The sequence below is a fragment of the Mesorhizobium sp. M7A.F.Ca.US.005.03.1.1 genome (genome assembly GCF_003997975.1).
GTDB classification, from domain to species: Bacteria; Pseudomonadota; Alphaproteobacteria; order Rhizobiales; family Rhizobiaceae; genus Mesorhizobium; species Mesorhizobium ciceri.
Window position 1 is genome coordinate 1 of sequence record NZ_RZRO01000012.1, and the last position, 57671, is coordinate 57671.

Annotated in this window: 52 protein-coding genes, 1 pseudogene and 1 riboswitch (1 of these 54 running past the window's edge); of the genes and pseudogenes, 34 read left to right on the forward strand and 19 right to left on the reverse strand. The window is 63.2% G+C overall.

Going from position 1 to position 57671, the window contains the following annotated elements; genetic code table 11:
* From EN990_RS08045 to EN990_RS08055, 3 genes and pseudogenes are all read left to right on the forward strand, one after another.
* Window positions 1-488 (forward strand): annotated as a pseudogene (locus tag EN990_RS08045) (glutamine synthetase); the annotation flags it as partial.
* Between the two features lie 80 nt (window positions 489-568).
* Entirely contained in the window at window positions 569-1804 is a 1236-nt protein-coding gene (locus EN990_RS08050; protein WP_064992898.1) for a putative DNA modification/repair radical SAM protein, read from the forward strand.
* Window positions 1805-1806: 2 nt separating this feature from the next.
* Window positions 1807-3264, forward strand: coding sequence for a UdgX family uracil-DNA binding protein (locus EN990_RS08055; RefSeq protein WP_064992897.1), 1458 nt, complete (start codon window positions 1807-1809; stop codon window positions 3262-3264).
* A 52-nt stretch (window positions 3265-3316) separates the two neighbouring features.
* Here the strand turns inward: EN990_RS08055 and EN990_RS08060 are convergent, their stop codons facing one another.
* From EN990_RS08060 to EN990_RS08075, 4 genes are all read right to left on the reverse strand, one after another.
* Complete coding sequence (locus EN990_RS08060; RefSeq protein ID WP_127384917.1) at window positions 3317-4582, reverse strand: glycerate kinase; 1266 nt, start codon at window positions 4580-4582, stop codon at window positions 3317-3319.
* A complete protein-coding gene (locus EN990_RS08065; protein ID WP_064992895.1) occupies window positions 4579-5082 on the reverse strand; it encodes a heme-degrading domain-containing protein in 504 nt (167 codons plus the stop codon). The genes EN990_RS08060 and EN990_RS08065 overlap by 4 nt, the downstream gene beginning before the upstream one ends.
* A 193-nt stretch (window positions 5083-5275) precedes the next feature.
* Window positions 5276-6592 carry a guanine deaminase gene (gene guaD, locus EN990_RS08070; protein WP_063169826.1) on the reverse strand — a complete coding sequence of 439 codons (1317 nt, stop codon included), beginning with the start codon at window positions 6590-6592 and terminating at the stop codon, window positions 5276-5278.
* Between the two features lies 1 nt (window position 6593).
* On the reverse strand, window positions 6594-7811 hold the full coding sequence (locus tag EN990_RS08075; protein WP_064992893.1) for a urate hydroxylase PuuD: 1218 nt from the start codon (window positions 7809-7811) through the stop codon (window positions 6594-6596).
* A gap of 131 nt (window positions 7812-7942) precedes the next feature.
* Here EN990_RS08075 and EN990_RS08080 point away from each other — a divergent pair, with 131 nt between their 5' ends.
* The 3 genes from EN990_RS08080 (at window position 7943) to EN990_RS08090 (ending at window position 11242) form a co-directional block, all read left to right on the forward strand.
* The gene (locus tag EN990_RS08080; RefSeq protein WP_024501932.1) at window positions 7943-8863 is read left to right on the forward strand and encodes a LysR family transcriptional regulator; all 921 of its coding nucleotides are present in this window, start codon (window positions 7943-7945) and stop codon (window positions 8861-8863) included.
* A 124-nt stretch (window positions 8864-8987) separates the two neighbouring features.
* Window positions 8988-9995, forward strand: coding sequence for an LLM class flavin-dependent oxidoreductase (locus EN990_RS08085; RefSeq protein WP_127369943.1), 1008 nt, complete (start codon window positions 8988-8990; stop codon window positions 9993-9995).
* Entirely contained in the window at window positions 9992-11242 is a 1251-nt protein-coding gene (locus EN990_RS08090) for an LLM class flavin-dependent oxidoreductase (RefSeq protein ID WP_127369942.1), read from the forward strand. The genes EN990_RS08085 and EN990_RS08090 overlap by 4 nt, the downstream gene beginning before the upstream one ends.
* Window positions 11243-11254: 12 nt before the next feature.
* On the opposite strand, the gene xdhC is transcribed toward EN990_RS08090, so the two are convergent.
* The 4 genes from xdhC to uraH all read right to left on the reverse strand — a co-directional run bounded on the left by xdhC (window position 11255) and on the right by uraH (window position 16615).
* Window positions 11255-12136, reverse strand: a complete 882-nt coding sequence (gene xdhC / locus EN990_RS08095; protein WP_127384916.1) for a xanthine dehydrogenase accessory protein XdhC — start codon at window positions 12134-12136, stop codon at window positions 11255-11257.
* 74 nt (window positions 12137-12210) lie between these two features.
* Window positions 12211-14565 carry a xanthine dehydrogenase molybdopterin binding subunit gene (gene xdhB / locus EN990_RS08100; RefSeq protein ID WP_127370157.1) on the reverse strand — a complete coding sequence of 785 codons (2355 nt, stop codon included), beginning with the start codon at window positions 14563-14565 and terminating at the stop codon, window positions 12211-12213.
* 190 nt (window positions 14566-14755) lie between these two features.
* Complete coding sequence (xdhA, locus tag EN990_RS08105; protein ID WP_127384915.1) at window positions 14756-16237, reverse strand: xanthine dehydrogenase small subunit; 1482 nt, start codon at window positions 16235-16237, stop codon at window positions 14756-14758.
* 3 nt (window positions 16238-16240) lie between these two features.
* A complete protein-coding gene (gene uraH / locus EN990_RS08110; protein ID WP_013528242.1) occupies window positions 16241-16615 on the reverse strand; it encodes a hydroxyisourate hydrolase in 375 nt (124 codons plus the stop codon).
* 203 nt (window positions 16616-16818) lie between these two features.
* Here uraH and puuE point away from each other — a divergent pair, with 203 nt between their 5' ends.
* The 14 genes from puuE to EN990_RS08180 all read left to right on the forward strand — a co-directional run bounded on the left by puuE (window position 16819) and on the right by EN990_RS08180 (window position 33017).
* Window positions 16819-18237, forward strand: a complete 1419-nt coding sequence (gene puuE / locus EN990_RS08115) for an allantoinase PuuE (RefSeq protein ID WP_127369374.1) — start codon at window positions 16819-16821, stop codon at window positions 18235-18237.
* A 10-nt stretch (window positions 18238-18247) separates the two neighbouring features.
* Window positions 18248-19111, forward strand: a complete 864-nt coding sequence (locus EN990_RS08120; RefSeq protein WP_024501939.1) for a bifunctional allantoicase/(S)-ureidoglycine aminohydrolase — start codon at window positions 18248-18250, stop codon at window positions 19109-19111.
* Complete coding sequence (locus EN990_RS08125) at window positions 19108-19614, forward strand: ureidoglycolate lyase (RefSeq protein ID WP_013528245.1); 507 nt, start codon at window positions 19108-19110, stop codon at window positions 19612-19614. The genes EN990_RS08120 and EN990_RS08125 overlap by 4 nt, the downstream gene beginning before the upstream one ends.
* A complete protein-coding gene (locus EN990_RS08130; RefSeq protein WP_024501941.1) occupies window positions 19611-20204 on the forward strand; it encodes a nucleoside deaminase in 594 nt (197 codons plus the stop codon). The genes EN990_RS08125 and EN990_RS08130 overlap by 4 nt, the downstream gene beginning before the upstream one ends.
* Window positions 20205-20286: 82 nt before the next feature.
* Window positions 20287-22272 (forward strand): CocE/NonD family hydrolase, encoded by a 1986-nt coding sequence (locus tag EN990_RS08135; RefSeq protein WP_127384914.1) that lies wholly within the window; start codon window positions 20287-20289, stop codon window positions 22270-22272.
* A gap of 154 nt (window positions 22273-22426) precedes the next feature.
* A complete protein-coding gene (locus EN990_RS08140; RefSeq protein WP_013528248.1) occupies window positions 22427-24013 on the forward strand; it encodes an ABC transporter substrate-binding protein in 1587 nt (528 codons plus the stop codon).
* Between the two features lie 16 nt (window positions 24014-24029).
* Window positions 24030-24989: an ABC transporter permease gene (locus EN990_RS08145; protein ID WP_013528249.1), complete on the forward strand. Its 960-nt coding sequence runs from the start codon at window positions 24030-24032 to the stop codon at window positions 24987-24989.
* 10 nt (window positions 24990-24999) lie between these two features.
* Complete coding sequence (locus EN990_RS08150; protein WP_013528250.1) at window positions 25000-25824, forward strand: ABC transporter permease; 825 nt, start codon at window positions 25000-25002, stop codon at window positions 25822-25824.
* The gene (locus EN990_RS08155; RefSeq protein ID WP_127368852.1) at window positions 25824-27494 is read left to right on the forward strand and encodes an ABC transporter ATP-binding protein; all 1671 of its coding nucleotides are present in this window, start codon (window positions 25824-25826) and stop codon (window positions 27492-27494) included. The genes EN990_RS08150 and EN990_RS08155 overlap by 1 nt, the downstream gene beginning before the upstream one ends.
* Before the next feature lie 168 nt (window positions 27495-27662).
* Entirely contained in the window at window positions 27663-29252 is a 1590-nt protein-coding gene (locus EN990_RS08160) for an ABC transporter substrate-binding protein (protein WP_024501943.1), read from the forward strand.
* A gap of 97 nt (window positions 29253-29349) precedes the next feature.
* Window positions 29350-30189 (forward strand): alkaline phosphatase family protein, encoded by an 840-nt coding sequence (locus EN990_RS08165; protein WP_127368851.1) that lies wholly within the window; start codon window positions 29350-29352, stop codon window positions 30187-30189.
* A 170-nt stretch (window positions 30190-30359) separates the two neighbouring features.
* Window positions 30360-30926 (forward strand): sigma-70 family RNA polymerase sigma factor, encoded by a 567-nt coding sequence (locus EN990_RS08170; protein WP_013528254.1) that lies wholly within the window; start codon window positions 30360-30362, stop codon window positions 30924-30926.
* Window positions 30923-31591 carry a hypothetical protein gene (locus EN990_RS08175; protein WP_013528255.1) on the forward strand — a complete coding sequence of 223 codons (669 nt, stop codon included), beginning with the start codon at window positions 30923-30925 and terminating at the stop codon, window positions 31589-31591. Before EN990_RS08170 ends, EN990_RS08175 begins: the two co-directional genes overlap by 4 nt.
* Window positions 31581-33017 carry a S8 family serine peptidase gene (locus EN990_RS08180; RefSeq protein WP_127385129.1) on the forward strand — a complete coding sequence of 479 codons (1437 nt, stop codon included), beginning with the start codon at window positions 31581-31583 and terminating at the stop codon, window positions 33015-33017. The genes EN990_RS08175 and EN990_RS08180 overlap by 11 nt, the downstream gene beginning before the upstream one ends.
* On the opposite strand, the gene EN990_RS08185 is transcribed toward EN990_RS08180, so the two are convergent.
* Both EN990_RS08185 and EN990_RS08190 read right to left on the reverse strand, forming a co-directional pair.
* Complete coding sequence (locus EN990_RS08185) at window positions 33014-33523, reverse strand: hypothetical protein (protein ID WP_013528257.1); 510 nt, start codon at window positions 33521-33523, stop codon at window positions 33014-33016. The genes EN990_RS08180 and EN990_RS08185 overlap by 4 nt on opposite strands.
* A gap of 23 nt (window positions 33524-33546) precedes the next feature.
* On the reverse strand, window positions 33547-34365 hold the full coding sequence (locus EN990_RS08190) for a class I SAM-dependent methyltransferase (RefSeq protein ID WP_013528258.1): 819 nt from the start codon (window positions 34363-34365) through the stop codon (window positions 33547-33549).
* Between the two features lie 78 nt (window positions 34366-34443).
* On the opposite strand from EN990_RS08190, the gene EN990_RS08195 reads away from it, so the two are divergent.
* Window positions 34444-35352 (forward strand): LysR family transcriptional regulator, encoded by a 909-nt coding sequence (locus EN990_RS08195; protein ID WP_013528259.1) that lies wholly within the window; start codon window positions 34444-34446, stop codon window positions 35350-35352.
* A gap of 119 nt (window positions 35353-35471) precedes the next feature.
* Here EN990_RS08195 and EN990_RS08200 read toward each other — a convergent pair whose 3' ends face one another.
* Window positions 35472-36494: a substrate-binding domain-containing protein gene (locus EN990_RS08200; protein WP_013528260.1), complete on the reverse strand. Its 1023-nt coding sequence runs from the start codon at window positions 36492-36494 to the stop codon at window positions 35472-35474.
* 361 nt (window positions 36495-36855) lie between these two features.
* Here EN990_RS08200 and EN990_RS08205 point away from each other — a divergent pair, with 361 nt between their 5' ends.
* The 5 genes from EN990_RS08205 (at window position 36856) to ugpC (ending at window position 43415) form a co-directional block, all read left to right on the forward strand.
* A complete protein-coding gene (locus tag EN990_RS08205; RefSeq protein ID WP_013528261.1) occupies window positions 36856-38211 on the forward strand; it encodes an ABC transporter substrate-binding protein in 1356 nt (451 codons plus the stop codon).
* Between the two features lie 228 nt (window positions 38212-38439).
* Window positions 38440-39453, forward strand: a complete 1014-nt coding sequence (locus EN990_RS08210) for a sugar ABC transporter permease (RefSeq protein WP_063169814.1) — start codon at window positions 38440-38442, stop codon at window positions 39451-39453.
* Between the two features lies 1 nt (window position 39454).
* The gene (locus tag EN990_RS08215; RefSeq protein ID WP_064992880.1) at window positions 39455-40609 is read left to right on the forward strand and encodes a carbohydrate ABC transporter permease; all 1155 of its coding nucleotides are present in this window, start codon (window positions 39455-39457) and stop codon (window positions 40607-40609) included.
* A 4-nt stretch (window positions 40610-40613) separates the two neighbouring features.
* The gene (locus tag EN990_RS08220) at window positions 40614-42278 is read left to right on the forward strand and encodes an alpha-glucosidase (RefSeq protein ID WP_024501953.1); all 1665 of its coding nucleotides are present in this window, start codon (window positions 40614-40616) and stop codon (window positions 42276-42278) included.
* Window positions 42279-42302: 24 nt separating this feature from the next.
* Window positions 42303-43415, forward strand: a complete 1113-nt coding sequence (gene ugpC / locus EN990_RS08225) for a sn-glycerol-3-phosphate ABC transporter ATP-binding protein UgpC (protein WP_063169811.1) — start codon at window positions 42303-42305, stop codon at window positions 43413-43415.
* 79 nt (window positions 43416-43494) lie between these two features.
* Here the strand turns inward: ugpC and EN990_RS08230 are convergent, their stop codons facing one another.
* From EN990_RS08230 to EN990_RS08240, 3 genes are all read right to left on the reverse strand, one after another.
* Complete coding sequence (locus tag EN990_RS08230) at window positions 43495-43740, reverse strand: DUF680 domain-containing protein (RefSeq protein WP_027160993.1); 246 nt, start codon at window positions 43738-43740, stop codon at window positions 43495-43497.
* Between the two features lie 69 nt (window positions 43741-43809).
* Window positions 43810-44010, reverse strand: a complete 201-nt coding sequence (locus EN990_RS08235) for a DUF680 domain-containing protein (RefSeq protein ID WP_013528267.1) — start codon at window positions 44008-44010, stop codon at window positions 43810-43812.
* Window positions 44011-44089: 79 nt separating this feature from the next.
* The gene (locus tag EN990_RS08240) at window positions 44090-44287 is read right to left on the reverse strand and encodes a DUF680 domain-containing protein (RefSeq protein WP_013528268.1); all 198 of its coding nucleotides are present in this window, start codon (window positions 44285-44287) and stop codon (window positions 44090-44092) included.
* A 511-nt stretch (window positions 44288-44798) separates the two neighbouring features.
* Window positions 44799-45001: riboswitch (cobalamin riboswitch) on the forward strand.
* 114 nt (window positions 45002-45115) lie between these two features.
* Between EN990_RS08240 and EN990_RS08245 the strand changes: the two genes are divergently transcribed.
* From EN990_RS08245 to EN990_RS08280, 8 genes are all read left to right on the forward strand, one after another.
* Window positions 45116-46363, forward strand: a complete 1248-nt coding sequence (locus EN990_RS08245; protein WP_063169810.1) for an aromatic ring-hydroxylating dioxygenase subunit alpha — start codon at window positions 45116-45118, stop codon at window positions 46361-46363.
* Between the two features lie 25 nt (window positions 46364-46388).
* Entirely contained in the window at window positions 46389-47489 is a 1101-nt protein-coding gene (locus EN990_RS08250) for a hybrid-cluster NAD(P)-dependent oxidoreductase (RefSeq protein WP_127368351.1), read from the forward strand.
* Window positions 47490-47658: 169 nt separating this feature from the next.
* Window positions 47659-48090, forward strand: a complete 432-nt coding sequence (locus EN990_RS08255; RefSeq protein WP_013528271.1) for a PqqD family protein — start codon at window positions 47659-47661, stop codon at window positions 48088-48090.
* A 48-nt stretch (window positions 48091-48138) separates the two neighbouring features.
* On the forward strand, window positions 48139-49188 hold the full coding sequence (locus EN990_RS08260) for a serine kinase (RefSeq protein WP_127368350.1): 1050 nt from the start codon (window positions 48139-48141) through the stop codon (window positions 49186-49188).
* Window positions 49185-49937 (forward strand): glycosyltransferase family A protein, encoded by a 753-nt coding sequence (locus EN990_RS08265; protein WP_027160995.1) that lies wholly within the window; start codon window positions 49185-49187, stop codon window positions 49935-49937. The genes EN990_RS08260 and EN990_RS08265 overlap by 4 nt, the downstream gene beginning before the upstream one ends.
* Before the next feature lie 55 nt (window positions 49938-49992).
* On the forward strand, window positions 49993-50745 hold the full coding sequence (locus EN990_RS08270; RefSeq protein ID WP_127368349.1) for a glycosyltransferase family A protein: 753 nt from the start codon (window positions 49993-49995) through the stop codon (window positions 50743-50745).
* The gene (locus EN990_RS08275) at window positions 50730-51422 is read left to right on the forward strand and encodes a glycosyltransferase family A protein (RefSeq protein WP_245469173.1); all 693 of its coding nucleotides are present in this window, start codon (window positions 50730-50732) and stop codon (window positions 51420-51422) included. The genes EN990_RS08270 and EN990_RS08275 overlap by 16 nt, the downstream gene beginning before the upstream one ends.
* A complete protein-coding gene (locus tag EN990_RS08280) occupies window positions 51419-52894 on the forward strand; it encodes a nucleotidyltransferase family protein (RefSeq protein ID WP_027160997.1) in 1476 nt (491 codons plus the stop codon). Before EN990_RS08275 ends, EN990_RS08280 begins: the two co-directional genes overlap by 4 nt.
* Before the next feature lie 40 nt (window positions 52895-52934).
* Here EN990_RS08280 and EN990_RS08285 read toward each other — a convergent pair whose 3' ends face one another.
* From EN990_RS08285 to EN990_RS08305, 5 genes are all read right to left on the reverse strand, one after another.
* On the reverse strand, window positions 52935-53681 hold the full coding sequence (locus EN990_RS08285) for an FAD-binding oxidoreductase (protein WP_127368347.1): 747 nt from the start codon (window positions 53679-53681) through the stop codon (window positions 52935-52937).
* Window positions 53678-54289 (reverse strand): molybdopterin-dependent oxidoreductase, encoded by a 612-nt coding sequence (locus EN990_RS08290; protein WP_127368346.1) that lies wholly within the window; start codon window positions 54287-54289, stop codon window positions 53678-53680. Before EN990_RS08290 ends, EN990_RS08285 begins: the two co-directional genes overlap by 4 nt.
* 148 nt (window positions 54290-54437) lie before the next feature.
* Window positions 54438-55958, reverse strand: coding sequence for a DegQ family serine endoprotease (locus tag EN990_RS08295; protein ID WP_013528279.1), 1521 nt, complete (start codon window positions 55956-55958; stop codon window positions 54438-54440).
* Between the two features lie 245 nt (window positions 55959-56203).
* Complete coding sequence (locus tag EN990_RS08300; RefSeq protein WP_127368344.1) at window positions 56204-56923, reverse strand: MBL fold metallo-hydrolase; 720 nt, start codon at window positions 56921-56923, stop codon at window positions 56204-56206.
* Window positions 56924-56976: 53 nt separating this feature from the next.
* Window positions 56977-57671, reverse strand: the 3' portion of a protein-coding gene (locus EN990_RS08305) for a diphosphate--fructose-6-phosphate 1-phosphotransferase (RefSeq protein WP_013528281.1). It continues 472 nt past the right edge of the window; the window shows 695 of its 1167 coding nt (coding positions 473-1167); its start codon lies off the right edge, out of view; it ends in the stop codon at window positions 56977-56979.

The following is a 57671-nucleotide window of genomic DNA, read 5'->3' on the forward strand; positions in this document are numbered from 1 at the left end:
GCCTCATCCAGACCATGGCGGAATCGATGCTGGTGTTTGCGCCGCACGCCAATTCCTGGCGGCGCTTCGTCTCGCAATCCTATGCGCCGGTGGCGCCGACATGGGGCGTCAACAACCGATCGGTGGCGCTGCGTGTGCCGGCCGGCGACGCCAAGAACCGGCGCATCGAGCACCGGCCGTCGGGCGTCGACGCCAACCCCTATCTGATCGCCGCAACCGTGCTCGCCGGCATCATCAAGGGCATGGATGAAGGGCTCGATCCGGGGCCCGAAACGACCGGCAACGGCTATGAGGCAGCGGTCACGCGCACAACCATGCCTGTCGACTGGCGCGCCGCGATCGAATCGGCCCGGGCGTCCAGCTTCCTGAAGAACGCGCTCGGCGAGGACCTGCACCGGACCTTCGTGGCGATCAAACAGTCCGAATACCTGCGCGTGGCACGCACGGTCAGCGAACTGGATTACCACCTCTATCTGCACGAAGTCTGAGGGCCGGGCGGGCGATCACTTTTTCGCCGTTTCCATCAAATGAGGTGGCATAAGGGCGGATAAGAACATATCATGAACGGATGAGCGCACTCACCGTCCGTGAAAAACTGGCTGTCCTCTCCGATGCCGCCAAATACGATGCGTCCTGCGCCTCATCGGGTGCGGCGAAAAAGGACTCGCTGGAATCAGGCGGCATCGGCTCCACCGAGGGCATGGGCATCTGCCATTCCTACGCGCCGGACGGCCGCTGCATTTCGCTGCTGAAAATCCTGCTGACCAATTTCTGCATCTATGATTGCAGCTACTGCATCAACCGTTCGTCTTCCAACGTGCGGCGAGCCCGCTTTGGCATCGACGAGGTGGTGAAGCTGACCATGGATTTCTACCGGCGCAACTACATAGAAGGCCTGTTCCTGTCCTCGGGTGTCGTTCGCTCGCCGGACGAGACCATGGGGGAGATGGTCGAGGTGGCGCGCCGGCTACGCCTGGAGGAGAAATTCTCCGGTTACATCCATTTGAAGACCATCCCGGAAAGCTCGGCCGAACTGGTCGAGCAGGCCGGTCTCTATGCCGACCGGCTGTCGATCAATGTCGAACTGCCAACCGACGAGGGTGTGAAGCGGCTGGCGCCCGAGAAGAAGCCGGAGACAATCCGGCTTTCCATGGCCAGGCTGCGCCAGAAGATGGAGGAGAAGGCCGAGCCGACTTTGAAGACCAAAAAGCGCGAACGCTTTGCGCCGGGCGGCCAGTCGACGCAGATGATCATCGGCGCCGACAAGACATCCGACGACGGCATATTGCACACGAGCGCCCGGCTCTATGGCAGCTACCATCTGCGGCGGGTCTATTACTCGGCCTTCAGTCCGATTCCGGATTCGTCGTCGTCGCTGCCCCTGCAGAAGCCGCCTCTGATGCGTGAGCACCGGCTTTATCAGGCCGACTGGCTGATGCGGTTTTACGGCTTTTCGCAACCGGAAATCCTCGCCGGCAGCAGCGACGGCATGCTCGATCTCGCCATCGACCCGAAGCTGGGCTGGGCACTGCGCAACCGGGGGCAGTTTCCCGTCGACATCAATCGCGCCGACCGCGAAGCGCTGCTGCGGGTGCCGGGCCTCGGCACCAAGGTGGTGGCGAAGATTTTGGAGACGCGTCGGCACCGGCGCATGCGGCTCGAGGACGTCGGACGGATCTGCCAGTCGATCGCCAAGCTCAGGCCGTTCATCATCGCCGAAGGCTGGTCACCTGGCGCGCTGACCGACAAGGCCGGCCTGCGCGAAAAGATTGCCTCCTCCTGCGAACAGTTGTCGTTGTTCTGATCATGCGGCCGGCGGAACTCGATCTCGCCAGATACAGAGTTCGGCTCGACAGCGAGACGGATTTTGCGGGCTGGCGTGACGCGGCACGGCGGCTGGCCTTGAATGAGGTCAGGCCCGAGGACGTCGACTGGCATGTCGCGCCAGGCTCTGATCAGGCACAATTGCCTGAAGTGCCTGCGGGCGCGCAACTCGTCGTGCCGCGCGACTTCCTCGGGCATGCCGAAACGGCGTTCTGCCATTCCGATCCCGGCCGGTTTGCCTTTCTCTACCGAATGCTGTGGCGATTGCGCGACGAGGCTAAACTGCTGGAAATCGCGTCGGATTCCGACACCAGGCGGCTCGAGGCCATGGAGAAGGCGGTGCGGCGCGACAGCCACAAGATGCACGCCTTCGTACGTTTCCGGAAAATCGGCGACGGTGCCGATGAGCGCTATGTCGCCTGGTTCGAGCCGGATCATTTCATCGTCGAGCGCAACGCCGATTTCTTCGTCAGACGTTTCACCGGCATGCGCTGGACGATCCTGACCCCTTATGCCTCTGCCGACTGGGATGGCGAAAGGCTGGCGATCGGGCCGGGCGCGGCCAAGGGCGATGCGCCTGATCAGGACGATACCGAGGCGCTCTGGCGCACCTATTTCGAGAACATCTTCAACCCGGCGCGATTGAAGGTGAAAGCCATGCAGAAGGAGATGCCGAAGAAATATTGGCGGAACCTTCCCGAGGCCTCGCTCATTCCAGACATGATCGCAGGAGCGGACAAGGCCGCCAAGGACATGATTGCGAAGATGCCGACAACACCCGCGCCGCACCACGCAAAGGTGCAGGCACGGCATTGGCCGAAGCAGCCCGTCGAAGCACCGGAAGATGATGCAAGCACGATTCCGGAATTGCGCGAGGCAGCGAAAGGCTGCCGCCGCTGCCCGCTGTGGCGCGACGCGACGCAGACCGTCTTCGGTGAAGGCCCTGACAATGCCAAGGTGATCTTCGTCGGCGAACAGCCGGGGGATCAGGAGGACCTCGCCGGCAAACCTTTCGTGGGTCCGGCCGGCAAGGTGTTCGATGCGATCCTGGACGATGCCGGTGTCGACCGGCAAAAGGTCTATGTCACCAACGCGGTCAAGCACTTCAAGTTCGAGCCGCGCGGCAAGCGCCGCATCCACTCCAAACCGAATTCCGGTGAGATTCAGGCCTGCCGCTGGTGGATCGACCAAGAATTCGAGCTGATCAAGCCGAACCTCGCCGTGGCACTCGGCGCGACAGCGGCGATGTCGCTGCTCGGCAAGGCGATTCCGGTGACAAAGATGCGCGGACAAGTGATCGAGCGCGAGGACGGATTGCGCGTGTTCATCACCATCCATCCCTCCTTCATCCTGCGCATCCGCGAACCCGCGGACAAGGAGGCTGAACGCGAACGGTTCCTGCAGGATATGAAGCTGGTGAAGCGGCTGATGGCCGCCTGATTGGTCTGTTTTGCGCGATTCCGGACGGAAAACCTTCCTGGAATTGCTGCGGCTACCTGATCAGAATTGCCCTGAGATCGTTGACATTCGTACCGGTCGGGCCGGGTACGAAGAGATCGTCAACCGCGTTGAAGGCCGTCCAGGCATTGTTGCCGGCAAGCATAGCCTTGGCGTCCACCCCGGCAGCGCGCATGCGCGACACGGTCGAAGCATCGGCAAAGGCACCGGCATTGTCTTCCGAACCGTCGATGCCGTCAGTATCGGCGGCCAGCGCATTGATACCGTCGACGCCATTGATGCCGATGGCGAAGGCGAGCAGGAATTCCGAATTGCGGCCGCCCTTGCCTTTTGCGCGCAGCGTCACGGTTGTCTCGCCGCCCGACAGGATCAGCACCGGCTTCGAGAAAGGCCTGTTGCGCGTCGCCACTTCACGCGCGATCGCGGCGTGGACACCGCCAACCTCGCGCGCCTCGCCTTCGATGGCATCGGAGAGGATAATCGCCTCGACGCCTTGCCGTTTCGCTTCCGTAGCGGCGGCTTCCAGCGATACCCCGGCCGAAGCGATCAGATGCACCTCGTTGCGCAAAAAGCGCTCGTTATCCGGGCTTGGCGCATCGGCGGCCGGCGAATTGATATGCGCCATCACCGAGGCCGGCAGTTTCATGCCATAGGCCGATATCGAGGCCAGCGCGTCGGCGCGGCTGCCTGTATCCGGTACGGTTGGGCCGGAGGCGACCATTGCCGGATTATCGCCGGGAATATCGGAGACGATCAGCGACACCACCCTGGCCGGCCATGCGGCCGCCGCCAGCCTGCCGCCCTTGATGGTGGAAAGGTGCTTGCGGATAGTGTTCATCGCCGCGATCGGCGCACCCGAGGCGAGCAGCGCCTCATTGACGGCGATCTCGTCGGCCAGCGTCAAGCTGCCGGCCGGCGACGGCAACAGCGCCGAGCCGCCGCCGGAAACCAGCGCCACCACCAGATCGTCCGCCGTCAGCCCTTGCACCTTCGCCAGCAGCCGGCGCGAGGCTTCAAGGCCGGCAGCGTCCGGCACCGGGTGCGCCGCCTCGATGATCTCGATGCGCTCGCAGGTCGCGCCATAGCCATAGCGGGTGACGACCAGCCCTTCGATGGGGGCGTCCCACACTTTCTCGAAGGCTGCCGCCATTTGCGCCGAGCCTTTGCCCGCGCCGATGACGATGGTACGGCCCTTGGGCTTGGCCGGCAGATGATCCCTGATGGTTCGTTCCGGATCGGCGGCGGCGACGGCGGCGTTGAAGATGGAGACGAGGAACGATTTGGGGTCGAGCACGGTCATTCGGCTTCCCGAGGCAATGCCAAGCCGCGCTTGTCGACGCCCAAATGATCGCACAGCGCATCGACGACGACGCCGTGATCCTCGCGCTCGGGCAGTCCGGAAACGGCGATGACGCCAATGACGCCGGTGCCCTTGGCGGTCACCGGAAAGCCACCGCCGGCCAGCACGTAGTCGGCAATATCCAGCCCTTCACCAATCTTGAAGGTGCGGTCGGGGCGCTGCTGTTCCAACACCATGCGATAGGTGCTTCTCAGGAACCGTTTGACCACATTGATCTTGCGCCGCGCCCAGTCGGGATTGGAAGCGTTCGAGCCCGGCAGCGCGGCGTAGAACAGCGGCCGGTCCCACAGCCTGATGTCGACTATGATGGGTAGATCTTCGGCGATTGCACGATCGCGAATGGCGGAGCCGATTTTGAAAGCGACGGCCTCGTCGAAGGTCGCGAAGACAAGGGTCTCTTCCTGTCTCTTGATCAGAGCGATGTCGTCAGCAACGGCCATTTTCTTTCTCCGAAATCGTCACACGTCGTGTGTACGACAAGCTCCGCTCGGTCAAGCTTCCGTGGCGTGGCCACCTTCTCCCGAGGGGAGAAGAGACGAGCACGGGCCTCGGCTTCCTCCTCTCCCCTCGGGGAGAGGCCGGATTGCCCCGAATTGCCTTCGCAATTCGGTTGGCAATCCGGGTGAGGGGGTCTTACCCCGCGCTCATGTCAGCCTTGGCTGGCCGCCCCGCCACATAAACTTCGCGGACGGAGCGGTCGTCGCCCAGCGTCTGCAGGAGAAAGAGTTCCTGCGCCAGCGTCTCGACCGTCTCCATCCTGAGTCGCATTCCCGGCGTTGCCCTGGCGTCCAGCACGACGATGTCGGCGTCGGTGCCCGCGTCCAGCGTGCCTATCTTTTCCACCACCGACAGCGCCTCGGCATTGCCGCGCGTCGTCTGCCAGAAGGACTGGAACGGGTTGAGCTTTTCGCCATTCAGCGCGATCACCTTGTAGCCTTCGTCCATGGTGCGCAGCATGGAGTAGTTGGTGCCGCCGCCGACATCGGTGGCGGCGGCGATGCGGATCGGCTTGTCGCGTCGGCGAAAGCGCTGATAATCGAAGAGGCCGGAGCCGAGGAAAAGGTTCGAGGTCGGGCAGAACACCGCCACCGAGCCCGAGTCCGAAAGCGCATCCGCTTCGCGCTCCGACAAATGGATGCAGTGGCCGAACAGGCTCTTTTTGCCTAACAGCCCGTAATGCTCGTAGACGTCGGTGTAGTCGCGCGCCCACGGGTAGAGTTCCTGCGTGAAAGCGATCTCGGCGTGGTTTTCCGACAGATGCGTCTGCATGTGCAGGCCGGGATGTTCGCGGCACAACACGCCCGCCATCTCCATCTGCTCCGGCGACGAGGTGATGGCGAAGCGCGGCGTGATGGCGTAGTGCTGGCGGCCCTTGCCGTGCCACTCCTTGATCAGCGCCTTTGTGTCGTCATAGCCGGATTGCGGGGTGTCGAGCACGCCGTCGGGCGCATTGCGATCCATCATCACCTTGCCGGCGATGTTGAGCATGTTGCGGTCATGCGATTCTGCGAAGAAGGCTTCGGCCGAGGCCTTGTGCACCGAGCAGTAGGCGGCGACCGTCGTGGTGCCGTGGCGCACCATTTCGTCGAGGAACAGCCGCGCGATGCGGCGGCCGTGCTGGGCGTTGGCGAACTTCGTTTCTTCCGGAAAAGTGTAGGTGTTCAGCCAGTCGAGCAGTTCGGCGCCGTAGGAGGCGATGATCTGCATCTGCGGAAAATGCGCATGGGCATCTATGAAGCCGGGCAGCAGCAGATGCGGCCGGTGGTCAATCCTTTTCACCGTTTCGTCGGCTTGCTTTTCAACATCGGCATAACTACCCGCGGCGACGATCCTGCCGTCACGGATCAGCAGTCCGCCATCCTCCTCGTAGCGCCAGGCGGAATGGTCTTCGAGAGTTTGCGGCCAGCGCACAAAGGACAGCGTGCGGCCGCGCAGAAGTGTCGAATTCATGCTATTTCCCTGCGCCTTCGAACCAGGCCATCAGCAGCGCCCGTTCCTTGTCGGTGATCTGAGAGACGTTGGCGGGCGGCATGGCGTGGCTGCGGCCGGCCTGCAGATAGATTTCGCGGGCGTGGTTGGCGATGTCGGCATCGGTGTCGAGCATCACGCCCTTGGGCGCATGATAGATGCCCTCATACACCGGCTCCGCCGCGTGGCACATCGAACAGCGGCCGAGCACGGTGTCGCGCACTGCCGGGAAATGCGCTGAAGCGACATAGATTTGCGCCGACGCGGATTCCTTGGGTTCGCCGGTCAGCACCTTCGGCGCGGTCGACAGCCAAATGATGACGATGAACAGGACGAGTGCCGCCATCCAGGTCCAGGTCGGATTGCCCTTGCGCGCATGGACCGAGTTGAAATAGTGCCGGATCAGCACGCCGATGATGAACACCAGCGAGGCGATGACCCAGTTGAACTCAGTGCCGAACGCCAGCGGATAGTGGTTCGACAGCATCAGGAACAGGACCGGCAGCGTCAGGTAATTGTTATGGAGCGAGCGCTGCTTGGCGATCTTGCCGTATTTCGGGTCGGGCTTGCGGCCGGCGATGAGGTCGGCGACGACGATCTTCTGGTTGGGGATGATGACCATGAAGACGTTGGCCGACATGATCGTGGCGGTAATGGCGCCCAGATGCAGGAAGGCGGCGCGGCCGGTGAACAGATGCGTCAGCCCCCAGGCGATGAACACCAGCACACAATAGAGCACCAGCATCAGGCCGGTGTCGCTTTTGCCCAGCGGCGAGCGGCACAGCAGATCGTAGACCACCCAGCCTACGCCGATCGTTGCCAGCGACAGCAGGATACCGACCGGCACCGACATCGGCAGCACGTTCGGATCGATCAGGAACAGATCGGCTCCGGCATAATAGACGACGCACAGCATGGCGAAGCCGGAAAGCCAGGTGGCGTAGGATTCCCATTTGAACCAGGTCAGGTGTTCCGGCATTTCGGCCGGCGCCACCAGATATTTCTGGATGTGATAAAAGCCGCCGCCATGCACCTGCCATTCCTCGCCGAAGGCGCCGACGGGCATGCCGGGACGCTGGCGCAGGCCGAGATCAAGCGCGACGAAATAGAACGACGAGCCGATCCAGGCGATGCCGGTGACGACATGCAGCCAGCGCACGGCGAAGCTCAGCCAGTCCCAGAAAATCGCGAAATCCATCATTGAACTCGTCCCTGCCGATTGGGTGACTTTACGGGCTGGAGCGCAAACGGAAAGAGGCGCGACGCACGAGGACTTTCAAAAAAAAATGGAAAATACTAGGTTGATCCTGCAAACCGGCGAAGGTGCTCCGCATGGCCTATCTCGACAACATCGCCGTCTTCGTTCGCGTCGTTGAACTCGGCAATCTGTCGGCGGCCGGGCGCGACATGCGCATTTCGCCGGCGGTCGCTTCCAACCGCATCAAGGAACTGGAGAAGCACCTTGGCGTGCGGCTGTTCAACCGCACCACGCGGCAATTGATGCCGACCGAGCATGGCACGGTTTTTTACGGGGGCGCCAAGCAGGTGCTGGAGGCGATCACCGAGGCGGAAGCCGCGGTCTCTGCCCTTTCCGGCCAGCCGCGCGGCACCATCCGCGTCACGGCACCGCTCGGCCTCGGCCGCCGGCTGGTGGCGTCGGGCATCCCCGATTTCCACGACAAATACCCTGATATCGAGGTGCGGCTGAGGCTCTCGGACCACAATGTCGACATCATGAAGGAAGGCATCGACGTCGCCTTCCGGCTCGGCATCATCGAGGATTCCAGCCTCAGGATGCGCGGCATCATGGAATGCGAGCGCGTGCTGGTGGCGGCACCGAAATATCTCGAAGCGCGCGGCGAACCGATTGAGCCGCAGGAGCTGATCGGCAAGAAGCACGACTGCCTGATGCTGCGTTATTCGGGCGCGCGCGAATATGTGTGGACGCTGCAGACCCCCACCGGCCCGCAGAAATTCGAGGTACACGGGCCCTACGACACCGACGATGGCGACGTGCTCACCGGCTGGGCGCTTTCAGGCCGCGGCATCATCAACAAGCCGCGCTTCGAGGTCGAGCCATTCATCCGCGACCGGCGGCTGAAGGTGATCCTGCCCAGCACGCCACCGACACCGGTGCAGTTCGCCGCCGTCTATCCGCACAAGAAGCTGCAGGATCCAAAAGTGCGGCTGCTGCTCGACTTCATGGCCGAGCGCTGCCAGCGGCTGATCAACGATCTGCTTGCTGGCAAATAAAGGCTGGCCGGCAAATAGGGACTGGCCGGTAGGTGAGCGGCGGTTTGGCCCAGCGCCGGCGGTTGCCATCCCAGGATGTGGCGAACATAGTTCGGGTGGCATTTCATCTCATAGGGAACCCTCGATGGACAACGGCGCCACAATGCATCTTGCCGTTTCGCTCGCCGATCCATCCCTCGAGACTGGGTTGGAATTCAGCCGCCTGGCTGGTTTCGTGCAAAAGGCTGAAGCAGCCGGGCTGGACATGGTGCTGCTTGCCGATGCCGTGCCAGCGTCCGAAAGCGAAGCCGCGAACAAACGGATGCCCTTCGAAGCGACGACCTTACTGGCCGCTCTGGCGACTGTCACAAGCAGGATCGGCCTGGTTGCGGCTGCCTCGACAATTGCCCACCAACCCTACAATCTGGCACGCCGTTTCGCTTCGCTCGACGTTATCAGCCACGGCCGCAGTGGCTGGAACGCAACCATGACGCAAGCGCCACGGGAAGCAGCCAATTTCAGCCGGCCCGAAGGATTTTCGCCTAACGATTTCCGCCGTCGCAGTGAGGAATATATCGGCATCGTGCAAGGTCTGTGGCAGGGCTGGGATGCGGACGCGCTGCTGTTCGACCAGAGCGGCGGCCGCTTCCACGACCCCGAAAAGATGCACCTGCTGGAGCACAAGGGCGAATTCTTTTCCGTGCGCGGACCGCTGAACGTCGCCCGGTCGCCGCAGGATACGCCAGTGCTCGTCTTGTCGGGCCTGCAGGAATCCGACTTCGATATTGCCACTCGCACCGCCGATGTCATCCTGCTGGACGGCGGACTGGTGGAGGGCGCGACCGAACGCTATGACGATATCAGGCGCCGTGTCACGGCGTGCGGACGCACTCCCGATGCTGTGAAAGTGCTGACGAACGTCGCGCTTATCGCCGATAGTAAGCCGGCTGCCGTCGCCGAGAGGCTGGAAAAGGAATTCCTGGCGAAAAGCTGCGACGGGTTCAACATCCTGATGCCGGCACAGCTTTCAGCGCTCGACGATTTCGTCGGCTTGGTTCTGCCGGAACTGCGGCGGCGTGGCCTGGTTCGAGAAAGCTATCGCGGAAAAACGTTGCGCTCGCATCTCGGGCTTGCCGGCGGAGGTGACCGATGACCGCTCGCCAGATGAGGCTGGGCGCCTTCCTGTGGGCGACAGGCCACCACATCGCCGCCTGGCGCCATCCCAAGGCACACGTCACCGCCGGCATCGACATCGACCATTACATCGCATTGGCGCGCACGGCGGAGACGGCAAAATTCGACATGGTGTTCTGCGAGGACGCCGCCGGCCTGCGTGAAGCCAATATCGGCATTGCCAGCCAGACGTCGCGCTCGATCGGTTTCGAGCCGATCAGCCTGCTCTCGGCGCTCGCCGTCCAGACCAGCCGCATCGGCCTCGTCTCGACAGCGTCGACAAGCTACAACGAGCCCTATGGGCTGGCACGAACCTTCCTGTCGCTCGACCATCTGAGCGGCGGCCGGGCCGGCTGGAATCTGGTCACCTCGGCCAGCCCCATCGAAGCAGCCAATTTCGGCGCGACGGGCCTCAAGCCCCATGCCGACCGCTACGAACGGGCGCGCGAGTTCGCCGAGGTGGTGACCGGCCTGTGGCACGGCAAGGCTTCCGGCCATAACGGCCAGAGCTTTTCGGTTCGCGATCCGCTCGACCTGCCGCGCTCGCCGCAGGGCGCGCCGGTGATGGTTCAGGCCGGCGCCTCGGATGTCGGCCGCGACCTTGCCGCCCGCACCGCCGATGTGGTGTTCACGGCGGCGCAGACCTTCGAGGAAGCCAAGGCCTTCTATGACGATCTCAAAGGACGTCTGCCGGCCTACGGGCGCGAGCCGGACGACATCAAGATCATGCCGGGCGTCGCACCGGTGGTGGCGGAGACCGAAGCGGAGGCCCGTGAAAAATACGAGGAATTGCAGGAGCTGATCCCCGACGATGTCGGCGTGGCGCTGCTGTCCAGCTATCTCAGCATCTCCGATCTGTGGCGCTATCCGATCGATGGGCCACTGCCGGAACTGCCGGAGAGCGAGGGGATGAAGAGCAGGCAAGCGCTGGTGATCGAGCAATCGCGCCGCGACGGCCTCTCCATCCGCCAGCTCGCCCGGCATTTTGCCGGCGCGCGGGGCCATTGGCGCATCGTCGGCACAGCGGCCCAAGTCGCCGACGAACTGCAGACGCGGTTCGAGGGTGGGGCGGCCGACGGTTTCAACGTCATGCCCTCATATTTCCCCGGGGAACTCGATGCCTTTGCCACGCTCGTCGTGCCGGAGTTGCAGCGGCGCGGCCTGTTCCGGACGGAATACCAGGGCCGCACGCTGCGCGACCATCTGGGTTTGAAACGGCCGGTTTAGCTGCGGCGCAGCTTAGCCTGCCATCACCTTGCCATGCGGAATTTGATGGTCGGCATTTAAGGCTGCGTTGTGATTGACCAGCGCCGTCATGATCTCGGCCGCAGCCAGCGCCGCGATGACCTGAGGGCGCTTGTCCTTGACGGTGTCGCCGCCAATTGGCGAGACGAGGCGGGCAAACTCGGCCTGGCTGCCGTCCGCCGATTTCAGGAACCAAGTCCTGAACGTCGCTTTCTTGGTCTTCGAGCCGATCATGCCGACATAGGCGGTGTCACCGCGTTTCAGCGCTTCCGCGACGATCAGGAAATCCAGCGCATGATCGTGGGTAAGGATGGCGAAGGCGGCGCCGGCGGGGGCATTCCGCACCATCGCTTCCGGCATAGCTGTCAGCCGTGTCTCGATGGTTTCGGGCATGCCTTCCAGTGCTTCGGCCCGCGTCTCGATGACGACGCCGTGCACGGGAAGAAGTGCGATCGCCGATGCCAGCGCCTGGCCGACATGGCCACCACCGAAGATGTAGACGTACGGCAGGTGCGCCTCCTCGGCTTCCGCGGCCGCAACCAGGTCGCCGGCAAGCGCAGCATCGACGAGCCGGATCAAGACTTCGACGCGCCCGCCGCAGCATTGGCCGATCTCGGGACCCAGCGGGACGTCTAGGATAGCGCAGACTTCGTCAACCTCGATGCGGACTTCTTTGCCCAACATCTGCCTGGCCTTGTCGATTGCCATATATTCGAGCTGACCGCCGCCGATGGTGCCAAAGATCGCCGTCTGCGAGACGAGCATGAAGGCGCCCTTCTCGCGTGGCGTCGAGCCTTTTGTTCCGGCCACTTCGACCAGGGCAACCCGACCGGCGCTGGCGAGAAAGGCTTTCAGGCTTTGCACTTTCGAGTTCATGGTTCACGTTCCCGAATGGGAAATATAGGTTTTTTCGGCCCGGATTGCACGCATTGCCGACCCTGGGGCCGGATTCAGGCGCCGGCCTCCTTCTTCAGCCGCTCGATCGCCATCAGAACCCGCTCCGGGGTCGCCGGAGCATCGAGGCGCGGGCAGATCCTGTTGTCGGCGACACTGGCCACCGCGTCCGATAGCGCATGCAGCACCGACATGCCGAGCGGGAACGGCGGCTCGCCGACCGCCTTGGAGCGGTGGATGGTCGGCTCGCCGGCTTCCGGCCAGTCGGCCAAGGTGACGTTGAAGATCTTCGGCCGGTCGGAGGCGAGCGGGATCTTGTAGGTCGACGGTGCATGCGTGCGCAGCCGGCCCTTGGCGTCCCACCACAGTTCTTCCGTCGTCAGCCAGCCCATGCCCTGGATGAAGCCGCCTTCGATCTGGCCGATATCGATCGCCCGGTTCAGCGAGCGGCCACAGTCATGGAGAATATCGGTACGCTCGACCATGTATTCGCCGGTCAGCGTGTCGACCGAGACTTCCGAGCACGAGGCGCCATAGGCGAAATAATAGAAGGGGCGGCCCTCGCCCTTGTCGCGGTTCCAGTGGATTTTCGGCGTCTTGTAGAAACCAGCCGCCGACAGCTGGATGCGGGCCATATAGGCCTGCTTGACAAGGTCGGCGAAGGCGATTTCCTGGTTGCCGATGCGCACCCGGTTGGGCAGGAACAGCACCTGATCACGCGGCACCTGATATTTTTCGGCGGCGAAATCGGTCAGCCGATCCTTGATCTGGCGCGCGCCATTCTGCGCCGCCATGCCGTTGAGGTCGGAGCCGGACGACGCTGCCGTAGCCGAAGTGTTCGGCACCTTGCCGGTCGTTGTCGCGGTGATCTTCACCTGGTCGAGATCGATCTGGAACTCTTCCGCCACCACCTGCGCCACCTTGACGTAGAGGCCCTGCCCCATCTCGGTTCCGCCATGGTTCAGATGCACCGAACCGTCGGTGTAGACATGCACCAGCGCGCCGGCTTGATTGTAATGCGTGGCGGTGAACGAGATGCCGAATTTGACCGGCGTCAGAGCGAGGCCCCGCTTGATGAAACGGCTGTTGGCATTGAAGGCCGATATTTCACGCCGCCGCCGCGCATAGCTCGCGCTTTGCTCCAGCTCGGCGACGATGCCCTGGATGATGTTATCCTCGACCGTCTGGTGGTAGGGCGTGATGTTGCGGCCCCCCTCGCTACTGGTGCCGTAGAAATTCTTCTTGCGGATTTCGAGCGGATCCTTGCCAACGGCAAAGGCCACCTCGTCGATGACGCGCTCGGCGCCGACCATGCCTTGCGGGCCGCCGAAACCACGAAAGGCGGTGTTCGACACGGTGTTGGTGTAGAGCGGCGCCGACTGCGCATGCACCGCCGGCCAGAAATAAGTGTTGTCGCAGTGGAACAGCGCGCGATCGGTTACCGGGCCGGACAGATCCGACGAAAAACCGCAGCGCGCCGCGAACATGAAATCGACGCCGAGGATGTTGCCCTCATCATCGAAGCCGACCTCGTAATCGACGAGGAAATCATGACGCTTTCCGGTGGCGATCATGTCGTCGTCGCGGTCGGGCCGGATCTTCACGGCGCGGTGGTGTTTCTTCGCGGCGATCGCGGCCAATGCGGCAAACTGATTTCCCTGCGTTTCCTTGCCGCCGAAGCCGCCTCCCATGCGGCGGATTTCCACCGTGACGGCATTGCTCGGCACGCCGAGTACGTGGCTGACCATGTGCTGGACTTCGCTTGGATGCTGGGTCGAGGAATAGATGGTGACGTCCTGATCCTCGCCAGGAACGGCCATGGCGATATGGCCTTCGAGGTAGAAGTGTTCCTGGCCGCCGATGCGCATTTTTCCCTTTAGCCGGCGCGGCGCCTGACGGATCGCCGTAGCGGCATCGCCGCGCTTCAGGGTGAGAGGCGGCGTGACGAGCTTGTCCTTCTTCGGATCGAGCGCGCCGATGTCGGTGACGAAAGGCAATTCCTTGTATTCGACCTTTGCCAATCTTGTGGCGCGGCGCGCCTGCTCGCGAGTTTGCGCAATAACGCAGAAGATAGGCTGGCCGTAGAATTGCACCTTGCCGTCGGCAAGCACCGGCTCGTCGTGGCGGCCGGTCGGCGAAATGTCGTTTTCGCCCGGCACGTCACTGGCCGTCAACACGTCGACCACACCGGGCGCTGTACGCACCGCCGAAAGATCCATGCTGGTGATGGTGGCATGCGTGGCACCGGAAAGCCCTAGGCAGCCATGCAGCGTGCCTGATGGTTCCGGCATGTCGTCGATGTAGACGGCGGTACCGCTGACATGTTTGTGCGCGGAATCGTGGCGCTGATCGGTGGCGACGCCGCCAGCGATCTTTTCAGCCTTGAGGTTGGGGGCAGCGTGCTTGTTCATCGAATGCCTCTTTTCCCTTCTCCCCGCTCACGGGGAGAAGGTGGCCCGAAGGGTCGGATGAGGGGCGACGCTGACCGTGACTGGTTTGCAGATACCGATCGACGACGGCGCCGCCCCTCATCTGCCTGCCGGTATCTTCTCTCCGTGAACGGGGAGAAGGACGCTATTGGTTTGCTGGCGCTGATATGCATCACGCCGCCTCGTGCCGTGAGACCTGGAATGGCGCCTTGGTGCCGCTGGTCTCGGCAAAAAAACGCAACAGCAGGTTCTTTGCCGCCAGCGCCCGATATTCGGCGCTTGCCCGCATATCGGTCAGCGGCGTGAAATCATTGGCGTATTCGGCCATGGCCGCCTCGACCGTGGCCTCCGTCCAGGATTTGCCGAGCAGGGCGTGCTCGACACCGAGGGCCCGTTTAGGTGTCGCTGCCATGCCGCCATAGGCGATGCAAATGTCGGCCACCGTGCCGTCCTTGGCCAGTTCCAGGAAAAACGCGCCAAGGGCCGCGGTAATGTCCTCGTCGCGACGCTTGGTGATCTTGTAGACGGCAAACTTCGTTTCCTTGGCCGGCACCGGCACATGCACGGCCTCGACGAATTCACCCGGCTGCCGATCCTGTTTGCCGTAGGCGATGAAGAAGGTTTCCAACGGGATCGTCCGCTGCTTCTTGCCCTTGCGCAAGGTGAGACTTGCGCCAAGTGCGATCAATGGCGGTGGCGTATCTCCGATCGGCGAGCCGTTGGCGATGTTACCGCCGATGGTGCCCATGTTGCGCACCTGTTCGCCGCCGATGCGATCGAACAATGGCCCCAACGCCGGGATGCGCTTCGCCAATGTCGCGAAGGCGTCAGTGTAGGTGACGCCGGCGCCGATCGAAATGACGCCCTTGTCTTCCGAGATGGTGCAAAGCCCGTCGAGATCGCCGATGAAAATGGCCGGTGAAATATCGCGCATGTGCTTGGTCACCCACAGGCCGACATCGGTCGAGCCGGCCACGATGGTAGCGCCGGGTTCCTTGTCCAGCACGGCGGCGAAATCGTCGACATCGGCCGGCACGACCAGCCGCGCCTTGCCGGTTCCGATCTCGACCCGGGCGCCGTCACGCATGGCCTCGAGCCTCGCGGTGATCGCCTTGCGTTCCGTGGCCAGCGGGTCCTTTGCCGCCTTGCCGTAGCTGGAGATGGCATGCGCGGCGCGCATGATCGCCTCGTAGCCGGTGCAGCGGCAGAGATTGCCTTGCAAAGCCTTTTCGACATCCGCGTTCGAGGGATCAGGCGACTTCATCCACAAGCCATAGAGCGACATGACGAAGCCGGGCGTGCAGAAGCCGCATTGCGAGCCGTGGAAATCGACCATCGCCTGCTGCACCGGATGCAACTGGCCGGGTGAACCGCGCAGATGCTCGACCGTCACGACATGGGTGCCGTCGAGCGAGCCGAGGAAGCGGATGCAGGCATTGACGCTTTCATAGACCAAGCCGCCCTCCGACAGCTTGCCGACCAGCACGGTGCAGGCACCGCAGTCTCCCTCGGCACACCCTTCCTTGGTGCCGCGCAGCGAACGGTCGAGCCGCAGCCAGTCGAGCAAGGTCGCGTCGGGTGCCACCGACGAAAGCGCCACATCCCTGCCATTGAGAATGAAGCGGATTTCGTTGCGGATGCTAATTTTCGTCATGCCTCAGCTCCCCCTGTAGGTCGAGTAACCGTAGGGCGAGACCAGCAGTGGCACATGATAATGCACAGGCTCGGCCATGCCGAAGCGGATCGGTATCACATCGAGAAAGGCCGGTTTCGGCAGGCTCAACCCCTGCTGGCGCAAATAGTCGCCGGCGGCGAAGACCAGTTCGTATTCGCCGGTGCGGAATTCCGCGCCGGCGAGCAGCGGCTTGTCGCAACGGCCGTCGGCATTGGTGAGAACGGTCTTCAGATGTGTCCGCGCCTTGCCCTCGAGGTGATAGAGCGCGATCGACAGTCCCGCCGCCGGCTTGCCGGTCGCCGTGTCGAGAACATGGGTCGTCAGACGCCCGCCGTCGGCTTTCGACGTTTCTGCCATTGGCCGCCTCCCATTTCCGGTACGAGCGAATTGGCCCGGTACGGTCAAGTATCAACAGTGAATTGTGCGCCAATTAAAGGCGATGCATAAGTCCCGGTCGAGCGGAGTGCGACAAAAACACTTTCAAAAATTTTCGGGGGAATGCGAGAAGCACCCTTTCGATATTCTGATCATACTTCGGGCCGTGCCCGGCGGGAGGGACGATGCGTTACAGCAGAGACATGCGTGGCTACGGAGCCAATCCGCCGGACCCGAAATGGCCTGGCGGTGCACATGTCGCCGTGCAGTTCGTCGTCAATTACGAGGAAGGTGGCGAAAACTGCGTGTTGCATGGCGACAAGGCGTCCGAAGCCTTCCTGTCGGAAATCGTCGGCGCGGCACCCTGGGTGGGTCAACGCCACTGGAACATGGAATCCATCTACGAATACGGCGCCCGCGCCGGCTTCTGGCGGCTGCTCCGGCTGTTCACCGAGTCGCAAGTGCCGATCACCTGCTACGGCGTCGCCACAGCGCTCGCCCGTTCGCCGGATCAGGTAGCGGCCATGCATGACGCCGGCTGGGAGATCGCTTCGCACGGCTTAAGATGGATCGACTACCGCGACCACAGCGCCGAGGATGAGCGCCGCGACCTCGAGGCGGCGATCAAGCTGCACTACGAAGTGACCGGCGCGCGCCCGACCGGCTGGTATACGGGTCGCACATCGATCAACACGGTGCGGATTGTGGCGGAAGAAGGCGGCTTCGACTATGTGTCGGACACCTATGACGACGAGCTGCCGTACTGGTTCGAGCATGAGGGCGGCGCGCAACTCATCATCCCCTATACGCTCGACGCCAACGACATGCGGTTCGCCACGCCGCAAGGTTTCAACTCGGGCGACCAGTTCTTTGCCTATTTGAAGGACAGCTTCGATACGCTCTATGCCGAGGGCAAGGCCGGCCGGCCACGCATGATGAACATCGGCCTGCACTGCCGCCTCGTCGGGCGGCCGGGCCGGGTGGCGGCGCTGAAGCGCTTCGTCGACTATGTGAAGTCGCACGACAAGGTCTGGCTGGCGAGGCGCATCGACATCGCCAAGCACTGGCAAGAGGTCAATCCTTATCAACCGGCGGCACTCCGTCCATCGAAGATGGAATTCGAGACCTTCGTCCACACTTTCGGCGGCGTGTTCGAGCATTCGCCCTGGATCGCCGAACGCGCCTACGAACTGGAACTAGGCCCGGCGCATGACACTTCGGGCGGCCTGCACAATGCGCTTTGCCGTATCTTCCGCTCCGCCAGCGAAACCGAACGGCTTTCGGTGCTCAACGCCCATCCCGACCTTGCCGGCAAGCTGGCCAAGGCCAAACGGCTGACGGCGGAATCGACCAGGGAACAGGCCTCGGCCGGCCTCGACGCGCTGACCGACAAGGAGCGCGAACTGTTTTCCAAGCTCAACGCCGCCTACGTCACCACCTTCGGCTTCCCTTTCATCATCGCGGTGAAGGGCAAGACGAAGGAGGAAATCCTGGCGGAGTTCGAGGCGCGCATCGGCAACAGCCGCGGCGTCGAATTCGAGACCGCCTGCAAACAGGTCGAGCGCATCGCGCTGCTCCGCCTCAAGGACATGCTTCCGCAATAGGTTTGAAACCATGGATACGATCAGGATGCCCGAGCGAACCTATTACGCGCCACATGGCGGCCATTCCGGCCAGAACGAGCTTCTGACCGGCCGCGCCGTCTTCACCGAGGCCTATGCCGTCATTCCCCGGGGTGTGATGCAGGACATCGTGACCAGTGCGTTGCCGTTCTGGGACGAAACCCGCGTCTGGATCTTGTCGCGACCGCTATCGGGTTTTGCCGAGACGTTCTCGCAATACATTGTCGAGGTCGCGCCCGGCGGCGGCAGCGATCGGCCGGAACCCGATGCCGGCGCCGAAGGCGCTCTGTTCGTGGTCGAAGGCGAACTGACGGTTCTGCTTGCCGGCAAGACGCATGTGTTGCGGCCCGGCGGCTTTGCCTTCCTGCCGCCGGCCAGCGGCTGGACGGTTCGCAACGAAAGCAGGGCCGCCGTGCGCTTCCACTGGATTCGCAAGGCTTACGAGGTGGTCGACGGTCTCGATGTGCCGGAAGCCTTCTTCACCAATGAGCAGGAGATCGCGCCAACGCCGATGCCCGGCACCGAAGGCCGCTGGGCGACGACGCGGTTCGTCGATCCGGCAGATTTGCGCCACGACATGCACATGACCATTGTCACGCTGGAACCCGGCGCGGTCATTCCCTTCGCCGAGACCCATGTCATGGAGCACGGTCTCTATGTGCTGGAGGGTAAGGCCGTCTACCGCCTCAACCAGGACTGGGTCGAGGTCGAGGCCGGCGACTATATGTGGCTGCGCGCCTTCTGCCCGCAGGCCTGCTATGCCGGTGGCCCGGGTAAATTCCGCTATCTGCTCTACAAGGACGTCAACCGGCACGCCAAGCTCGGCGGCGCCGGCATCGCAAGGCGCGCGCTGTGACCCGTATCGTCGCGCGGCCGCTGACCCGCGAGGGCTTTGCCCCCTTCGGCGATGTCATCGACATGGGCGGCGACAACCACTACCCGATCAATGGCGGCAGGGCCGAGCGCTATCATGATCTGGCTACCGCCGAAGCAACCGGTCCGAACGCCCGCGTGCTGATCTCGATGGTGCGCGGCACGCCCTACGAATTGCCCCTGAAATTGAGCATGGTCGAGCGCCATCCCTTCGGCAGCCAGGCCTTCATCCCGCTCTCGCCGCGCCCCTTCCTGGTCGTCGTCTGCCATGACGGGGAGCAGGGGCCGGGCGAGCCGCATGCCTTCATCACCGCACCCGGACAAGGTATCAATTACCGGCGCAATCTCTGGCATGGCGTGCTGACGCCGCTCGGCGAGGCTCAGGACTTCCTGATCGTCGACCGTGGCGGCGATGGCTCCAATCTCGAAGAGTTCCATTTCTCGCACGCCTACGAGATCCACTTGCCCAACGAGAGCCTCCTGTGACCGATATTTCACTGATCGACCGCCTGCTCGATGTGATCGAGCACGACATCGTGCCGAAGACGGCCGAGGGCGTTACCTATGGCAACAAGCTGTTCGGCGCGGCGATCCTGCGCAAGGACGACCGTTCGCTGGTGCTGGCTGAAACCAACAACGAGATGGAAAACCCGCTCTGGCATGGCGAGGTACACTGCCTGAAGCGTTTCTACGAAATGCCCAGGGCTGAGCGCGTCGATACGAAAGACGCCATCTTCATCGCCACGCACGAACCCTGCTCGCTGTGCCTGTCGGCGATCACCTGGACCGGCTTCGATAATTTCTACTATCTGTTCAGCCACGAGGATTCGCGCGACAGCTTCGCCATCCCGCACGACCTGAAGATCCTGAAAGAGGTCTTCACCCTCGATCCCGGCGGCTACAATGCCGAGAATGCCTACTGGAAGAGCTTTTCTATCCGCAGGCTGGTGCGAGCGTTGCCCGAGGCAGAGCGGCGACGGCTGGAGACCCGTATCGGCGCGATTTCGGCGCGCTACGATGAATTGTCCAACATCTATCAGGCGAACAAGGACGATAACGATATCCCGCTGAACTGACGCGGATTGACCAGCCGAATTCGTTGGCTGGCCCACGACGCGGCACGGCAGGTTCCATCATCTGGCGATCCTGGAGCATGCCATGAAAACCGTCACCGAATTTGCCCGCAAAATCGTCGAATTCCCGGATATGGGCATCGTCATGCCGGATGGCTGCCGCCTGTCGGCGCGGGTGTGGATGCCGGAGGATGCGGGCGACGATCCGGTGCCTGTCATCCTAGAGCATCTGCCCTACCGCAAGCGCGACGGCACCATCTTTCGCGATCAGCTGACGCATCCTTATTTCGCCGGCCACGGCTATGCTTCGATCCGCGTCGACATGCGCGGCAATGGCGATTCCGAAGGGCTGATGGACGACGAATATTCCGAGCAGGAATTGCAGGACGCCTGCGACGTCATCGCCTGGGCGGCAAGCCAGCCCTGGTGCAACGGCAATGTCGGCATGATGGGCATTTCCTGGGGCGGCTTCAACTGCCTGCAGGTGGCGGCCAAGCGGCCGCCGGCGCTGAAAGCGGTGATCAGCCTGTGCTCGACCGTCGACCGCTATGCCGACGACATCCACTACAAGGGCGGCTGCCTGCTGATCGAGAATTTCGGCTGGGCCTCGACCATGCTGTCCTACTCGTCGCGGCCGCCGGATCCGCTTTTGGCCGGCGACAACCGGTGGCGCGATCTGTGGCTGACCCGGCTGGAGAACCAATCCTTCCTGGCGCCGCTGTGGCTGAAACACCAGCACCGTGATGCCTACTGGAAGCGCGGCTCGATCTGCGAGGATTTTTCCGCCGTCAAAGCCGCCGTGCTGTCGATCGGCGGCTGGCATGACGGCTACCGCAACACCGTCTCGCATCTGGCGACCAACATCCAAGCCCCGGTCAAGGGCATCGTCGGGCCATGGATCCACAAATACCCGCACTACGCCGGGCCCAAGCCTGCCATCGGCTTCCTGCAGGAGGCCTTGCGCTGGTGGGACCGCTGGCTGAAGGGTGTCGACACCGGCGTCGAGGCCGACCCGGCCTACCGCGCCTATGTCATGGACAGCGTGCGTCCGGCGCGCTGGCACCCCGAGCGTCCCGGCCGTTGGGTGGCGGAGCAGGAATGGCCCTCGCCAACCATCAAGATGCAAACAGTCGATCTGATCCCCTCAACGGAAAAACCCGCCATCATCGCCTCTCCGCAAAGCTGCGGCCTGGCCGGCGGCGAGTATTTTCCCTTCACCTTCGGCCCCGAACTGCCCGGCGACCAGCGCCCCGACGATGCGCTGTCGGTGTGTTTCGACCAGCCGGAACTCAGCGAGCCGATCGACATCGTCGGAGCGCCGGAGGTCGAGCTGCGGCTATCCTCTGATCGTCCGCAGGCCAACATCGCGGTCCGGCTTTGCGATGTGCATCCCGACGGCGCCTCGGAGTTGATCTCCTATGGCGTGCTCAATCTGACGCACCGCAATTCGCACGAATTCCCCGAGGCGCTGGTGCCGGGCGAAACCGTCTCGGTGCGCGTCGTGCTCGATCAATGCGCCTATCGCGTGCCGGCCGGCCACCGGCTGCGTGTTGCCGTTTCGAACGCCTATTGGCCTGCCATCTGGCCGTCGCCGGAGCCGGTCCAGCTCACCTTGTCGACGGCGACGCTCAATTTGCCGCTGCGGCCGCTGGCGACAGGCGACGAAGTGACGTTCGCCGAGCCGGAAGGTGCCACCCCCTGGGCAACAGAGACGATCCGCGCCGCCAATTCAGAGCGCCATGTCGATCGTGATGAGAAGACCGGAATGGTGACGCTTTCCATTGTTGACGATTTCGGCGAGGTGCGTGATCTCGCCCATCGCCTCGCCAATGGCAGCATCGCCCGCGAGACCTGGACGATCCATCCCGACGATCCGCTGTCGGCCTCGGGGAAGACGCACTGGACGCAGACCCTGTCGCGAAACGGATGGTCAGTACGCACCGAAACGACAGCCGAAATGCGATCGGATGCGCAAAACTTCATCGTCAGCGCCAGAATCGAGGCCTATGAGGACGAAACCCTCGTCTTCGAGCGCAATTTCGAGGAGAAGGTGCCGCGCGCGCTTCTTTGAATGCCGATTTCATTGGTCCAATTGCGACGTACGATTTACGCCACGGCATGTCGCATTCGGTCTTGCTTACCGCTTTCCCTTGCGGTCATTATTCTCCTCACAAGAAACAAGAAAAACGACCGCAGAGTCGAACCAACAGAGTGAGGAACTCAAAATGTCGAACGAACTGGAATTTCTTAGCCGGCGTGTCGCGTCGGGCAAACTGAGCCGTCGTGATTTTCTCGGCCGGGCGGCGGCGCTCGGTATCTCCGCGCCCTTCGCCAACTCGCTGCTTTCAAGCGCTGCACGCGCGGCAGGCCCGGTCAAGGGCGGCACACTGAAGGCCGGACTTGTCGGCGGCGAATCCACCAACAGCCTTGATCCGGCACTGTTCATGACTCAGGTGCCGTTCGCCTTCGGCAAGATGTGGGGCGAATTGATTGTCGAGCTTTCGCCGGAAGGCAAGCTCGAGAACCGCATCGCCGAGGAGATCGGCTCGTCGGACGACGCCAAGGTGTGGACGCTGAAGATCCGCGACGGCGTCGAATTCCACAACGGCAAGACAGTGACCGCCGAGGACGTGGCCGCCACACTTGAGCGCCATTCCGACGAGAAGTCGAAATCCGGCGCGCTCGGCTACATGAAAGGTATCGAGACCATCAAGGCCAGCGGCAAGGAAGTCGTGCTGACGCTGAAGGAGGCCAATGCCGATCTGCCCTATTTGCTCAGCGACTATCACCTGATCGTCCAACCAAATGGCGGCAAGGACAAGGCTGACGCAGGCATTTCGGCCGGTCCTTACAAGGTCACGACCAATGAGCCCGGTGTGCGCCATGGCGGCGAGCGTTTCGCCAATTACTGGCAGGGCGACAAGATGGGCCATGCCGACCAGATCGAGATCATCGTCATCAACGATGCGACGGCGCGCACGGCCGCCCTGCAGGGCGGCCAGGTCAACGTGATCAACCGCGTCGAGCCGAAGATCGTCGACCTGATCAAGCGCCTGCCGGGCGTCACCATCCGCAACCACGCGGGTCCTGGCCACTACGTGTTCATCATGCATTGCAACACGGCGCCGTTCGACAACGCCGATTTGCGCATGGCACTGAAGCTGGCCATCGACCGCGAGGAAATGCTGGACAAGATCCTGCGCGGCTACGGTTCGCTCGGCAACGACTTCCCGATCAATGCGTCCTATCCGCTGTTTACCGAGATCGAGCAGCGCAAGTACGATCCCGACAAGGCCAAGTTCCACTTCAAGAAGTCCGGCCACGACGGCGCCGTCCTGCTGCGGACCTCGGACGTCGCTTTCCCGGGCGCCGTCGATGCATCGCAGTTGTTCCAGCAGAGCGCGGCCAAGGCCGGCATTCAGATCGAGCTGAAGCGTGAGCCCGGCGACGGCTATTGGAACGAGGTCTGGAACAAGCAGCCCTTCTGCGCGTCCTACTGGGGCGGCCGCTCGACCCAGGACCAGATGTACTCCACCGCTTATCTGTCGACCGCCGACTGGAACGACACGCGTTTCAAGCGTCCTGACTTCGACAAGATGGTGCTGGCGGCGCGCGCCGAGCTCGACGAGACCAAGCGCAAGCAGATGTATCATGACATGGCTGTCCTGGTACGAGACGAGGGCGGCCTGATCCTGCCGATGTTCAACCAGTTCATCGACGCTACCGGCGCCAAGGTCGGCGGCTGGGTCGACGATCCGCATCAGGAGCTGATGAACGGCTACGCGCTGGCGAAGTGCTGGCTCGAAGCCTGAGCTTGGCCTTGCGGATATGTCCTCACCCATCTTGAAACTGGTGGCCCAGCGCGTTGCGCTGGGCATTCTGCTCTTGTTGGCCGTTTCGGTCCTGATCTTCGCCGGCACCCAGATCCTGCCCGGCGACGTCGCGCAAGCCATTCTCGGACAGTCGGCGACGCCGGAGTCGCTTGCCAATCTGCGCGAGCAGCTCGGACTCAACCAGCCAGCCTATCTCAGGTATTTTCATTGGCTGGGCGGCGTGCTGACCGGCGATCTCGGCACGGCCATGTCGAGCGGGCAGGACATCGCCACGTCGATCAAGGGACGGCTGTGGAACACGCTGTTCCTCGCCTTCTGGGCGGCGATCGTCGCCGTGCCGCTGGCGATCATCCTCGGCCTGATCGCGGTGCGCTACCGCAATGGCTGGGTCGACAAGCTGATCTCCGGGCTGGCGCTGGCCTCGACCTCGTTTCCCGAATTCTTCATCGGCTATGTGCTGGTCTATTTCTTCGCCGTGAAATGGCAGATCTTCCCCGGCATTTCGACCGTCTATGACGGCATGCCTTTTGGCGAACGGATGCAGGCGATCGCCTTGCCGGCGACGGCGCTGACGCTGGTCGTGCTCGCCCACATGATGCGCATGACACGCGCGGCGATCCTCAATGTCATGCAGTCGGCCTATGTCGAGACGGCGGAACTGAAGGGCCTGTCGGCTTTCAACGTCATCCGCAAGCACGCCTTCCCCAACGCCATCGCGCCGATCATCAATGTCGTCATGCTCAACCTCGCCTACTTGATCGTTGGCGTCGTCGTGGTCGAGGTGATCTTCGTCTATCCGGGCATGGGACAGTATCTGGTCGACCACGTCACCAAGCGAGATGTGCCGGTGGTGCAGGCGGTCGGCCTGATCTTCGCCGCCGTCTATATCAGCCTGAACATCATTGCGGACATAGCGGCGATCGTCGCCAATCCGCGTCTCAGACATCCGAAATAGGGGGGCGGATATGCTCGATATCAAACGCATCCCCATCCCCGCGCTGATCGGCATCGTGCTGACGGCATTGTTCGTGCTTGCGGCGGTCTTCGCCCCCTGGATCGCGCCGCACGGCAATGGCGAAATCGTCGGCGACGTCTGGGAACCGATGTCGGCTGCCCATTTGCTGGGCACCGACAATCTCGGCCGAGACCTGCTTTCGCGCATGATCTACGGCGCCCGCATCACTTTGTTCATCGCGGTGCTGGCCACCGCGCTGTCGTTCTCGCTCGGCGCCATTCTCGGCTTCTCGGCGGCCGTCTTCGGCGGCTGGTTCGACACGCTGCTGTCGCGCCTCGTCGATCTCTTGATGTCGATCCCGACGCTGATCATGGGTCTCGTCGTGCTGTCGGTGCTGCCGACCAATCTGGTGACGCTGATCCTGGTGATGGGCATTCTGGATTCGACCCGCGTCTATCGCCTGTCGCGCGCGGTCGCCGTCGACATCAACGTCATGGACTATGTCGAAGCGGCGAAACTGCGCGGTGAAGGCAGCGGCTGGATCATCTTCCGCGAGATCCTCCCCAACGCATTGTCGCCGCTGGTTTCCGAACTCGGTCTGCGCTTCATCTACGCGGTGCTGTTCCTGTCGACGCTGTCGTTCCTCGGCCTTGGCGTGCAGCCACCGGACGCCGACTGGGGCGGCATGGTCAAGGAAAACAAAGACGGCATCGTGTTCGGCATCGCGGCCGCACTCATCCCAGCGGGGGCGATCGCGCTGCTGGCGATTTCCGTCAACCTGGTTGCCGACTGGGTGCTCAACCGGACGACAAGCCTCAAGGGAGGACGCGGGTGATGGCCGACACCAAAGCGAAGCTCGGGCAACCGAAGTCAGGCCTGCTGCTCGACATCCGCAATCTGCGCATCGAGGCTACCGTCTTCCCGCCCGGCGAACCGCCGAAGAACATCGTGCTGGTGCACGATGTCTCGCTGACGCTCGAGAAGGGCAAGGTGCTCGGCCTGATCGGCGAATCCGGCGCCGGCAAGTCGACTATCGGCTTGTCGTCTATGGGCTACGGCCGCGGCGGCGTGCGCATCACAGGCGGCGAGGTGATCCTGAACGGCCGCGACATCCTCAAGGGCGGCAAGGACGGCTTCCGCAAATTACGCGGCCGCGAGGTCTGCTATGTCGCGCAGTCGGCGGCAGCGGCCTTCAACCCGGCGCACAGACTGATGGACCAGGTGGTGGAAGCCACCCTGCTGCACGGCACCGCGACACGCGCCGAGGCCGAGAAGCGCGCGGTTGCGCTGTTCAAGAAGCTCAGCCTGCCGAACCCTGAAACCATCGGCGAGCGTTTTCCGCACCAGGTTTCGGGCGGCCAGTTGCAGCGTGTGATGACGGCGATGGCCCTGTGCTCCGAGCCGGACCTGATCGTCTTCGACGAGCCGACAACGGCGCTCGACGTGACGACGCAGATCGACGTGCTGGCGGCGATCAAGGACGCCATCCGCGACACCCATGTCGCTGCGCTCTACATCACGCACGACCTTGCCGTCGTCGCCCAGGTCTCCGACGAGATCATGGTGCTGCGCCATGGGAGGCTGGTCGAATGGGGCGGCACAAGGCAGATCATCAAGGAGCCGCGCCAGGAATACACCAACGCGCTGGTCTCGGTGCATGAGATCGAACACCAGGAGCAGAAGCCCGGCACGTCGCCGTTCCTGTCGGTGAAGAACGTCACCGCCGCCTATGGCCGCAGCCATATCAAGGTGCTGAAGGACGTATCCGTCGACATCTATCCGGGCCAGACGCTGGCCGTGGTCGGCGAGTCCGGCTCCGGCAAGTCGACGCTGGCGCGCGCCATCACGGGACTTTTGCCACCCGAACAGGGTACCGTCACCTTCGACGGACGCGCGCTGGCCAACAGGCTGGCCGACCGGCCGAAGGAGGATCTGCGCCAGTTGCAGATGATCTACCAGATGGCCGATGTGGCGATGAACCCGCGTCAGACCGTCGGCACCATCATCGGCCGACCGCTGGAGTTTTATTTCGGCATGCGCGGCCGTGAGCGCGACAGACGCGTTGCCGAACTGCTCGACAAGATCGAGATGGGCAAGGGATTTTCCGACCGCTACCCGGCCGAGCTTTCCGGCGGCCAGAAACAGCGTGTCTGCATCGCCCGGTCGCTTGCCGCCAAGCCGAAGCTGATCATCTGCGACGAGGTGACCTCGGCGCTCGATCCGCTGGTGGCACACGGCATCCTCGAGCTGCTGCTGGAGCTGCAGAAGGAAGAGAACGTCGCCTATCTGTTCATCACGCATGACCTTGCCACGGTGAAGTCGATCGCCGATTCAATCGCGGTTATGTATCGCGGCGAGGTGGTGCGTTACGGCCCCAAGGGCAAGGTGCTGAGCCCGCCCTTCGACGCCTACACCGACCTGCTGCTCTCCTCGGTTCCAGAGATGGAAATCGGCTGGCTGGAAAAGGCAATCAAGGGACGGCGCATGGCCAGCGCGGGGAACTAAAGGGAACCAATACTGCCGGAAGAAAAAGGCAGGCGCTTCCCCTGGAAATTGTGTCAGACCAAGCTGCCACATAGGGGCGTCAGCGACCGTCATCCGGATGCAACACTAGAGCGCCACACGTCCTTCGGGACGAGCGCCGCTCGCACGACTTTTAAACAGGGGTAGGACATGAAAACTGAACTCGATTATCTCGCCGAACTCGCCGGTCACGGCCGGATATCGCGCCGTGCCTTTCTTGGGCGCGCCGCCGCGCTCGGCGTATCGGCGGCCATGATGCCGGCGCTGGCCGGCAAGGCATTTGCCCAGACGGCGGTGAAGGGCGGTATCATCAAGGCTGGCCTGCAGGGCGGGGAATCCACCAACAGCCTCGATCCGGCGCTGAATCTCAGCCAGGTAACCTTCAGCTTCGGCAAGCTTTGGGGCGAGTATCTTGTGCGCCTCACACCGGACAACAAGCTGGTCAACCTGATTGCCGAAGAGATTGGCGCCTCAGCCGACGCCAAGACATGGACGATCAAGATCCGCGATGGCATCGAGTTCCACAATGGCAAGACGGTCGGCGCGGAGGACGTTGCCGCCACCATCGAGCGCCATGCGGACGAGAAGTCCAAGTCCGGAGCACTCGGCATCCTCAAGAACATCAAGGGCGTCAAGGCGAGCGGCAAGGAAGTCATCGTCACGCTCGGCGACGCCGATGCCGACTTCCCTTATCTGATGGCCGACTACCATCTCGTCATCCAGCCGAATGGCGGCAAGGACGATCCGAATGCCGGCATCAGCGCCGGACCCTACAAGGTTAGCGTCAACCAGCCAGGCGTGCGCCATGGCGGCGAGCGTTTCGCCAATTACTGGCTTGGCGACAAGGCCGGCCATGCCGACCAGGTCGAGATCATCGTCATCAATGATGCGACCGCACGGCTTGCAGCTTTGCAAGGCGGCCAGGTGCACATGATCAACCGCGTCGAACCCAAGGTCGTCGATCTGGTCAAGCGCATCGCGGGCGTTTCCATCGAGAATGTCTCGGGCAAGGGCTACTATCCGTTCAACATGTTCTGCGACACCGCACCTTTCGACAGCAATGATCTGCGCATGGCGCTGAAGCTAGCCATGGACCGCGACGAGATGCTGGAAAAGATCCTGCGCGGCTATGGCTCGGTGGGTAACGACTTCCCGATCAACGAGGCCTATCCGCTGTTTTCCGCCGATATCGAACAGCGCAAGTTCGATCCGGACAAGGCGGCGGCAGCCTACAAGAAATCAGGCCACAGCGGCTCGATCGTGCTGCGCACCTCGGACGTCGCCTTCCCGGGCGCCGTCGATGCCGCACAGCTCTATCAGCAGTCCTGCGCCAAAGCCGGCATCAAGATCGAGATCAAGCGCGAACCCGGCGACGGCTACTGGTCGGAGGTCTGGAACAAGCAGCCTTTCTCGCTCTCCTACTGGGGCGGACGCGCCACGCAGGACCAGATGTATTCCACCGGCTATGTCTCGACCGCCGACTGGAACGACACGCGCTTCAAGCGGCCGGAATTCGACAAGATGCTGTTTACCGCGCGCGGCGAGCTCGACCAGGCCAAGCGCCAGGCGATCTACCACGATATGGCAGTGATGATGCGTGACGAAGGCGGGCTGATCGTGCCCTTCTTCAACCAGTTCATCGACGCGGCCGCCACCAACAAGATCGGCGGCTATGCCAAGAGCCCTATCGGCGAAATGATGGACGGCTACGCGCTTGCCGAGTGCTGGCTCAACGCTTGAGCGGACCCTGATCGGCCGATTTCATCTATCAGAACGCCGTGTGCCCGGGACGGCACACGGCGTTCCCGTTTCAACCGCCAACCGCATGGAGCAGCCCGTGGCGCTCAAATCCAAGCTTCTGCTGATCATCCTCGATGGCGTGCCTTACCGGAACTGGCGCCGGCTGATGGGCAATCTCGAAGGCTGGGTGCAATCGGGCGAGGCGCGCGTCTGGAAGATGCGCTCGGTGCTGCCGTCGACCTCGGCCTGCTGCTATGCCTCGATCCACACCGGGGTTTCGCCGCAGCTGCACGGGATTCTCTCCAATGAGAACCGTTTCCGCGTCGAGCAGCCCGATATCTTCTCCGAGGTCAGCAAGGCAGGCGGCAAGACGGGGGCGGTGACCCATTCCTACTGGTCGGAATTCTTCCGCGCCTTCCCGTTCGACCTGGTCGAGGGCATGGAATTCGACGAGCCAGGCGGGCCGATCACGCATGGCCGCTTCCACACCATGACCGGTTACAATCTCCGCAACCAGATGACGCCGAGCGATGTCGACCTGTTCGCGACGCTGACCATGCTGACGAAACGCCATGGCATCGACTACGGCATCCTGCACACCTGCACGCTGGATTCGATGGGACACCGCTTCGGCCACGACTGCCACGAGATGGACCATGCCGTCTATGCGATGGACGGCATGCTGGCCGCCTTCCTGCCACGCTGGATCGAAGCCGGCTATGAGGTGATCGTCACCGCCGATCACGGCCAGACCGATCGTGGCCATCACGGCGGCCATGACGACGAGATGCAGGATTTCGCGCTGTATTATTTTGGACAAGGCAAAGGGCCGGATGCGGACACACTACTCGACCAGCTGCAGCTCGCGCCGACGGTGCTGAGCCGACTGGGTGTTCCCGTGCCCGCGACGATGAAGGCGAAGTCTTTCTTGGAGTGAGAAGCGGTCCGCGAAGCTCTTCCCTTCTGCCCTTGTGGGAGAAGGAAGAGGCGCACCTCTGGCAACCTCCGCGCTCTTCGGTTAGCCTCCGCAAAATTCCTTGGCGGAGGATGAACCTTTTTGGGCCGATCAGCGACAGAGCAGACAGGAGCCAGGCGGCTCGACCGGCCATGACGGCAGCGACGGAGACCGATCGCGCGCTTGTCGACCGGGTCGCGAAGGGCGACCGAGCCGCCGTGCGGCTCCTGTTCATGCGTCACCACGCGCGGGTCTACCGCTTCGTGGCGCGCCAGACGGGATCGGAAATGATGGCCGACGATATCGCCAACGAAGTCTTCCTCGAGCTGTGGCGTCAGGCGCCCGGCTTCGAAGGGCGTTCCGAAGTCTCGACATGGCTGCTCGGCATTGCCCGTTTCAAGGCGCTGTCCTTTCTGCGCAAGAAAAAGGAAGACTGGATCGACGACGAGGCCGCCGCCGCAGTGCCCGACGGCGCCGACACACCGGAAGTCGTCACCATGAAGGAAGACAAGGCGGCCGCCCTGCGGCGCTTCGTCGACGCCTTGCCGGAAGAGCATCGCGCCGTCATCGATCTTGCCTATTATCACGGGCAGTCGGTGAGCGAGATCAGCGAGGTGCTCGACATTCCGGTCGCCACCGTCAAGACCCGGATGTTCTACGCCCGCAAGAAACTCGGCGAGGCTCTCAAGGCCGCCGGTTACGACAGGGGCTGGCCATGAGCGCCGCTGAAAAGATGTCGCGCCGCGACGAAATGGAAACGCTGCTGCCGTTCTACCTGAACGGCTCGCTGGAAGGTTCCGACCTGGAAGCGGTCGAGGAATGGCTGGCCAGCGATCCGGCCGCACTTGCCGCCCTTGGCGAGGCTGAAGCCGAATTCTCCGGCGCCACGGCCGCCAACGAAGCAATCCGGCCGCCGGCCGATGCGCTCAGCCGCTTTGCCAAGGCACTCGACGCCGAGGCCGGGCCTGCGCGCAAGCCGGCAGGATCGTCCTGGCTGGCGCAGGCCTGGGGCCGCTTCATGGCGGTGCCGGTCGGCGTCGCCTGGGCGGCAGCCGCGGTTCTGCTGGCTCTGGTCATGGTGCAGTCGTTTGTCGAACCCGGCGGAAAGGGCAATGATTTCGAGATTGCCGGCGCGCAAGACGATCTGGCGAAAATGCCGTACGCCCTGGTCAAGTTCAAGCCGGATGCGAAGATGTCGGACATTTCCGCCTTCCTCGGCAGCAACGGGCTGAAGATCGTCGGCGGACCGACCGCCGACGGCGTGTTCCGGCTTGGCATCCCTGCTGCCAACGCAGCCGACTACACCAGGCAAATCGGCCTTGTTGCCGCCCAGGCTTTCACGGAGACTGTGATCGAGGGAAGGAAACCGCTTGATGGCGGCTGAGGCGGTCATTCGATTTGCGGCAATGCTTGCGGCGGCGATGATAACCGTCGCCGTGCCCGCGTCGGCGCAGACCAAAGATCCCAATCCCGACCAGACGAAAATCGACTGCCGCGACGGGACCAATGCGGCAGGCGCCGACTGCGCCAAGGATGGCAGCGACACAGAGGGCGGATCGGATGCGGCGCAATCCGGCGCGGTGTTCCTGCCGGCCCTGATCGTCGACCTGTTTCCCAACCCGGCGGCGCCCCCGACCCCTGTGCCGACGCCACGGCCCGAACCGGCGACGCCGCCGGCCGATACTCAAGCCGGCCCCCCGCCCGGTGGCCCGATCGTCTCGCCGACCGATCTCATTGCCGTTCAGCCGCGGCGCGCGGTGGTTGGCGATTTCGTGCCCGACGAGGTGCTGGTGACCGTCGACGGCGATGCCGGCGCTGTCCAGCAGATCGCCGCCTCCTTCGGCCTGCAGGTGCGCTCGCAGCGCCAGTCGCGGCTGCTTGGCACCACACTGGTGCGCTTCGGCATTCCCGACGGCCGGCCCGTCGGCGTCGTGCTGGCGCAACTGGCCGCCGACGGCCGCACCCAGCGGCGCGAGCCCAATCACGTCTATTCGCTGCAGCAGGCCGCCGGCATCGTCAACTATGCGTTCGACCGCATTGCACTCGATTCCAAGCAGGCCAGCGGAGAAAACGTCCGCATCGCGGTGATCGACACCGGCATCGACGACACCAACCCGGCGCTCTCGGGCGTCATTGCCGGGCAGTTCGACGCCATGCCCGACGTGCCGATCGAAAAGCGCGATCACGGCACGTCGATCGACGGGCTGATCGCCGGCGTCGGCGCGCTGGAAGGCATGGCACCGGGCGCAAAAATCTATCACGCCCGCGCCTTCGAGGGCGGCAAGTCGACCATGGACGTCATCCTGTCGGCGCTCGACTGGGCGGCGGAACAGGACGTGCGCATCATCAATATGAGCTTTGTCGGGCCGAAGAACGATTTGCTCGGCGTCGCCTGCCGCAATGCCCGCGCGCTCGGCATGGTGCTGGTCGCCGCAGCCGGTAACAACGGGCCGAAGGCACCCTATGGCTATCCGGCCGCCTTCGATGGTGTCATCGCGGTGACCGCCACCGATGCCAAGGACGGGCTGATGCCGCAGGCCAATCGCGGCGCCTATGTCTTCATCTCGGCACCCGGCGTCGAGATGGTGGCGCCGAGCGGCGCCGGCTCGGATGTGGTCACAGGCACCTCGTTTGCCGCGGCGATCGTGAGCGGCGCCATCGCCAATCTCATCCATGCCGCGCCCGATCGCTCGGCCGACGACATCGAAAAGGCGCTCGCGGCAACGGCCAGGGATCTCGGCCCCAAGGGACGCGACAATGATTTCGGCTACGGCCTGCTGGACATCAAGGCGGCGGCGGCAAAGGACTAGTCTGCGACAGTCCAAGCCGCGGCTTGCGGAGGACGCACCAGAAAATAGAACGCGACGATGTGCGTGATCATCAGCAGCGGCACGTAGATGATCGGGATCGCGTAGGTGGCGCCCAGTTCGCCCGCACGCTGGGGGAGGCCGACCTGGATGGCGTGGTAATAGTCCACGATGAGGTCGACCGTCCCGACCAGATTGAAGGCGACGACGAGCGCCCAGAAGAGCTGAGGTATCCTCACCGTGAGCAGCGCCAGCATGGCCAGCACTCCTGTTGCAAGGTCGCCGTAGGCAGCAAACACGGCAAAGCCGGCAGGCAAATCGGGGCTGACGACACCCGGAACGAGGAAGACCAGCCCGAAGAAGCGGAAGCTGTGCAGAGCGGCAACAGCGCGCTGCGCCGCGACCCGGTCCATCGACCTGAGCCACGGCAAACCGTATGTAGCGAAGCAAAGCAGCCACGCGACATAGCCCAGAACAAGATGGATTTGGAATAGGACTTCGGTGGACATCTGGCCTCCTCTCGACAATTGGTTCATGCGGCCTCGAACACTGCGGTCAGGATACCGAGCCGACCTTGCATAAGATTTCGTCCGAGGTTGGCCGCAAGCTCAGCGAAGTCCGGTCCCATCACCACGCCGAGATTGGGCGAAGGCGGCGGCCCCGACGCGCGCAACTGTGCGAACCACGCCTTGGCGGCGTCGGTGTCGTCTTGCCATGCCAGCATGCGGAAGCTGGCCGGTTCGATCGCCTCGCGCGTCGCACCGGCTGTTAGGAGAAAGCTCGTCGCCGGCGTTCTCGCCCAGGGAAGCGGATAGTGCGGCTCGCCTCCAGACAACACGACGTCGTATGTGGCAAACCTGCCGCCTGGCTTCAGCACGCGCCGAATCTCGCTGTAGAGCAGCGTCCGGTCAGAGATGTTCATCGCCACGTGCTGCAACAGCACCGCGTCGAAACGGCCATCGTCGAATGGGAGCTCCAATGCGCTGGCGGTCTGGAACGACAGCTGCCCGCTCTGTCCCGTGCGCTCGGTCAGATAGCGCGCGGCATCCACGAAAGGCTCGCTGAGATCCACGCCAGTAACCCGGCAGCCATAGGTCGCAGCCAGAAAGCGCGCCGGCCCACCGACGCCCGAGCCGACGTCCAGTATCGACATGCCGGCAGCGATCCCCGCCAATTGGGCAAGCTCGCCGGTGGCAGCTAGCCCACGGGTGTGAAACTGGTCGAGAACGCCCAATTGTTGGGGCGTGAGGAGCTGGTCCTCCGGGCCGAGGGCAGCCAACACCGTCTTCAGCCGCTCGGTCAGGCCCGTCGCGCGATAATGGTCGCGTACCCCTTCAAGTTCATCGGTCATCGCATGATGTCTCCTAGGTTCAGCTCATACCTAGGCCCACTTCCATAATTCGACTACCCGGCGTAATAACAACAACCTATGAAGCAGAACTACACAGTCCGACATGGTGCGCTGGAGGGCATCGAGGCGTTCCTGGCTGTCGCCAGGCACCGCAACTTCCGCCGCGCCGCAGCGCAACTCGGCGTGACACCGTCCGCCGTGAGCCAGGCGGTGCGCGCGCTGGAGGCACGCATGGGTGCGGCGCTGTTCGTCCGCACGACACGGAGCGTCGGCTTGACCGAGCCTGGCCAGCGGTTCCTCGATCGTGCCGGCCCTGCTTTCGAAGAACTCGTCGCGGCCGGCGAGGCCGTGCGTGACATCGGCCAACGGCCGACCGGTCTGCTGCGCCTGTCCGTGCCCCGCGCTGTCGTGCCGTTGATCCTGGAGCCGATGATCGCGTCGTTCTGCCGGGCTTACCCCGAGATCGAGCTGGAGATCGCCGCGAGCGACGAGATGGTCGATCTCGCGGCCGGCGGGTTCGATGCCGGCATCCGTCTCGGCCAGTTCATCGCGGTCGACATGGTCGCGGTGCGGCTAACCCCATCGTTTTCGTTCGTGGTCGTCGGCAGCCCTGACTATCTCAAACGCCACGGCCGCCCCGAACGCGTCGATGATCTGCGCAACCACGCCTGCCTGCGCTTGCGCCGTTCGAATGGCGCCATAGCGCCCTGGGCTTTCGTCGACGGCAACGAGACGATCGAGGCGATGCTCTCAGGCCCGCTGATAGCGCACGATTATCCGACATTGCTCGGGGCCGCGATGCGGGGCGTCGGGCTGGCGCAGACGCCTCGACCAATCGCTGAAGCTCCGATAGCCGAAGGTAAACTGGAACCGGTGCTGGACGGCATTGCCGCCACGACGCCCGGCGTCTTCCTGTATCATCCCGGCAAGCGCCAAGTCCTGCCGAAGCTGCGCGCCTTCATCGACCACCTCAAATCCGCGGCGTGAGATGTCGGAATCCGGCCCCCTTGCGGTGGTCTCGCTACTGCCGGCGTCGGGCGAGATTGATGCGGCGTGAGTGTCGCGTCTCAACTCGATCCCGCAGAGCACATGGCTTTGATCTCCAGCTACGCCGGCGCACCGGCGACTGACCCTCTCACCACCAGGTCGACCGGCCAGACCTCGCCTCGCGCGCCCTCCTCCAGTCCTGAAATCCGTGCCGCCAGCCGCTCGGCGACACGGGCGCCGGCGAGACGGATCGATGAACGCGTCGTCGACAGCGGCACCGAGAAATTCTCCGGCCTCAGCCAGGGGAAGACATCGTCATGGGCGATCAGCGAGACGTCGCCCGGGATGCTCAAGCCGAGGTCGCGCACCGCACGCACGACGCCCAGCGCCATGATCAGGCTGGAGCAGGCGATCGCCGTCGGCGCGTCGTCCCCTTCCAGCAAACGCCTGGTGGCGCGATAGCCGTTCTCCTCGGTCATATCGACCGAGCAGACATGGCGTTCGATCAATGTCAGTCCGCTCGCGGCGAGTGCCCGGCGCACGCCGCGTTCGCGATGGATGGCGAAGGTCTCGCGGCCGTCACCGTTGATCAGCGCCAGCCGCCGATGACCGAGCTGGATCAGCAGCCTGGCCGCTTCGTGGAAGGCGCCCTCATTGTCGATGTCGGTGAAGGCGTAGTCGAAATCGAAGCCCTCACTGCGGCCATGGACGATGAAGGGAATGCCGAGCGTGTTGACCAGCGCCACGCGCCGGTCAGCGGGCCTTGGAGAGGAGATATAAACAGCGTCGACCTGCCGGTTGGCGACGATGCGCCGGTAGGTCGTCTCCTGGTCGTCGGCGTCGGCCGGCGACAGCACAAGGTCGAGCTCGTGCGAGCGAGCATAGTCGCCAAGGCCGGACAGGAACTCGACGAAATGCGGATCGATGTCGACGGACGCACCGGTCGGCAGGACATAGCCGATCATGCCGGTCTTGCCGGTCGCCAGCCGGCGCGCGCTCGGGTTGGGCCGATAGCCATGGCGCTTGGCGGCATCCATGACACGCCTGCGCGTCTCCTCATTGACCTCGGGATAGCCGTTCAGCGCGCGGCTTACCGTGGTTTGCGAAAGTGCCAGCATGTGGGCGAGCTGCTTGAGGTTCACGAAAGTCTCCATTCCCTCAAAGCGCTTTTAAATTGAATCGACCCAAGTGCCATCGGGGCCGAGCCATACGAAGCCCAACCATAGACGCGGTTTGGGCATGTTTGAAACAAAAATTGCTGCTGCACTGCCATAATAGCATGCTGCGACGCACTTTTAGGGCGCAAATGCGCGAACCTAAATCGATTGATTCGCCAGCCTCTTGACTTCCCCGCGATTCAATGGCGTGATCGGAAAAGCCAAAGCGCTTTGGAAGACTCTTCGAAAGGTTGCGGTTCCTTTCCGACTGAGTCACAGTCCTGCGGCGTCGGCGGGCGGAATGGAGGTTCCGTCCGGTGTGTGAGACCCACTGGGAGGAATACCGATGAAGAAAATGCTTTTGCTGGGTGCTGCGTTTGCCACGTTCGCCCTGAACGCGCCCGCGCAGGCCGAACTGAAGTTCAAGCCCGGCGAAGACAAGCGCTTCAACTGGGCGAACTACGAAGAGCTCAAGAAAGTCGACCTCAAGGGTGAGACGCTGTCGATCTTCGGACCGTGGCGCGGCGAGGACGAAGGCCTGGTGCGCGGCGTTCTCGACTATTTCTCGGAAGCCACCGGCGTCGAGATCAAATACTCCTCCTCGGAGAATTACGAGCAGCAGATCGTCATCGACACGCAGGCCGGCAGCCCGCCCAACATCGCCGTGCTGCCGCAGCCGGGCCTCATCCAGGACCTGGCGTCGAAGGGCCTTTTGACGCCGCTCGGTGACGACACCGCCAAATGGGTCAAGGACAATTACGGCGCCGGCCAGTCATGGGTCGATCTCGGCACCTTCAAGGACAAGGACGGCAAGCCGGGCTTCTTCGCCTTCCCTTACAAGGCCGACGTGAAGTCGCTGGTCTGGTACTCGCCGGATAATTTCGAGGAAGCCGGCTACAAGGTGCCGAAGACCCAGGAAGAACTCGCCGATCTCGAAAAGAAGATCATCGCCGATGGCGGCAAGCCGTGGTGCATCGGCCTCGGCTCCGGCGGTGCCACCGGCTGGCCGGCAACCGACTGGGTCGAAGACCTGATGCTGCGCACCCAGCCTCCGGAGGTCTACGACAAATGGGTGAAGAACGAGATCCCGTTCAACGATCCGGCGGTGGTCAACGCCATCGACATTTTCGGCAAGATCGCGACCGACGACAAGATGGTCGACGGCGGCGCCAAGGCGGTTGCGGCGACCGACTTCCGCGACAGCCCGAAGGGCCTCTTTTCGGTGCCGCCGAAATGCTACCTGCACCACCAGGCATCGTTCATTCCGACCTTCTTCCCGGAAGGCACCAAGGTCGGCCAGGACGCGGACTTCTTCTACTTCCCGCCCTATGCCGCCAAGCCTGAACTGGGCACGCCCGTGCTCGGCGCCGGTACGCTGGCGATGATCACCAAGGACAGCAAGAGTGCGCGCGCGTTCATCGAATTCCTGAAGATGCCGCTCGCCCACGAGATCTGGATGGCCGAGGGCGGCTTCGTGACGCCGCTCAAGTCGGTCAACAAGGATGCCTATGCCAGCGACGCGCTGAAGAAACAGGGCGAAATCCTCGCCAATGCCTCGACTTTCCGCTTCGACGGTTCCGACCTGATGCCGGGCAAGATCGGCGCCGGCGCCTTCTGGACCGGCATGATCGACCTGGTCGGCGGCAAGTCGGCACAGGACGTCGCCACCGACATCCAGAAGAGCTGGGACGCCATCAAGTAGACGGCTGGCACGTAGACGACCAACCATTCTCGCACTGGATCCGGACCATACCGGCCCGGATCCGACGGCGGCCCGTGCCGCAGCCTTTCGTCATGAGCGCATTGACATGAAGCGCGATCGGCAATGTGCGCAAGCCGCCGATGACGCGCTCCAAACAACTGAATCGGCGCCTGGTCCCCGTCACCAAGGTCATTCCTTGTCGGGTCATGCGCAGGGGGAGAGGGACCCATGGCGGCTCAGATTTTCTCGGCCATATTCGTCATCATCGTCGGCGTCGGCGGTTGCGTCGCCTATTTCTGGGGCGCCAACAAACTGGTCGACCTGATATTCCCGTCACGCGGCGTCGCCGGTGCCGCGGCCATCGACAATCTACGCCGGCAAGGGTTGGTCCGCCCATGGCTGTTCGTCGGCCCGGCGATGATCATCCTCACCATTTACCTGATCTATCCGGTGGTCGAGACGCTGCGGCTGTCGTTCCTCGATCGCGGCGGCATCAGTTTCGTCGGCCTGGCGAACTATGAATGGGCGTTCGGCGACCGCGAGTTCCGCAACTCGATCCTCAACAACATCATCTGGCTGGCGGTGGTGCCGGCCGCCTGCACCTTCCTCGGGCTGATCATCGCCGTGCTTACGGACAAGATCTGGTGGGGCACGATCGCCAAGAGCCTGATCTTCCTGCCATTGGCGATCTCCTTCGTCGGCGCCAGCGTGATCTGGAAATTCATCTACGAGTATCGGGGCGAGGGCCAGACGCAGATCGGCATCCTCAACGCCATCATCCAGCATTTCGGCGGCCAGCCGCAGGTCTGGATATCGCTGCCGTTCTGGAACAATTTCTTCCTGATGATCATCCTGATCTGGATCCAGACCGGCTTTGCCATGGTCATCCTGTCTTCCGCCCTGCGCGGCATCCCCGAGGAAACGCTGGAAGCCGCCGTCATCGACGGCGCCAATCCGTTCCAGATCTTCTGGAAGATCATGGTGCCGCAGATCTGGGGCACCATCGCCGTGGTCTGGACCACGATCACCATTCTGGTGCTCAAAGTGTTCGACATCGTGCTGACCATGACCAACGGCCAGTGGAACAGCCAGGTGCTGGCCAATCTGATGTTCGACTGGATGTTCCGCGGCGGCGGCGATTTCGGCCGCGGCGCCACCATCGCCATCATCATCATGATTGCGGTCATTCCGATCATGGTCTGGAACATCCGACAGGCGAACAAAGAGACGGGAGGACATTGAGATGGCCGTCGCGACCGGAAATTCCTTCGCCAGCCGCTTCGGCGTCCACATCGCCGTGCTCATCTTCGTCGCGATCTGGACCATACCGACCCTCGGCATCCTGGTCTCGTCGCTGCGCGACAAGAACCAGATCATCGCCTCGGGCTGGTGGAACTCGTTCGCCAGTTCCACCCAGACCGAAGCCGGCCGGCTGCCGCCCGCCTCGGCGCAAGTCGAGAAGGCCGGCAAGTTCGTGCTCGAGGGCAATATCTTTGGCGACGGCGCCAAGCGCGACATCAGCGCCTTCGGGGTCAAATCGGCGGCACCGACGCAGTATCCCGCCGGCACCACAGCCGATCTCGGCGACGGCGTGACCTTGCAGCTCAATGCCGACGGCAGCTTCGTCATGCAGTCCCCGAAAGCGTTCGAAGGCGATCGCGGCCAGCGCGTCTATTATGCTTCGTCGGCGCCGCCGAAATTCACCACCGATAATTACAAAACCGTGCTGTTTTCCGAAGGCATCGGACGGTCTTTCATGAATTCCCTGACCGTCACCATTCCGGCGACCGTCATCCCGATCCTGATCGCCGCCTTTGCCGCCTATGCGCTGGCCTGGATGCGGTTTCCCGGCCGGGCGCTGCTGATCGCGGTCATCATCGGCTTGCTGGTGGTGCCATTGCAGATGTCGCTGATCCCGCTGTTGAAACTCTACAACGGCGTCGGCGCTTTCTTCGGCATGCCGTCGAAGACCTATCTCGGCATCTGGCTGGCGCATACCGGCTTCGGCCTGCCCTTCGCCATCTACCTGCTGCGCAGCTACATTGCCGGCCTGCCGCGCGAAATCATGGAATCGGCGCGCATCGACGGCGCCAGCGATTTCGAGATCTTCGTCAAGATCGTCTTGCCGCTGTCGTTTCCGGTGCTGGCTTCGTTTGCCATCTTCCAGTTCCTGTGGGTATGGAACGATCTGCTGGTGGCGATGGTTTTCCTCGGCACAGAGGCAGACCAGATTGTGCTGACCGCCAAGCTCAACGCGCTGTTGGGCTCACGCGGCGGCGACTGGGAGATTCTGACGACATCGGCTTTCGTGACCATCATCGTGCCGCTGATCGTGTTCTTCTCGCTGCAGCGCTATTTTGTCCGCGGGCTGCTTGCCGGCTCGGTGAAAGGAGGCTGAGACGATGCAATCCGCTTTGAAGGCCAGCTCGAAGCCTGACCTCGCCATCGATCGCGACTGGTGGCGGGGCGCGGTGATCTACCAGATCTATCCGCGCAGCTACCAGGACTCGAACGGCGACGGCATCGGCGATCTCAAGGGCATCATAGGCCGCCTCGCCTACATCGCCGCACTCGGCGCGGACGCTATCTGGATTTCGCCGTTCTTCAAGTCGCCGATGAAGGATTTCGGCTATGACGTGTCGGATTACTGCGATGTCGATCCGATGTTCGGCACGTTGGCCGACTTCGACGCGCTGACCGCCGAGGCACACAGGTTGGGCTTGAAGGTGATGATCGACGAGGTGCTGTCGCACACCGCCGACAATCATCCCTGGTTCAAGGAAAGCCGGTCGAGCCGCAGCAACCCGAAAGCCGACTGGTACGTCTGGGCAGACGCCAGGCCGGACGGCACGCCGCCCAACAACTGGCTGTCGATCTTCGGCGGCTCGGCCTGGCAATGGGACACCAGCCGCCAGCAATATTACATGCACAATTTCTTGGCCGAGCAGCCCGACCTCAACTTCCACAACCACGAAGTCCAGGACGCGTTGCTCGACGTCACCCGCTTCTGGCTGGAGCGCGGCGTCGATGGTTTCCGGCTCGACACCATCAATTTCTACTTCCACAGCCAGGGCTTGGAAAACAACCCGCCGCTGCCGCCAGAAGAGCGCAACGACCAGACCGCGCCGGCGGTCAACCCCTACAACTACCAGGACCATCTCTACGACAAGAGCCGGCCCGAGAATCTCGGCTTCCTCGAACGGTTCCGTGCCCTGCTCGATGAATATCCGGCAACGGCAGCGGTCGGCGAGGTCGGCGATTCGCAGCGTGGGCTTGAAGTGGTGGCCGCCTACACCGCCGGCGGCAAGCGCGTGCACATGTGCTACTCCTTCGATTTCCTGGCGCCGGAAAAGATCAGCGCGGGCAAGGTCCGCTCGGTGCTGGAATCCTTCGGCAAGGTCGCCAGCGATGGCTGGTCGTGCTGGGCCTTCTCCAACCACGATGTAATGCGCCCGGCCTCGCGCTGGGCCGCCAATGAGCCCGACCCGACCGCCTACCTCAAGGTCATCTCGGCGCTGCTGATGTCCTTGCGCGGTTCGGTCTGCATCTATCAGGGTGAGGAACTTGGGCTCGGCGAGGCCGACCTTCGGTTCGAGGATTTGCAGGATCCCTACGGCATCCGCTTCTGGCCTGAATTCAAGGGCCGCGACGGCTGCCGCACACCGATGGTGTGGGACGGCGGCGCCAAGAATGGCGGCTTCTCCCAGGCAAAACCCTGGCTGCCGGTGCCGGCCAAGCATTTGGCGCAAGCGGTCAATGTCCAGCAGGGCGACGAGGCTTCGCTGCTCGAGCACTACCGGCGCTTTCTCAGCTTCCGGCGTGCCCATCCGGCGCTGGCCAAGGGCGACATCACCTTCATCGAAAGTGAGGGAGATACCGTGGCCTTCACGCGCCGCGCAGGCAACGAGCAGATCGTCTGCGTCTTCAATCTGGGAGCCGGGCGGGCCAAGGTTGACCTTGGCGGCCGATCGCTGCAACCTCTGCCCGGGCACGGATTTTCGGGGCAGGCGAGCAGCGGTTCCATCGAGCTTGGCGGCTACGGCGCCTGGTTCGGGCGTCTCGACTGAATTTCCAATCACTGGAGGAAACCAATGGCCGATGTCACGCTAAGACAAGTGAAGAAGTCCTACGGCAATCTGAACATTCTCCACGGCATCGACCTCGATATTAGGTCGGGCGAGTTCATCGTCTTCGTCGGCCCGTCGGGCTGCGGCAAGTCGACATTGCTGAGGTCGATCGCCGGGCTCGAGGAAATCACCTCCGGCGAACTCAGAATAGCCGGCGAAGTGGTGAACGACGTGCCGCCGTCGAAGCGGGGCATCGCCATGGTGTTCCAGTCCTACGCGCTGTACCCGCACATGACCGTCTACGACAACATGGCGTTCTCGATGAAGATCGGCAAAGAGAACAAGGCCGAGATCGACCGCCGCGTGCGCCAGGCCGCCGAGATCCTGCAGCTGACCAAATATCTCGACCGCCTGCCCAAGGCGATGTCGGGTGGCCAGCGCCAGCGCGTCGCCATCGGCCGCGCCATCGTGCGCAATCCGAAGGTGTTCCTGTTCGACGAGCCGCTTTCGAACCTCGACGCCGCGCTGCGCGTCGCCACCCGCATCGAGATCGCCAAGCTCAAGGAATCGATGCCCAACACGACCATGATCTACGTTACCCACGACCAGGTCGAGGCGATGACGCTGGCCGACCGCATCGTGGTGCTCAAGGACGGCCATATCGAGCAGGTCGGCACGCCGATGGACCTCTACAAGAAGCCCGGCAATCTGTTCGTTGCCCAGTTCATCGGCTCGCCGGCCATGAACATCCTGCCGGCGACCATCGAAAAGACCGGAAACCCGACCGTCGTCAGCCATGTCGGCGGACGCAAGGCGACCGTGCCGATTGCGACGCCGGCTTCGGCAAAGGGCGCTGCGGTGAGCTTTGGCGTGCGGCCGGAGGACCTGATCATCGCCAGCGGCGCGGACTATCTGTTCGAGGGGACGGTCGACTATGTCGAGCAACTCGGCGAGGTGCAGCTTGTCTATGTCGACATCGGCCGCGCCGATCTGCCGCTGGTGACCAAGCTGCCCGGCAATGTCGAGGTCAAGCGCGGCTCGACATTGCGGCTGAGCGCCAATGGCGAGGACCTGCATATCTTCGACGCGGATGGACGTTCTTTCGCGTTGCATGAAGTGGAAGCAAAGGCGGCTTAACCGCAATTGCCGTGTCAGGCACAAAAAAGAGCGGCGGGCCGGGCCCGCCGCTCTTTGACTTGGAGATCGACTTCGGTTGTTAGTTGTTGCCGAAGAGGTTGCGGTCGGCACCTTGCGGAGCAGACTTCTGGGTGGTGTCACCCGACGAGTTCAGCAGCTTGTAGACCGGCGAACCGGTGTTGCGTACCGAAGAGGTGCGCGTGCTGTCGACCGAAGTCGTGGCGGCAGGCTGATTGGCACCATTGGAGCCAAAGTTGTCGCTGCCGGCGAAGGCATTGCCGGTGATGGCCAGAACGGCGGCGGCAGCAATAAGGATCTTGTTCATTTTAGTCTCCTGAATTCTGGATTTCGCCAGGACGGCAGACACAGCTGCCGTCGGTTGCGAAATTGGTTGTTAGCGACCGAAGAGGTTACGGTCGCTGCCCTGAGCGGGCGTCTGGGCAGCCGGTTCCGAGGTCTTGGTGGAAGCCGTGTACGACTGGTCCACAGCGGCGGCAGGCTGGTTCGGGCCGTTCGAACCGTAGTTGTCGCTGCCCGCGAAAGCGCTGCCGGTGATGGCCAGAACGGCGGCGGCAGCAATGAGGATCTTGTTCATCTTGAATACTCCTGAATGTCTGAATTTCGCCAGGGCGGCGGGCGAGCCCGCCGTCGACCGGAAAACTGGGAATCGGCTGTTAGTTGTTGCCGAAGAGGTTGCGGTCAGCACCCTGGGCAGGCGCCTGAGCAGCCGGTTCCGACTTCTTGGTCGAAGCGGTGTACGAGCTGTCGACAGCAGTGGCTGCCGCGGCGTTCGAACCGTAGTGGTCGCTACCAGCGAAGGCGCTGCCGGAAATGGCCAGAAGGGCTGCGGCAGTGAGAATGATCTTTTTCATTTTTGGTACTCCAGTATCGTCTTTTTTCCGTCCGTCTAGCGGCGTGTCTTGGAAATGAAATCGCGTCGTTCGGACAGCCCCGATGTGGGAGGGCAAGGTCGTCTTTTCCAATCACGAAGTTGTTCCGTGTGGACCATGAATCCCCACCTTGAAATTGTGCCAATGGAATCTAAGGATGCATTTTTCTTCTTCATATCAGTGTGTTAGGTGTAGCCACCTGATGGATCACTGACTGTTTCAGAGGCCCAGCGTTCACACCGTCCTGCACGCACCGTCAACAGAAACGAACCGTTCGGTTCGATTTTAGGGCGAGCTAATAGTCACTTTTCGAAACCATTAACCTTTTTTGACCCCCCGCGAAGGGTCGGATTCGGGAAGATCGCAGCCGGCAAATGGCCGCCCGGGAGGTGGGATCTCGGCCCGCGACGAGCTGCAGTAGCGTTTCGCATGCCGTGTCGCGCCGCATGGATACGATGTCGTTTTCATGCCGACGGCGCGCCCGCGATCGTGGTTAGATCATACCATCTCAGGTGCCGCTTCGTGACGACGAGGCGGAGAATTGGGAAGCCGGTCAGAATCCGGCGCTGCCCCCGCAACGGTGGTGGAGTTCAAGTCGCAACGGGAGACCACTGGGCAACCGCCTGGGAAGGTGTCGCGATGGTCCGCAAGGACAACTCCAGAGCCCGGAAACCAGCCCGAGATTTTTAGACTCGACTGATCGCGGTGGGCGGTCAAGAGGTGGATAGCGCATGTCCGGCACACAGCCGGCCTGTGTTTCAATCCTTCCTCCATCACCACCAGTTCAGTCCTTAGAAACGAGGACAGGACATGGATATCCGCAACGACATGCTGAGGCTCCTGAAGGGGCGCCGGCAAGGCTTTTCGCTGGAGCAGCCCTTCTACACCGATCCGGACTACTTCAAGCTCGACATGGAGCTGATCTGGTATCGCGACTGGCTGTTCATCGGCCATGATTGCGAACTGCCGAAGCCGGGCAGCTACATCACCGTGCAGGTCGGCGATTATCCGGTCGTCCTTGTCCGCGACCAGCACGGCAAGATCAACGCCTTCCACAATTCCTGCCGCCATCGCGGCAGCCGCGTGTGCAACACGGAGAAGGGTACCGCGGCAAAGCTCGTCTGCCCGTATCATCAGTGGACCTACGAGCTGGACGGCCGCCTGCTGTTTGCCCGCCAGATGGCCGACGGTTTCGACAAGAGTGATTTCGGCCTGAAGCCGGTCGCCTGCGAGAGCGTCGGCGGCTACATCTTCATCTGCCTGGCCAAGGAACCGGCAGATTTCGCGCCGATGCGGGCGATGATCGAACCCTATCTTTTGCCGCACCGGCTGCGTGAAGCAAAGATCGCCTTCGAGAGCACGATCGTCGAGAAGGGCAACTGGAAGCTGGTCTGGGAAAACAACCGCGAGTGCTACCACTGCGCCGCCAATCATCCCGAGTTGTGCAAGACCTTCCCCGAGGCTCCAACCATAACCGGCGTCCATGGCGCCGACAGCGACCCTGAAATGGTCGCACACTGGGCCAGATGCGAGGCATCAGGCTTGCCGAGCAAATTCCGCATCGATCCGGCAGGGCAGTACCGCGCCACCCGCGCGCCCTTGCTGCGCGATGCCGTCAGCTACACCATGACGGGAAAACGGGCGGTCCAGAAGAACCTGTCCGACAGCGTTTCAACCGACCGCATCGGCTCCTTGCTGCTCTATCACTATCCGACGACCTGGAACCATATCCTCGGCGACCACGCCGTTACCTTCCGCGTGCTGCCGATCAGTGCCACGGAAACCGCGGTGACAACGAAATGGCTCGTCCACAAGGATGCGGTCGAAGGCGTCGACTACGACCTCGCTGAGCTCACCCATGTCTGGACCGAGACCAACGACCAGGACCGCCGCATCGTCGAGGAAAACGCCTTCGGCATCCTGTCGCCTGCCTATGAACCAGGCCCCTATTCGGAGCTGCATGAGGGCGGCGTGATCCAGTTCGTCGAGTGGTACGCGTCGTTCATCGGGCCGCGCCTTGCCGAAGGCGGCCGGCCGGCCCTGCGCAGCGTCGCCTAGCCCAGGGGATAAGAGGATGAATGCGATGACGGACCTTGGCCTCTATCGCCATCTCGACCAGATGACGCCCTGGAACGACAGGCTGCAGGTGCTGGAAGTGATCGGCGTCAGCGACGAAGCGCCTGACGTGAAGACCTTCACCTTCCGCTCCGACAACCAGACCTGGTTCCGCTACAAACCGGGGCAGTTCGTGACTCTGGAACTGCCGACATCGGACGGGCCGCTGATGCGCACCTACACGCTGTCGTCCTCGCCGTCGCGGCCGTTCTCGATCGCGGTGACGGTCAAGGCGCAGGCGGGCAGCACCGGTACGCGCTGGATGTTCGACCATCTGACGCCCGGTTCGCACGTCAAGGCCTATGGGCCGACCGGCGACTTCTCGCTGCATAGCCACCCGGCCGCCAAATATCTGTTCATTTCGGCCGGTTCCGGCGTGACGCCGATGATGTCGATGCTGCGCTGGCTGAACGACTGCGCGCCATGGACCGATGTCGGCTTCGTCAACTGCGCGCGCCGCCCGGAAGAGATCATTTTCCGCAAGGAGCTCGAACTGCTCGGCAGCCGCATGCCTGGGCTGTCGCTCGGCTTCATGATCGAGGAGCGGTCGAGCCGCGAGGGCTGGTTCGGCCATATGGGCCGCATCGACGCGATCCGGCTGCCATTGCTGGCGCCCGATTTCCGCGAGCGCGAGATTTTCTGCTGCGGCCCCGATCCTTTCATGCGCGCCGTGCGTGGCATGCTGGACGCAGCCGGCTTCGACATGACGAAATACCATCAGGAAAGCTTTGCCGCGCCTGCCGTGGAGGAGATCCCGGCGCCGTTCTCGCCGCCGGCGGAAGACGGCGCCGCTGCCACCGTGGAGGCCGTGACACCGATCCGGTTCTCGCATTCCGATGTCGATGCCGAATGCGTCGCCGGCCAGACGGTGCTGCAGACGGCACGCGCCTCGGGGGTGCGGATTCCCGCCGCCTGCGAGTTCGGCCTGTGCGGCACCTGCAAGGTGAGGAAGGTCGCGGGCGACGTCGAGATGAGCCACAATGGCGGCATCCTCGATCACGAAATCGAGGACGGCTTTATCCTCGCCTGTTGCTCGAAGCCGCTTTCGGCGCTTGAAATCGAGGCGTGACCGGCAGGCACGGTCAGAGACTGTCCATGCCCGCGCGGCCTGCAGCTGCGCTCGGCCGGGCCTACGCCATCTTGCCAAAAACCCTGCAAATGGTTAGACGCCTGCAACGGTGGGGTTGACCGTAGGGGCCGAAGATCATCTCCGCGGCCTGCTTCGGCGGGGAGCAAACATGCGACAATCCGGCGTATATGCCATTGCCAGCAAGGATATCGTCTTTGAATCCTTCGATGGCGAAGCCGTCGTTCTCGACCTGACCACCGGTAAATATTTCGGCTTCTCTGATTCAGGCAGCAGGCTTTGGGATGCACTGTCGTCCGGCGTGCCTGCCTCCGAACTGGTCGGCGCCGCGACCGGGATTGGCGCCCTCGATGCCGCCGCGATTGACGGCTTTGTTTCACAATTGCTCGAATTCGGTTTGCTGGCGGCCGCAACCGATGGCGTGGCAAGACCGGTTCCCAGCGAATTGCTGGCTCAGCTCGCCGCTGCCGGCGAGCCCCTCAAGGTCGACATCCATGACGACCTTGCCGACCTCATTGTCGTCGATCCCATCCACGAGGTCGAGGAGCCCCTCGGCTGGCCCGCAGTGAAGCAGGCCAACTGAGGCGCCCGCCAGGCTCTCGTTGCCGGACAGCTCCGGAACAGGCAGACCATGCCAAACGTCACTCTCGAAAACCTGACTGACTACGCACGTCATGTCCTGGCGCAAGCGCAGAGCAGCGCCGCGCATTATCCACTGACCTGCAAGGTGGGCTTGCCGCATCTGGAGTTGACCACTCATGTGAGTGCCGGCGCGTTGGCGGATGCCTTCGCTCATGGCTTTGTCACGGCTGCGGACAACCGAGCGCCTGCCGACATCTGCCGCATCTTCGTCGCACATCCCGGCATTGACGGCATCGCGGCACCGGCCAGATGGGGCCAAGGACCCTTCACGCAGCATGGCTTCGCCACCAGGCTGGCGGAAGCCGGATTGCGCGGCAACCATTTCCATGACCTGGATTTCTGGCAGTTCTATGATCCGCAACGTCGCGTTGGCGTGCAATTGATGGCCTCGGCCGATGCCTTTCCACCGTGGGAGCCGGGAGCGCCGCTGCGCCCCTTCCTCCATTGGGAATATGCGGCACGTGGCATGCGGCTGGCCCATGCGGGGACGCTCGGCACCAAAGGCAGGGGCGTACTGCTGGCCGGCGCGGGCGGCGCCGGGAAATCCGGGACCGTCGCCGCCGGCCTCCTCCACGGGCTGGACAGCGTCGGCGACGATTATGTGCTGGTCGACCTCTCCAACGGCGTGACTGCCCGCCCGTTGTTTTCAACACTCAAGCAGGATCCCCAGGGATTCGCGCGACTTGGGCTGAAGCACCGGCTGAAGGCGCACGGTCCGCTCAACTGGCAAGGCAAGCATGCTTTTCACATTGACGACATTGCGCCACGGCCGGTGCCCGAAACTCTGGACATCGTTGCGCTGGTGGTGCCACATATCGGCGGAGGCGAGGCAAGTTCGATCGTGCCGGTGTCGCGCAGGGATGCCATGATTGCCTTGGCGCCGTCCGGCATAGCGCAGATGCCGGGCGAGCGGGAGAGCGGCTTTCGCTTCTTCAGCGACCTGACCCGCCTGCTGCCGTGCTATCGTCTGTCGCTGGGGACGCAGCCACAGGAGATAGCCGGCACGATTGCGGACTTTCTTGTGCGGGGCGCTTCGTGAAACTGAGCGTGATAATGCCCGTCTACAACCGTGAGCGCTATGTCGTTTCGGCATTGCGCTCGCTGGTGCGGCAGCGGGACGCCGCCGATCTCGACATCATCGTCATCGACGACGGTTCGACCGACGGCTCTGCTGAGGCCGTACGCTCGATGATGCGCGAAAACCCCTGCATCCGACTCTTCCAGCAATCGAACATGGGCGTGGCCAGGGCGCGCAACGCCGGGCTGCGGCAACTGCCGCCGGATGCGGAGTTCGTGTCATTCCTGGATTCTGACGACATCTCGCTGGCCGGACGGTTCAAGGCCGATCTCGCCCGCTTCGAGGCTACCTCCGGGCTTGAGCTAACCTATTCGCTGATGACGCTGGTCGACCGGATCGACGACGAGAAGCTCGAGCCGGAGGCGGACTGCTGTACCATGACGCTTCGCGGAATTTCGCTGAGCACCGCTCTCTTCAGTCGAACGCTTGTCGATCGCATCGGCCATTTCGACGAGGACTTTGAGCAGTCCGAGGACACGGATTATCTGTTGCGAGTCTTCGAAACCGGTCCGCGCTACGAATTGCCGAACACCGTCGCGATCTACTACCGACGCCACGCCGGAAATGTCACCAAGGAACATAGCGGCAGGGTCCGCAACCACTTGCGTGCAATCCACAAGTCGATGCGGCGGCGCAAGGCCGATCCGTCACGGCGAGAGGTCCAGGGCATCTTCGAATTGAAGAGTCCCGCCGATTGGCGGATGCCATGATGCTCGACACAATCGGCTCGGATCAGCCAAGCCCGCAACGCTGCTGGAGACGCCGATGAGGCTGAGCGTCATCATGCCGGTCTACAATCGCGAACAATTCGTTGGCCTGGCGCTGCGCTCGTTGCTCAGGCAGCGCGAAGACATCGATCTCGACATCATCGTCATCGACGACGGGTCGACCGATGGCTCGGCAGCCGTCGTACGGTCGTTAATCGACGAGGCCCCATGCATTCGTCTTTTCCAGCAGATCAATGGCGGGGTCACCAAGGCGCGCAATGCCGGGCTGAAGCAGTTGCTGCCGCAGACGCGTCTGGTGTCGTTTCTCGATTCGGACGACATCTCCCCGATAGGCCGCTTCAAGGCGGATCTCGCCTGCTTCGAAGAGGATCCTGGCCTCGAGCTGACCTATTCGCGCATGACGCTGGTCGACAAGATAGATGGCGAGACACTGGAACCGGCCGCCGACAGCCACTCCATCACCGTGCGGGGGATCCACCTGTCCGCCGGGATCTTCGCGCGAGACCTCATCGAGCGCACCGGTGGTTTCGACGAGGATTTCAAACAGGCCGAGGACACCGACTATCTGTTGCGTATCTTTGAGAGCCAGGCAAAATACGTTATGCCCGATACGGTGGCTCTCTATTACAGGCGTCATCCCGGCAACATGACCAAGGAAGCCGATGTGCCCTTTCGCGAGTTCATGCGCGCCATTCACAAGTCGATGAAGCGTCGCCGGGCCGACCCCAGCTTGCGCCGGGTGGAGGGGATTTTCGACTTCAAGGATCTCGCGCAGTGGCGGTTCCTTTGATGGCAGGCTACGGCGTCGTCATTCCGGCTTTCAACGCGGCCGCCACCATAGGCGCTGCCCTGAACTCCGTTCTGGCCCAGGCGGCAAAGGCGGAGGCCATCGTCGTGGTCGATGACGGTTCGACCGACGATACGGCCGCGGTGATCGATGCGATGAACCTGCCGGTGACGGTGCTGCGACAGGACAATACCGGACCCGGCAGCGCAACGACCCGTGGCATTGCGGCACTCTCGACGCCGCTCATCGCGACGCTCGATGCCGACGATTTGTGGCTGCCGGACAAGATCGAACAGCAACTGGCCTATCTCGGCCGTCATCCCGGGACAGCGGGCGTCTTTACGCATTGGCGGACGTTTCGCGGCGACAGCCCCGATTTGCCCGATGCGGCCAGTGGAGCCGGCTGGTCGCGCACGACGATGATGATCCGCCAGGAGGTGGTGCAGAGCGTCGGTCCCATCATCGACCCACCAGGCGGTCGCGGCGAGATGATCGACTGGATCGCCCGGGTTCGTGAGGCAGGCTTTGTACTTGCCATGCTCGACGACGTGCTTGCATTGCGCCGCATCCGTCCGGGCAGCCTTTCCTACGGCCGCGATCCGGCACGCGACCGGGGCTATATCCAGGTCGCAAGGCTCGCCATGCAGCGGCGGGCCCAGAACAAGGCGGGCTCCAGTTGAACGCCAGGCCTGTTCGCCGCATCAGCCGCCGCTTCCCGGACTATGGCTGGTCGTGGCCCACTGGCCAGTTGGACCTGTTGCTGAAGGCGGCGCTGCTCTCCGATGAGGACGCAGCCGCTGCCTGCGCCGCGCGCTGGCTCGACGAGAACGACATCGACCTCGTCTCGTTTCGAGAACATCGTCTGCTCGCCGCCATCTCCGACAGGTTCGGCAGAAAACTGGCCGGGCATACCGCGCACCCGCGCCTCGTCGGCCTGCAGAAGATGCTGTGGACGAAGTCGCGCATGGCGATGCGCGAGGCCGAGCCGGCGCTGAAGGCGATGGCCGACGGCGGCGCCGACATCATGCTGATCAAGGGCGCCAGCCGCATTGCCTTGAACGCGTCGGCGCAGCGTGGTCGGGTGGCGCATGACATCGACATACTGGTGCGCCCGCGCGACATGGCTGCCGTCTTCGACATCTTGCGCGACCGCGACTGGCAGATCGCCTCGGGCGTCAGCGCGCAATATCTGCGAACCCGGTTGGCGTCGCTGCGGTCGATGAACTTCTTCAAGGGCCGTTTCGGCGACATCGACCTGCACCAGCTCGGCTATGATGGGTCGCAGACGAGCGCGGAAGACGACCTGGCGATCTGGCAACGGGCGGTCCCGGCACAATTCAGCGGCGTCGCGGTCTTCGTGCCATCGCCGGCCGATCGCATGGCACTGGCCATCGCCCATGGCGGCCTCGACGCCCACACCCACAGCGACTGGCTTGTCGACTGCGCGGTCGCCATCCATGCCGAAGACGTCGATTGGGGGATGTTCCTCGACATCGTCGGAAGACGCGGCCTGGCGGTTCCAGCGGCGGTGGCGTTATCCTATCTGGCGTTCGAGATCGGCATTCCGGTGCCGGAACGGACAATGGCCAGAATCTTCGAGATGGCCGACCGGGCTGGCCTGTCGCGTTGGTCGTCGGTTCTGCAAGCCAAGCCGCGCACGGATTTCGGCGGCCTGGTCTGGCTGTCGCGCGGCCTTGCCAAGCAGTTGCGCCTGAAGCGGAAGAAGGGCCGGTTGCAGCAGGAGCCGCCCGCCAAACCCTGGCGCGGGAGACCGGCCGCGGGCAAGCCGCAAGCCGCATCGGCGCCTCTGGTGTTTTCGCAGGCCATCGCCTGTCCGCAAACGACCGGCGACATGATGCTCGACATCACCGTCAGGATCGGCGTTCCGCCGGTCCGGCGCCGCATCGAAATGGAGATCAATGACGGTGGCGAGCATATCGCTCGCCTGCGTGCCGTGGCTATCAGCCGATCCGGCAGGGAACGCGTGCTGCATTTTCGCGGCAAGGTGACGCTCGACGGCGCGCGAGTTGCCTTGACGCTCGAGGCGCGACCATCGCGACAGTTTCGCGAGTGGAACGACGCGGCCACGGTGGCCGCCTATGGCGCCTTGCCTTTCCAGTTGCTGTCGGCGGGTTTCTTGCCGATCGGCTGAAGGCGAATCCGACGAACCTTTCTCGCAAGGCGGCGTCCGCTCAAACTCCGTAGCGTTCGGTGCGGATGATTTCGGCTGCAACGCCGGCATCGATCAGCGCCTGGGCTGCCGCGGAAACGAAGGCATTGGAGCCGCAGACGAAGGCGATGCCAGGCGGCTCGGGCAGCCGCGCCATGGCTTGCGCCATCATCGCGACGTCCACCCGCCGCGCATAGTCGGCCGGGCGGCGTGCGGCTTCGCGGGTCAGTGTCAGCACCAGCTCGAAGCCGTCCTGACGCTCGTCGAGGGCGATCAGCTCGTCACGAAAGATCACTTCGTCCCAGACCCGGACCGAAAAGACCAGGACGACGGGCACCGCTGAATTCCGTGCGGCGCGGTGGCGGATCATCGACATCAAGGGCACGACGCCCGAACCGCCGCCGACCATCACAAGCGGCCCACTCTCATCCTTCGGCCAGACGAAATGCCCGCCAAGCGGCCCGCGCAGTTCGATTTCGTCGCCAATTGCCGCGACTTCGTGGAAGAAGGGCGAAACCTCGCCATCGTCGAGTTGTTCGATCGCCAGTTCGATTGCGCCATTCGTTTCGGGCGCGGAGGCGATGGAATAGGAGCGGCGCGCCTGATAGCCGTCCGGCGCCGTCAGCCTGACGTCGACATGCTGCCCGGCGCGATAGGCGAAGGGCCGAGACGGCTGAAAAAAGAAGCTGGTGACACGCGGCGTGCGCTTTTCGATGCGGACGATGCCGGCTGTTTGCCAGGGCGACTGCACTGCCGCCGTATCGCTCACGGATCGTCCGTGTAGCGTTGCTCGCGCCATGGGTCGCCATAGATATGGTAGCCGCGCAATTCCCAGAAACCGGGCTCGTCGCGCGTGGTGAATTGCAGGCTGTTCAGCCATTTGGCCGACTTCCAGAAATAGAGATGCGGCACCAGCAGCCTTGCCGGGCCGCCATGATCCGGCGTGATCGGCTTGCCTTCGTAGAGCAGCGCGACCATGGCCTTGCCGGCGGTGAGATCCTTGACCAGCACATTGGTGGTGTAACCGTCGAACGCGTGCGCCAGCGTGAAGCCGGTCGGCGGCTCCACACCCGCGTCGGCAAGGATATCGTCGACCAGCACGCCCTGCCACGGCGTGTCGAACTTGGTCCATGCGGTCACGCAATGGATATCGCGCGTCATCTTGGTCAACGGCAGCGCGTTGAACTCGGCCCAATTCCATTTCTTGATCGGCCGTGGCCCATGTTTCAGCGTGAAAAACCAATCCTCGGTGCGCACGCGCGGCGTCGGACCGGCCGACAGCACCGGAAAACCCTGTTCAAGATATTGGCCGGGCGGGATGCGGGCATCGTCATCGGTTGGCGGGCGCCGTCCTGAAGAGAAACCTCGGGTGACCATCGCGGCAATCTCCTGCATCGGGCCGACATCAGCCTGATGCAATGTTCTCGAAGATGTCGTGGCGGGCAACCAAAATCTTGACGGGCGGAGGCCGGAGGGGATCGTCGCCGACGAACCCTGCCGGTCCCGTTCACGTCAAGGCCATTACTCAGCCATTGGCAAAAGGCACCGCGATGTAGATCTGAGCGTCGCCACGCTCGACCAGCAACAGCACCGACTTGCGGCCAGACTTGCCGGCTTGCGCGATTGCCTGGGTTACCTGCCTGGCGTTCTTAACCGGCACCTGATTGACGGCAACGATGATGTCGCCGGCCTGTATTCCGGAAGCGGCGGCGGCTTTGTCGGGATTGACGCTGGCAACCACCGCGCCGTGCTGCTTGCCGGCTAGGTTCATCTGCTGGCGAATGTCGGGCGTTATATCCATCAAGCCGAGCCCTATCGCCGGAGCGCGCCCGGCACTGGGCGTGTCGGACCCGTCATCCAGCGACGCGGTCTTCGCATCGGCGCTGTTCTGGCCGACATCGACGGAAATCCGCATCGGCTTGCCTTTGCGCCAGACATCGACCGTTTCCGTGGCGCCCGGCGCGACATCGGCGACCGCCCGCGACAGGTCCTTGGGGTCCTTTACGTCCTGCCCGGCAAAGCTGGTGATGACGTCGCCCGTCTCGATGCCGGCCTTGGCCGCCGGCGAGCCGTCATTGACCTCTGAAACCAGCGCGCCGCCGGGATGGTCGAGCCCGATGGCGCTCGCGACATCCGGTGTCACCTCCTGGATCTGAACGCCGAGATAGCCGTACTGGATGGAGCCGCCCTTCATCAGCTTGGCCACCACCTTCTGGGCCTGGTCCGACGGAATGGCAAAGCCGACGCCGACGCTGCCGCCATTGGGCGAATAGATCGCCGTGTTGATGCCGACGACATTGCCGGCGACATCCACCAGCGGACCGCCGGAATTGCCGTGGTTGATCGGCGCGTCGATCTGGATGAAATCGTCGAACGGGCCGCTATGCAGGTCACGGCCGCGCGCCGAGACGATGCCTGCCGTGACGGTGGTGCCGATGCCGAACGGGTTGCCGAAGGCCAGCACCTGGTCGCCTGGCATAAGCTTGTCGGAATCGCCCCATTTGACGGTCGGCAGGGGTTTGTCCGACTTGATCTTCAGCACGGCGAGATCGTTCTTGGCATCGCGCCCGACAAGCTTGGCCGGAAGTTCGGTGCCGTCGTCGAGCGTCACCTTGATCGAAGAGGCCCCATCGATGACGTGATTGTTGGTGACGATGGTGCCGTCGGAGGCGACGATGAAGCCGGAACCCAGCGCCTCGGCGCGCTGCGGTTGCTGTTGCGGCGGCGTCTTGGGCGTCGGCATGCCCTGGTCACCGAAGAACTGGCGGAAATAGTCGTCGAAAGGCGAGCCGCCGTCGAAAGGAGAGGCATCGCTCATCGTTTCAGGCTGTGCCTTCATGACGGTGGTGACCGTCACCACCGCCGGCTTGTCGGCGGCAACGATGGGTGCGAACGAGCCATTGGGCGCAGTGATGCCGGCAACAGGTGTCTGGGTGGTCGGAACGGTGTTGCCCGCGCTTTGGGCGAAAGACATGACGAAGGGGGATATGATCAGCGCAGCGCCCAGCAAGGCCGCGACGCGATGCCTACGAAGGATATCTGACATGGTCGTTTGTCCGGGCGAGAGTTGATCCAGCGCCGTGGCCTCCCATGCGGGAAATCGGTCATCGGCGTGTCGAGGTTGCAATTGCCCGTCTCGCCTACATGGCAGCCAACCGGATCGACGGCCTTACATCTAGGGCGCGGATTGGCCCGATTTAGGGTTTTCGGGCGACCTTACGAAGATTTAATATCCGCACGGCGGCAGGGTCACAAAGTCGTCGGGTCGCGCCTTGCTGCCTCGCTGGAGCCTTAGCCACCGGCGGTTCGTCCGAGATAGGCCGTAGCAATCTCGCGCATGCGCTTGCCGTCGAAGCTCGGTCCGTGTCCTCCATGACCGATACGGATCGACAGGTCGAGCAGGCGCCGCATCGTACTGATATAGGCGGCCCGGTCGGAATCCGGCAGGTCGTCTATTAGCATGGCGTCGTAGATGGCATCGCCGCTGAAGAACAGTCCGTCGGCCTCGTCGAACAGCGCGATCGAATCCGGTGAATGGCCCGGCAAATGCAGCACGCGAAATTGCCGGTCGCCAAGATCGACGACATCGCCCTCGTCCAGGGTTCGCGTCAACGGCGCGGGCGGGATCCTGTAGTCGGCCGACTTCCATCCGGGCGCCGGCAGTTTCGAGACGGCACCCTCGAGGTCGTGGAACATGTAGGCGTAAGTCGCGGCCTCATCCATGGTCTCGAACCGAGCCGCGCTCATTCTTGGCCCGGCCCGCAACGGGAATTCATGCAGCGAGCCGACGTGGTCGAGATGGATGTGGGTGGCAACGACCAGCAACGGCTTGCCCTGCGGCGTCTCGATCTGCGGCGCCAGCGGACAGATGCCCATACCGGTGTCGACGAGCAGGTCGGCATCGCGACCGCGCAGATGCCAGATATTGGCCCGAACATAGGCATGCACGAAGGGCTCGGTCAGCATCGTCGTCTTGCCGTCGACCACGCTCCTGCTGAACCAGCTCGGCATCAAGTGTGAGTCCGGCATACGAAGTGAGCCGGGCATCAGGTGTGAGCCCGGCATCAGACGAAGGGCTTCCCGACCTTGTACTTTTCCGGCACCAGCCGCTTGAGATAGGCCATGCCGGCATCCGACAGCTGATTGACGTCGGGCTTCATGAAATCGTCCGGCATGTGGCGGGTCTTGCCGGCGACGTTCTTGAGCGGCACTTTCTTCAGCACCGTTCTGGTGCCGTCATATTGCAGCGCCACCGAGCCGCCGCCCTGTTCGGCGACGGTGACGGCGAAAGCGCCGGCATCGAAAGCCTCCTGCGCGTCGACCGCGCTGATGGCGCCGATATAGCCGCGCGGCATGTAGCCGAGCGCATCGACGCGGGCACGCTTGCCCGGCAGGCCTTCCGCCAACGCGCGCTCGAGTGCGGCCGGCAGGTCGCTGCCCGACAGCTTGACGTTGCCATGCGCGTCGCGCTCAAGCTTGTCCGGCGGCACCAGGCTTTCGACCAATGCCTTGCCGTCGGCGGTGCTGACGCCTTCCGAAACGGCGACGATGCAGCGCTTGTGGCGATCGAGCGTGGCACGCACGTCGTCGATGAAGCCAGCGGCTGAGAATGGGCGCTCGGGCACATAGACGAGATGAGGGCCGCTGTCGGGGTCGAGCTGCCAGGCAGCGGCAGCCGCGGTCAGGAAGCCCGCATGCCGGCCCATGACGATGCCGACATAGATGCCGGGCAGCGCGCGAAAATCGAGATCGACGGACA

Bases quoted from the DNA above. Each gene is read 5' to 3' on its own strand.
- EN990_RS08050 (WP_064992898.1), top strand. From the start codon at position 569: ATGAGCGCACTCACCGTCCGTGAAAAACTGGCTGTCCTCTCCGATGCC.
- EN990_RS08055 (WP_064992897.1), top strand. From the start codon at position 1,807: ATGCGGCCGGCGGAACTCGATCTCGCCAGATACAGAGTTCGGCTCGAC.
- EN990_RS08060 (WP_127384917.1), bottom strand. From the start codon at position 4,582: ATGACCGTGCTCGACCCCAAATCGTTCCTCGTCTCCATCTTCAACGCC.
- EN990_RS08065 (WP_064992895.1), bottom strand. From the start codon at position 5,082: ATGGCCGTTGCTGACGACATCGCTCTGATCAAGAGACAGGAAGAGACC.
- guaD (WP_063169826.1), bottom strand. From the start codon at position 6,592: ATGAATTCGACACTTCTGCGCGGCCGCACGCTGTCCTTTGTGCGCTGG.
- EN990_RS08075 (WP_064992893.1), bottom strand. From the start codon at position 7,811: ATGATGGATTTCGCGATTTTCTGGGACTGGCTGAGCTTCGCCGTGCGC.
- EN990_RS08080 (WP_024501932.1), top strand. From the start codon at position 7,943: ATGGCCTATCTCGACAACATCGCCGTCTTCGTTCGCGTCGTTGAACTC.
- EN990_RS08085 (WP_127369943.1), top strand. From the start codon at position 8,988: ATGGACAACGGCGCCACAATGCATCTTGCCGTTTCGCTCGCCGATCCA.
- EN990_RS08090 (WP_127369942.1), top strand. From the start codon at position 9,992: ATGACCGCTCGCCAGATGAGGCTGGGCGCCTTCCTGTGGGCGACAGGC.
- xdhC (WP_127384916.1), bottom strand. From the start codon at position 12,136: ATGAACTCGAAAGTGCAAAGCCTGAAAGCCTTTCTCGCCAGCGCCGGT.
- xdhB (WP_127370157.1), bottom strand. From the start codon at position 14,565: ATGAACAAGCACGCTGCCCCCAACCTCAAGGCTGAAAAGATCGCTGGC.
- xdhA (WP_127384915.1), bottom strand. From the start codon at position 16,237: ATGACGAAAATTAGCATCCGCAACGAAATCCGCTTCATTCTCAATGGC.
- uraH (WP_013528242.1), bottom strand. From the start codon at position 16,615: ATGGCAGAAACGTCGAAAGCCGACGGCGGGCGTCTGACGACCCATGTT.
- puuE (WP_127369374.1), top strand. From the start codon at position 16,819: ATGCGTTACAGCAGAGACATGCGTGGCTACGGAGCCAATCCGCCGGAC.
- EN990_RS08120 (WP_024501939.1), top strand. From the start codon at position 18,248: ATGGATACGATCAGGATGCCCGAGCGAACCTATTACGCGCCACATGGC.
- EN990_RS08135 (WP_127384914.1), top strand. From the start codon at position 20,287: ATGAAAACCGTCACCGAATTTGCCCGCAAAATCGTCGAATTCCCGGAT.
- EN990_RS08140 (WP_013528248.1), top strand. From the start codon at position 22,427: ATGTCGAACGAACTGGAATTTCTTAGCCGGCGTGTCGCGTCGGGCAAA.
- EN990_RS08145 (WP_013528249.1), top strand. From the start codon at position 24,030: ATGTCCTCACCCATCTTGAAACTGGTGGCCCAGCGCGTTGCGCTGGGC.
- EN990_RS08150 (WP_013528250.1), top strand. From the start codon at position 25,000: ATGCTCGATATCAAACGCATCCCCATCCCCGCGCTGATCGGCATCGTG.
- EN990_RS08155 (WP_127368852.1), top strand. From the start codon at position 25,824: ATGGCCGACACCAAAGCGAAGCTCGGGCAACCGAAGTCAGGCCTGCTG.
- EN990_RS08160 (WP_024501943.1), top strand. From the start codon at position 27,663: ATGAAAACTGAACTCGATTATCTCGCCGAACTCGCCGGTCACGGCCGG.
- EN990_RS08170 (WP_013528254.1), top strand. From the start codon at position 30,360: ATGACGGCAGCGACGGAGACCGATCGCGCGCTTGTCGACCGGGTCGCG.
- EN990_RS08175 (WP_013528255.1), top strand. From the start codon at position 30,923: ATGAGCGCCGCTGAAAAGATGTCGCGCCGCGACGAAATGGAAACGCTG.
- EN990_RS08180 (WP_127385129.1), top strand. From the start codon at position 31,581: ATGGCGGCTGAGGCGGTCATTCGATTTGCGGCAATGCTTGCGGCGGCG.
- EN990_RS08185 (WP_013528257.1), bottom strand. From the start codon at position 33,523: ATGTCCACCGAAGTCCTATTCCAAATCCATCTTGTTCTGGGCTATGTC.
- EN990_RS08190 (WP_013528258.1), bottom strand. From the start codon at position 34,365: ATGACCGATGAACTTGAAGGGGTACGCGACCATTATCGCGCGACGGGC.
- EN990_RS08195 (WP_013528259.1), top strand. From the start codon at position 34,444: ATGAAGCAGAACTACACAGTCCGACATGGTGCGCTGGAGGGCATCGAG.
- EN990_RS08205 (WP_013528261.1), top strand. From the start codon at position 36,856: ATGAAGAAAATGCTTTTGCTGGGTGCTGCGTTTGCCACGTTCGCCCTG.
- EN990_RS08210 (WP_063169814.1), top strand. From the start codon at position 38,440: ATGGCGGCTCAGATTTTCTCGGCCATATTCGTCATCATCGTCGGCGTC.
- EN990_RS08215 (WP_064992880.1), top strand. From the start codon at position 39,455: ATGGCCGTCGCGACCGGAAATTCCTTCGCCAGCCGCTTCGGCGTCCAC.
- EN990_RS08220 (WP_024501953.1), top strand. From the start codon at position 40,614: ATGCAATCCGCTTTGAAGGCCAGCTCGAAGCCTGACCTCGCCATCGAT.
- ugpC (WP_063169811.1), top strand. From the start codon at position 42,303: ATGGCCGATGTCACGCTAAGACAAGTGAAGAAGTCCTACGGCAATCTG.
- EN990_RS08230 (WP_027160993.1), bottom strand. From the start codon at position 43,740: ATGAACAAGATCCTTATTGCTGCCGCCGCCGTTCTGGCCATCACCGGC.
- EN990_RS08235 (WP_013528267.1), bottom strand. From the start codon at position 44,010: ATGAACAAGATCCTCATTGCTGCCGCCGCCGTTCTGGCCATCACCGGC.
- EN990_RS08240 (WP_013528268.1), bottom strand. From the start codon at position 44,287: ATGAAAAAGATCATTCTCACTGCCGCAGCCCTTCTGGCCATTTCCGGC.
- EN990_RS08245 (WP_063169810.1), top strand. From the start codon at position 45,116: ATGGATATCCGCAACGACATGCTGAGGCTCCTGAAGGGGCGCCGGCAA.
- EN990_RS08250 (WP_127368351.1), top strand. From the start codon at position 46,389: ATGACGGACCTTGGCCTCTATCGCCATCTCGACCAGATGACGCCCTGG.
- EN990_RS08255 (WP_013528271.1), top strand. From the start codon at position 47,659: ATGCGACAATCCGGCGTATATGCCATTGCCAGCAAGGATATCGTCTTT.
- EN990_RS08260 (WP_127368350.1), top strand. From the start codon at position 48,139: ATGCCAAACGTCACTCTCGAAAACCTGACTGACTACGCACGTCATGTC.
- EN990_RS08270 (WP_127368349.1), top strand. From the start codon at position 49,993: ATGAGGCTGAGCGTCATCATGCCGGTCTACAATCGCGAACAATTCGTT.
- EN990_RS08290 (WP_127368346.1), bottom strand. From the start codon at position 54,289: ATGGTCACCCGAGGTTTCTCTTCAGGACGGCGCCCGCCAACCGATGAC.
- EN990_RS08295 (WP_013528279.1), bottom strand. From the start codon at position 55,958: ATGTCAGATATCCTTCGTAGGCATCGCGTCGCGGCCTTGCTGGGCGCT.
- EN990_RS08300 (WP_127368344.1), bottom strand. From the start codon at position 56,923: ATGCCGAGCTGGTTCAGCAGGAGCGTGGTCGACGGCAAGACGACGATG.